The sequence below is a fragment of the Streptomyces sp. NPDC058274 genome, from assembly GCF_042881375.1.
In the GTDB taxonomy this organism is placed as follows: domain Bacteria; phylum Actinomycetota; class Actinomycetes; order Streptomycetales; family Streptomycetaceae; genus Streptomyces.
In genome coordinates this window covers 73,092-130,762 of record NZ_JBHVXW010000025.1, presented here as the reverse complement: position 1 = coordinate 130,762, position 57,671 = coordinate 73,092, and the positions used below count along the sequence as shown (strand labels likewise).

General features: G+C 70.0%; 49 protein-coding genes and 1 pseudogene (1 of these 50 only partly in view). 35 read left to right on the top strand and 15 right to left on the bottom strand.

What is annotated here, in order from left to right; genetic code table 11:
* The 7 genes from ACFVYF_RS34520 to ACFVYF_RS34490 all read left to right on the top strand — a co-directional run.
* Positions 1–1,180, top strand: the 3' portion of a protein-coding gene (locus ACFVYF_RS34520) for a S8 family serine peptidase (RefSeq protein WP_389461804.1). Its footprint begins 389 nt before the window's first position; 1,180 of the gene's 1,569 nt are visible here — the last part of the coding sequence; its start codon lies off the left edge, out of view; it ends in the stop codon at positions 1,178–1,180.
* Between the two features lie 287 nt (positions 1,181–1,467).
* Complete coding sequence (locus ACFVYF_RS34515) at positions 1,468–2,721, top strand: DUF4190 domain-containing protein (protein ID WP_389461802.1); 1,254 nt, start codon at positions 1,468–1,470, stop codon at positions 2,719–2,721.
* 147 nt (positions 2,722–2,868) lie between these two features.
* Entirely contained in the window at positions 2,869–3,621 is a 753-nt protein-coding gene (locus tag ACFVYF_RS34510; RefSeq protein ID WP_389461800.1) for a GntR family transcriptional regulator, read from the top strand.
* A gap of 306 nt (positions 3,622–3,927) precedes the next feature.
* Positions 3,928–4,110, top strand: a complete 183-nt coding sequence (locus tag ACFVYF_RS34505; protein WP_389461798.1) for an SPOR domain-containing protein — start codon at positions 3,928–3,930, stop codon at positions 4,108–4,110.
* 78 nt (positions 4,111–4,188) lie between these two features.
* Positions 4,189–4,653 (top strand): (deoxy)nucleoside triphosphate pyrophosphohydrolase, encoded by a 465-nt coding sequence (locus tag ACFVYF_RS34500; protein WP_389461796.1) that lies wholly within the window; start codon positions 4,189–4,191, stop codon positions 4,651–4,653.
* A 185-nt stretch (positions 4,654–4,838) separates the two neighbouring features.
* Entirely contained in the window at positions 4,839–5,270 is a 432-nt protein-coding gene (locus ACFVYF_RS34495; RefSeq protein ID WP_389461794.1) for an ATP-binding protein, read from the top strand.
* A 326-nt stretch (positions 5,271–5,596) separates the two neighbouring features.
* Positions 5,597–8,221 (top strand): SpoIIE family protein phosphatase, encoded by a 2,625-nt coding sequence (locus ACFVYF_RS34490; protein ID WP_389461792.1) that lies wholly within the window; start codon positions 5,597–5,599, stop codon positions 8,219–8,221.
* 2 nt (positions 8,222–8,223) lie between these two features.
* Here the strand turns inward: ACFVYF_RS34490 and ACFVYF_RS34485 are convergent, their stop codons facing one another.
* Entirely contained in the window at positions 8,224–8,871 is a 648-nt protein-coding gene (locus ACFVYF_RS34485) for a hypothetical protein (RefSeq protein WP_389461790.1), read from the bottom strand.
* A 105-nt stretch (positions 8,872–8,976) separates the two neighbouring features.
* Between ACFVYF_RS34485 and ACFVYF_RS34480 the strand changes: the two genes are divergently transcribed.
* Positions 8,977–10,242 (top strand): hypothetical protein, encoded by a 1,266-nt coding sequence (locus tag ACFVYF_RS34480; RefSeq protein WP_389461788.1) that lies wholly within the window; start codon positions 8,977–8,979, stop codon positions 10,240–10,242.
* Positions 10,243–10,285: 43 nt separating this feature from the next.
* Here ACFVYF_RS34480 and ACFVYF_RS34475 read toward each other — a convergent pair whose 3' ends face one another.
* Genes ACFVYF_RS34475 through ACFVYF_RS34460 form a run of 4 tightly spaced genes read right to left on the bottom strand, consistent with a single transcriptional unit; the run spans position 10,286 to position 14,123 of the window.
* Positions 10,286–11,056, bottom strand: a complete 771-nt coding sequence (locus tag ACFVYF_RS34475; protein WP_389461786.1) for a succinate dehydrogenase/fumarate reductase iron-sulfur subunit — start codon at positions 11,054–11,056, stop codon at positions 10,286–10,288.
* The gene (locus tag ACFVYF_RS34470) at positions 11,053–12,996 is read right to left on the bottom strand and encodes a fumarate reductase/succinate dehydrogenase flavoprotein subunit (RefSeq protein WP_389461785.1); all 1,944 of its coding nucleotides are present in this window, start codon (positions 12,994–12,996) and stop codon (positions 11,053–11,055) included. Before ACFVYF_RS34470 ends, ACFVYF_RS34475 begins: the two co-directional genes overlap by 4 nt.
* Positions 12,996–13,817, bottom strand: coding sequence for a hypothetical protein (locus tag ACFVYF_RS34465; RefSeq protein ID WP_389461783.1), 822 nt, complete (start codon positions 13,815–13,817; stop codon positions 12,996–12,998). The genes ACFVYF_RS34470 and ACFVYF_RS34465 overlap by 1 nt, the downstream gene beginning before the upstream one ends.
* Before the next feature lie 18 nt (positions 13,818–13,835).
* A complete protein-coding gene (locus ACFVYF_RS34460; RefSeq protein ID WP_389461781.1) occupies positions 13,836–14,123 on the bottom strand; it encodes a hypothetical protein in 288 nt (95 codons plus the stop codon).
* Positions 14,124–14,550: 427 nt separating this feature from the next.
* Between ACFVYF_RS34460 and ACFVYF_RS34455 the strand changes: the two genes are divergently transcribed.
* The 9 genes from ACFVYF_RS34455 to ACFVYF_RS34415 all read left to right on the top strand — a co-directional run bounded on the left by ACFVYF_RS34455 (position 14,551) and on the right by ACFVYF_RS34415 (position 26,685).
* Complete coding sequence (locus ACFVYF_RS34455) at positions 14,551–16,791, top strand: ABC transporter family substrate-binding protein (RefSeq protein ID WP_389461779.1); 2,241 nt, start codon at positions 14,551–14,553, stop codon at positions 16,789–16,791.
* A gap of 160 nt (positions 16,792–16,951) precedes the next feature.
* Complete coding sequence (gene typA / locus ACFVYF_RS34450; protein WP_389461777.1) at positions 16,952–18,859, top strand: translational GTPase TypA; 1,908 nt, start codon at positions 16,952–16,954, stop codon at positions 18,857–18,859.
* A gap of 583 nt (positions 18,860–19,442) precedes the next feature.
* Positions 19,443–20,471, top strand: a complete 1,029-nt coding sequence (locus tag ACFVYF_RS34445; protein WP_389461775.1) for an ABC transporter permease — start codon at positions 19,443–19,445, stop codon at positions 20,469–20,471.
* Between the two features lie 111 nt (positions 20,472–20,582).
* Complete coding sequence (locus tag ACFVYF_RS34440) at positions 20,583–22,379, top strand: ABC transporter substrate-binding protein (protein WP_389461773.1); 1,797 nt, start codon at positions 20,583–20,585, stop codon at positions 22,377–22,379.
* Positions 22,380–22,460: 81 nt separating this feature from the next.
* The gene (locus ACFVYF_RS34435; RefSeq protein ID WP_389461771.1) at positions 22,461–23,438 is read left to right on the top strand and encodes an ABC transporter permease; all 978 of its coding nucleotides are present in this window, start codon (positions 22,461–22,463) and stop codon (positions 23,436–23,438) included.
* 52 nt (positions 23,439–23,490) lie between these two features.
* Entirely contained in the window at positions 23,491–24,555 is a 1,065-nt protein-coding gene (locus ACFVYF_RS34430) for an ABC transporter ATP-binding protein (RefSeq protein WP_389461769.1), read from the top strand.
* A gap of 53 nt (positions 24,556–24,608) precedes the next feature.
* Complete coding sequence (locus ACFVYF_RS34425) at positions 24,609–25,718, top strand: ABC transporter ATP-binding protein (RefSeq protein ID WP_389461827.1); 1,110 nt, start codon at positions 24,609–24,611, stop codon at positions 25,716–25,718.
* Between the two features lie 78 nt (positions 25,719–25,796).
* The gene (locus ACFVYF_RS34420; protein ID WP_389461767.1) at positions 25,797–26,300 is read left to right on the top strand and encodes a DinB family protein; all 504 of its coding nucleotides are present in this window, start codon (positions 25,797–25,799) and stop codon (positions 26,298–26,300) included.
* Positions 26,293–26,685 carry a VOC family protein gene (locus ACFVYF_RS34415; RefSeq protein ID WP_389461765.1) on the top strand — a complete coding sequence of 131 codons (393 nt, stop codon included), beginning with the start codon at positions 26,293–26,295 and terminating at the stop codon, positions 26,683–26,685. Before ACFVYF_RS34420 ends, ACFVYF_RS34415 begins: the two co-directional genes overlap by 8 nt.
* A gap of 144 nt (positions 26,686–26,829) precedes the next feature.
* On the opposite strand, the gene ACFVYF_RS34410 is transcribed toward ACFVYF_RS34415, so the two are convergent.
* The 5 genes from ACFVYF_RS34410 to ACFVYF_RS34390 form a co-directional block, all read right to left on the bottom strand.
* Positions 26,830–27,876, bottom strand: a complete 1,047-nt coding sequence (locus tag ACFVYF_RS34410; RefSeq protein WP_389461763.1) for an ABC transporter ATP-binding protein — start codon at positions 27,874–27,876, stop codon at positions 26,830–26,832.
* Positions 27,877–27,902: 26 nt separating this feature from the next.
* Positions 27,903–28,928: an ABC transporter ATP-binding protein gene (locus ACFVYF_RS34405; RefSeq protein WP_389461761.1), complete on the bottom strand. Its 1,026-nt coding sequence runs from the start codon at positions 28,926–28,928 to the stop codon at positions 27,903–27,905.
* 10 nt (positions 28,929–28,938) lie between these two features.
* Positions 28,939–29,919, bottom strand: a complete 981-nt coding sequence (locus tag ACFVYF_RS34400) for an ABC transporter permease (RefSeq protein ID WP_389461759.1) — start codon at positions 29,917–29,919, stop codon at positions 28,939–28,941.
* Between the two features lie 151 nt (positions 29,920–30,070).
* Positions 30,071–31,855 (bottom strand): ABC transporter substrate-binding protein, encoded by a 1,785-nt coding sequence (locus ACFVYF_RS34395; protein ID WP_389461757.1) that lies wholly within the window; start codon positions 31,853–31,855, stop codon positions 30,071–30,073.
* 83 nt (positions 31,856–31,938) lie between these two features.
* On the bottom strand, positions 31,939–32,967 hold the full coding sequence (locus tag ACFVYF_RS34390; protein ID WP_389461755.1) for an ABC transporter permease: 1,029 nt from the start codon (positions 32,965–32,967) through the stop codon (positions 31,939–31,941).
* A 500-nt stretch (positions 32,968–33,467) separates the two neighbouring features.
* Here ACFVYF_RS34390 and ACFVYF_RS34385 point away from each other — a divergent pair, with 500 nt between their 5' ends.
* From ACFVYF_RS34385 to ACFVYF_RS34365, 5 genes are read left to right on the top strand one after another with little or no spacing between them, the layout of a single operon-like run.
* The gene (locus ACFVYF_RS34385) at positions 33,468–35,099 is read left to right on the top strand and encodes an ABC transporter substrate-binding protein (protein ID WP_389461753.1); all 1,632 of its coding nucleotides are present in this window, start codon (positions 33,468–33,470) and stop codon (positions 35,097–35,099) included.
* 52 nt (positions 35,100–35,151) lie between these two features.
* Entirely contained in the window at positions 35,152–36,075 is a 924-nt protein-coding gene (locus ACFVYF_RS34380) for an ABC transporter permease (RefSeq protein WP_389461751.1), read from the top strand.
* Positions 36,068–37,048: an ABC transporter permease gene (locus tag ACFVYF_RS34375; protein ID WP_389461749.1), complete on the top strand. Its 981-nt coding sequence runs from the start codon at positions 36,068–36,070 to the stop codon at positions 37,046–37,048. The genes ACFVYF_RS34380 and ACFVYF_RS34375 overlap by 8 nt, the downstream gene beginning before the upstream one ends.
* 5 nt (positions 37,049–37,053) lie before the next feature.
* Entirely contained in the window at positions 37,054–38,028 is a 975-nt protein-coding gene (locus ACFVYF_RS34370; RefSeq protein ID WP_389461747.1) for an ABC transporter ATP-binding protein, read from the top strand.
* Complete coding sequence (locus tag ACFVYF_RS34365; RefSeq protein WP_389461745.1) at positions 38,021–39,301, top strand: dipeptide ABC transporter ATP-binding protein; 1,281 nt, start codon at positions 38,021–38,023, stop codon at positions 39,299–39,301. Before ACFVYF_RS34370 ends, ACFVYF_RS34365 begins: the two co-directional genes overlap by 8 nt.
* A 149-nt stretch (positions 39,302–39,450) precedes the next feature.
* On the opposite strand, the gene ACFVYF_RS34360 is transcribed toward ACFVYF_RS34365, so the two are convergent.
* On the bottom strand, positions 39,451–41,583 hold the full coding sequence (locus ACFVYF_RS34360; RefSeq protein WP_389461743.1) for a prolyl oligopeptidase family serine peptidase: 2,133 nt from the start codon (positions 41,581–41,583) through the stop codon (positions 39,451–39,453).
* Between the two features lie 176 nt (positions 41,584–41,759).
* Between ACFVYF_RS34360 and ACFVYF_RS34355 the strand changes: the two genes are divergently transcribed.
* The gene (locus ACFVYF_RS34355) at positions 41,760–41,954 is read left to right on the top strand and encodes a hypothetical protein (protein ID WP_383279055.1); all 195 of its coding nucleotides are present in this window, start codon (positions 41,760–41,762) and stop codon (positions 41,952–41,954) included.
* Positions 41,955–42,078: 124 nt separating this feature from the next.
* On the opposite strand, the gene ACFVYF_RS34350 is transcribed toward ACFVYF_RS34355, so the two are convergent.
* The gene (locus ACFVYF_RS34350) at positions 42,079–42,288 is read right to left on the bottom strand and encodes a DUF397 domain-containing protein (protein WP_389461741.1); all 210 of its coding nucleotides are present in this window, start codon (positions 42,286–42,288) and stop codon (positions 42,079–42,081) included.
* On the bottom strand, positions 42,285–43,163 hold the full coding sequence (locus ACFVYF_RS34345; RefSeq protein ID WP_389461739.1) for a helix-turn-helix domain-containing protein: 879 nt from the start codon (positions 43,161–43,163) through the stop codon (positions 42,285–42,287). Before ACFVYF_RS34345 ends, ACFVYF_RS34350 begins: the two co-directional genes overlap by 4 nt.
* Positions 43,164–43,318: 155 nt before the next feature.
* On the opposite strand from ACFVYF_RS34345, the gene ACFVYF_RS34340 reads away from it, so the two are divergent.
* The 10 genes from ACFVYF_RS34340 (at position 43,319) to ACFVYF_RS34295 (ending at position 53,250) form a co-directional block, all read left to right on the top strand.
* The gene (locus ACFVYF_RS34340; protein WP_389461737.1) at positions 43,319–43,804 is read left to right on the top strand and encodes an ATP-binding protein; all 486 of its coding nucleotides are present in this window, start codon (positions 43,319–43,321) and stop codon (positions 43,802–43,804) included.
* A gap of 211 nt (positions 43,805–44,015) precedes the next feature.
* The gene (locus tag ACFVYF_RS34335; protein WP_389461735.1) at positions 44,016–44,939 is read left to right on the top strand and encodes a helix-turn-helix domain-containing protein; all 924 of its coding nucleotides are present in this window, start codon (positions 44,016–44,018) and stop codon (positions 44,937–44,939) included.
* Positions 44,940–44,991: 52 nt separating this feature from the next.
* Positions 44,992–45,609, top strand: coding sequence for a Uma2 family endonuclease (locus ACFVYF_RS34330; protein WP_389461733.1), 618 nt, complete (start codon positions 44,992–44,994; stop codon positions 45,607–45,609).
* A gap of 155 nt (positions 45,610–45,764) precedes the next feature.
* Positions 45,765–46,703, top strand: a complete 939-nt coding sequence (gene mshB / locus ACFVYF_RS34325) for an N-acetyl-1-D-myo-inositol-2-amino-2-deoxy-alpha-D-glucopyranoside deacetylase (RefSeq protein WP_389461731.1) — start codon at positions 45,765–45,767, stop codon at positions 46,701–46,703.
* The gene (locus ACFVYF_RS34320) at positions 46,700–47,119 is read left to right on the top strand and encodes a DUF6113 family protein (protein WP_389461729.1); all 420 of its coding nucleotides are present in this window, start codon (positions 46,700–46,702) and stop codon (positions 47,117–47,119) included. The genes mshB and ACFVYF_RS34320 overlap by 4 nt, the downstream gene beginning before the upstream one ends.
* A 160-nt stretch (positions 47,120–47,279) precedes the next feature.
* Positions 47,280–49,523, top strand: a complete 2,244-nt coding sequence (locus tag ACFVYF_RS34315; protein ID WP_389461727.1) for a hypothetical protein — start codon at positions 47,280–47,282, stop codon at positions 49,521–49,523.
* Positions 49,524–49,701: 178 nt separating this feature from the next.
* Positions 49,702–50,667: an ABC transporter ATP-binding protein gene (locus ACFVYF_RS34310; RefSeq protein ID WP_389461725.1), complete on the top strand. Its 966-nt coding sequence runs from the start codon at positions 49,702–49,704 to the stop codon at positions 50,665–50,667.
* Complete coding sequence (locus ACFVYF_RS34305; RefSeq protein WP_389461723.1) at positions 50,664–51,404, top strand: ABC transporter permease; 741 nt, start codon at positions 50,664–50,666, stop codon at positions 51,402–51,404. Before ACFVYF_RS34310 ends, ACFVYF_RS34305 begins: the two co-directional genes overlap by 4 nt.
* A 5-nt stretch (positions 51,405–51,409) precedes the next feature.
* Positions 51,410–52,639 carry a sensor histidine kinase gene (locus ACFVYF_RS34300; RefSeq protein WP_389461721.1) on the top strand — a complete coding sequence of 410 codons (1,230 nt, stop codon included), beginning with the start codon at positions 51,410–51,412 and terminating at the stop codon, positions 52,637–52,639.
* On the top strand, positions 52,636–53,250 hold the full coding sequence (locus ACFVYF_RS34295; protein WP_389461719.1) for a response regulator: 615 nt from the start codon (positions 52,636–52,638) through the stop codon (positions 53,248–53,250). Before ACFVYF_RS34300 ends, ACFVYF_RS34295 begins: the two co-directional genes overlap by 4 nt.
* Positions 53,251–53,450: 200 nt before the next feature.
* Here ACFVYF_RS34295 and ACFVYF_RS34290 read toward each other — a convergent pair whose 3' ends face one another.
* A complete protein-coding gene (locus ACFVYF_RS34290; RefSeq protein WP_389461717.1) occupies positions 53,451–54,302 on the bottom strand; it encodes a tetratricopeptide repeat protein in 852 nt (283 codons plus the stop codon).
* Between the two features lie 539 nt (positions 54,303–54,841).
* Positions 54,842–55,831, bottom strand: a pseudogene (locus ACFVYF_RS34285) (GNAT family N-acetyltransferase); the annotation flags it as partial.
* A gap of 140 nt (positions 55,832–55,971) precedes the next feature.
* On the opposite strand from ACFVYF_RS34285, the gene fdxA reads away from it, so the two are divergent.
* Positions 55,972–56,292 carry a ferredoxin gene (fdxA, locus tag ACFVYF_RS34280; RefSeq protein ID WP_018089397.1) on the top strand — a complete coding sequence of 107 codons (321 nt, stop codon included), beginning with the start codon at positions 55,972–55,974 and terminating at the stop codon, positions 56,290–56,292.
* Between the two features lie 205 nt (positions 56,293–56,497).
* Complete coding sequence (locus ACFVYF_RS34275; RefSeq protein WP_389461715.1) at positions 56,498–57,592, top strand: bifunctional succinyldiaminopimelate transaminase/glutamate-prephenate aminotransferase; 1,095 nt, start codon at positions 56,498–56,500, stop codon at positions 57,590–57,592.
* Positions 57,593–57,671 lie beyond the last annotated feature (79 nt).

The window sequence follows — 57,671 nt, the reverse complement described above, 5'->3', positions numbered from 1 at the left end:
CTGGGGCCTGGACCGCATCGACCAGAAGAACCTGCCGCTGGACAGCAAGTACACCTACCCGGACTCGGCCGGGCAGGGCGTGACCGCGTACATCGTCGACACCGGCGTACGCATCACCCACAGCGACTTCGGCGGCCGGGCCTTCTACGGCTACGACGCCATCGACAACGACAACACCGCGCAGGACGGCCACGGCCACGGCACGCATGTGGCGGGCACGGTGGCCGGCACCCTGCACGGCGTCGCCAAGAAGGCGAAGATCGTCGCCGTCCGGGTGCTCGACAACTCCGGTTCCGGCACGACCGCCCAGGTCGTCGCGGGCATCGACTGGGTCGCCCAGAACCACAGCGGCCCGTCCGTCGCCAACATGTCGCTCGGCGGCGGCGCCGACAGCGCGCTCGACACGGCCGTCCGCAACGCCATCGCCTCCGGCGTCACCTTCGCGGTCGCGGCCGGCAACGACAACGCCAATGCCTCCAACTACTCGCCCGCCCGCGTCAGTGAGGCCATCACCGTCGGCTCGACCACGTCCACCGACGCGCGCTCCAGCTTCTCCAACTTCGGCACCGTCCTGGACATCTTCGCCCCGGGCTCCTCGATCACGTCCTCGTGGAACACCAGCGACACGGCCACGAACACCATCTCCGGTACGTCGATGGCGACACCGCACGTGACCGGTGCGGCGGCGCTCTATCTGGCGGACCACCCCGGCTCCACCCCCGCGCAGGTCGCCTCCGGCCTGGTCGCCGCCGCCTCCACCGGCGTCGTCACCGGCCCCGGCACCGGCTCGCCCAACCGCCTCCTGAACGTCGGCAGCGGTACGACGACCCCGCCCGGCTCGCGCTTCGAGAACACCGGTGACTACGCGATCAACGACAACGCCACGGTCGAGTCGCCGGTCACCGTCAGCGGTGTCACCGGCAACGCGCCGGCGGCCCTGTCCGTCGAGGTCCACATCGTGCACACGTACATCGGCGACCTCCAGGTCCAGCTGGTCGCGCCCGACGGCTCGGCGTACACGCTCAAGGCGTACGGGACCGGCGGCGGTTCGGACAACATCAACACCACGTACTCCGTGAACGCCTCCTCCGAGGTGGCCAACGGCACGTGGAAGCTGCGGGTCAGCGACAACGCGGCGGTCGACACCGGGAAGATCGACTCCTGGGCGCTGCAGTTCTGACCGAAGGCCGGCAACCGAGGGCCAGTAACCACCAGTAACCAAAGGCCAATAGCCGAACGTCGTCCTCGCGGCGGGCCGTGACCCGGCCCGCCGCGGGGACCGGCCGCGAGGGCGCCCGAATCGTCGCCTTCGCGGCCCGCGTTCCCCCTCCGCCTGCTCCGCGCTTACGATGCGCCCAGCCGTACGACGTCCGTACGGTGGTCGTACGGACGTCCGCAGCGCCGTACGCCGGTTCCCTACACCGCCGTACGGCCGTTCCGTACACCTGGACGAGGAGCAAGGCGCCAGTGGCCATACCCCCGCCCCCCGGGCCCGAGCAGTCCCCGGATCCGTACGGGCAGCCGTACCCGCAAGCACCGCAGTCCCCGGATCCGTACGCGCAGCCGTACCCGCAGGCACCGCAGTCCCAGGGCTCGTACCAGCAGCCCTATCCGGTGCAGGGGCCGTACCGGACGTGGGGCCAGGGCTATTCGCCGTACAACCGCCCGTCGCCCGTCAACGGGCTCGCGATCGCGGCTCTCGTCCTCGGCATCCTCTGCTTCCTGCCCGCCGTCGGGCTGATCCTCGGGGTCATCGCGCTGGCGCAGATCAAGAAGCGGGGCGAGCGGGGCAGGGGCATGGCGGTGGGCGGCATCGTGATGTCGTCGATCGGTGTCCTGCTGCTCGTGCTCACCTTCGCCGGCGGCGGCGCCCGCGACTTCTGGGACGGATTCCAGGACGCGGCGGACGACGCGGGCGGCGGAGTCACCTTCTCCGTCGACAAGGGCGAGTGCTTCAACACGCCGGGCGGCTCTCTCGAAGGCATGGCGTACGACGTCGACCGGGTGTCGTGCGCGGGTGAGCACGACGCCGAGGTGTTCGCGAACTTCTCGATGCCGGCGGGCGGTTACCCCGGCGACAGCAAGGTCACCGACGTCGCCGACACGAAGTGCTTCACCCTCCAGGACCAGTACGCCATGGACTACTGGGCCGTCCCGGACGACGTGGACGTCTACTACTTCACGCCCACCCGGCAGAGCTGGAAGCTGGGCGACCGCGAGATCACCTGCATGTTCGGCAACACGGACGAGACGGCGAGCCTGAAGGGTTCCCTGCGCAACGACGCCTCGACGCTCGACGCGGACCAGGTCGCCTATCTGAAGGCGGCGCACGTCCTGAACGCGGCGATGGACACGGCGCCCGACGAGGAGTACGTCGAGGACGACCTGCCGGGTCACAAGGAGTGGGCGACCAGGATGTCGGACGCGCTCGAGGAGCAGGCCGGCCTGCTGCGCGACCACTCCTTCGCCCCGGCCGCCGAGAAGCCCGTGGCCGCCCTGGTCAAGGACATCGAGGCGGCGCGCAAGGAGTGGGCAGCGGCGGCGGAGGCATCGGACGCGGACGCCTTCTACCCCCACTACGAGAAGGGCTCGAAGCTCATCGACCCGGCCCGGGCGGTCACCGCACGCAAGGCTCTGGGCCTCGCCACCACCCCGCCGGCGTACGACGAGGACGGCGGCGGCGAGGACGGCGGGGGAGGCGGTACCGGCGCCGAGGTGTGACGGCCGCTATAGCGGGGAGAAAGTGCCTGCGTAAAGCCCCCGCCCCGTACAAGTCATCACATCGAGTGATTCTCTGGCCTTTGCTTGCATGGGACAACCCACGGTTGCCAGGCTGTTGCTGTCTGTACAACCTGATGGGAGTGGCCAGTGACTTTCGGTGAGCAGCCGGCCTACCTGCGCGTCGCGGGTGATCTCCGCAAGAAGATCGTCGACGGTTCGCTGCCACCGCACACCCGGCTCCCGTCCCAGGCCAGAATCCGCGAGGAGTACGGCGTCTCGGACACCGTGGCGCTGGAGGCGCGCAAGGTGCTGATGGCGGAGGGCCTGGTCGAGGGCCGTTCCGGGTCCGGCACCTATGTGCGGGAGCGGCCGGTGCCGCGCCGGGTCGCCCGCTCCGGGTACCGCCCGGACAGCGGCGCGACCCCGTTCCGCCAGGAGCAGGCCGACGCCTCCGCGCGCGGCACCTGGGAGTCGCACAGCGAGCAGGCCGAGGCCAGTCACGGGATCGCCGAGCGCCTGGCCATCCGGCCCGGCGACCGGGTGATGTGCACCAAGTACGTGTTCCGGGACGCGGGCGAGGCGATGATGCTCTCCACCTCCTGGGAGCCCCTCGCCGTCACCGGGCGTACGCCGGTGATGCTTCCCGAGGAAGGCCCCCTCGGCGGCATGGGCGTCGTCGAGCGCATGGCGGCCATCGACGTGATCGTGGACAACGTGACGGAGGAGGTCGGCGCCCGCCCCGGCCTCGCCGAGGAACTCCACGCGCTGGGCGGCGTACCCGGCCACGTGGTCGTGGTCGTCCAGCGGACGTACTTCGCCTCGGGGCGACCGGTCGAGACGGCCGACGTGGTCGTCCCGGCGGACCGCTACCGAGTGGCGTACCACCTGCCCGTCAAATAGCGGCGCCGGCCGCCCGTGGCCCGCGAAGTGGCGCCGGGTGCAAGGCAGTTGGATTCCGGACGTTCTCGTACGTTGTGTCCGTGCGCCCTGCCGCGTCCCATGCCTCCTGTTCGGCGGACGGGCGTTGGTGTGCCGACGGCGCGTCCGGCGTCGTGCGCCCCCTGCGTCATGGCCGGTTGCGTACCTCTTTGTGAAATCCCGTATTCGCTGCGTGAAGGTAAGGCGTAGGCTCGGGCATATGCGGATTGCGGTTTCCTTAGTGGGCGGGGCGCAGCGCAGCCCGGGGGCGGGAAGCGGAGGGGCGCGATGAACGACGGCACGACCACTCTCCCCTGGCTCGTCGTCCGGCAGGACGACAACGGCAATCGCTACCGCGTGGGCAGGTACGCGACCCGCGCCGAGGCCCAGAAAATCGCGGACAGTCTCGACGACCGCGGACACAAGCAGCTCTACTGGGTCGAGCGGATCGGGCAGAACGGAACCAGGTGATCCGACGCCGGATCCGGCCCCGCCACCGGACGTTCCGGCCCGCCGACAGCCCCGCACCGCTCCCGTAGGCTCCCGTCCATGACGGAACGGATCGTGGTGGTCGGAGCCGCCCTCCTGAGCGACGGACGCCTCCTCGCCGCGCGCCGCAGTGCGCCCCCCGAACTGGCGGGCCGCTGGGAGCTGCCCGGCGGCAAGGTCGAGCCCGGCGAGGCCCCCGAAGCGGCCCTCGTGCGTGAGCTGCGCGAGGAGCTCGGCGTCGAGGCGGAACCGGTCGAGCGCGTCCCGGGGGAGTGGCCCCTGAAGCCCGGCTACGTGCTGCGGGTCTGGACCGCCCGCCTCCTCTCCGGCCGGCCCGAGCCCCTCCAGGACCATGACGAGCTGCGCTGGCTGACCCCCGGCGAGATCTGGGACGTCGACTGGCTGGACCAGGACGTCCCCGCCGTGCGCGCCACCCTCGCGGGGTGGGGCGCCGGCACGGGCGCCGGTGCCGGGACCGGCAGCGGCACGGATTCCGTGCCGGGTGCGGCAGGCCGGCGGCCGTAGCGTTCGACGCCTCCGGCTGCCCGGGTCCGGCGCGGCGGAGGCGGGGGCCGGGGCGTGGGGCGCGTGTGAGGTCCGGGGCCGCCGTCTCGTACGCCGTTCGTGCCGTTCGTGCCACAGTGCGCCCGCGGGGGCGGTAAAGGACCCCGGATATCGGGTATGTGCCCATTAACCCCACGAAAGCGGACATGGGTGGGCTTCTGGCCTGGGAAGTGATCGGCGTGCTCCACACCGAAGGCGAATGCGCCGAGTGGACCTTTCCCGCGGAGCCGGGCGCCGTACGCACCGCTCGCGCACTGGTCCGGACCCAGCTCGGCACCTGGGGCCTCGACGGTCTCAGCGATATCACCGCGCTGCTGGTCAGCGAGCTGGTGACCAACTCCCTGCGGCATGCCACGGGCCCCATCGGCGTCCGTCTGACGCGCCCCGCCGACGTCCCGGACGCCCTGCTGGTCGAGGTCTCCGACCCGCTCCCCGACCCGCCCCGGGAGCGCGCCGCCGACGCGGACGACGAGAGCGGCCGCGGCCTCCAGCTGGTGGCGGGCTCCTCGCGCCGCTGGGGGACCCGGCCCGGCGACTCGGGCAAGACGGTCTGGTTCGAGCTGGTGGTCCCCGGATGACGCGGGGTGTGCGGCGGGGAGTGCGGGCGCGTTTACGGCGCGCATGGGCGTCCTGCGCGCGGGCACCCGACCCTGCGCGCGGGCGTATGGGACGCCCACCTGGGGTGGATCGAAAAGATCCGGCCAGTGACTCCGACTGGAGTCTTTGATTCGACGACGCCCCACCTGGTTAGAAGACTGGGAGTATGTGCCGGCCGGTCCAAAAACCATCGGGACCGTGCTGTGATCGTGAACACCGTGTTGTGCGGCGCCGTAGTGCTGGATACTGCGGGCAGCCGCCCCCGGTGACCGGTGCCGGACGCGGTGAGCTGGAGGGGACGGTTCGCGTGAGCGAGATACCAGCGAAGGCCACGGGGTCCGAGGACCCGTCGGACGGTCCGAGGGCCGACGCCGTGGGCGCGGTTCCGCCCGTCGTGTCCGCGGGGCCCACGGGCGACGCGGAGAGTGCGGGCGACGCCATGTGGCAGAGCAGCCCACCCGGCTCGATCTACGACTACATCAAGGTCGCGTCGTTCTCCATCGGCCCTGACGGGCTCGTCGACCAGTGGAGCAAGCGGGCCGAGCTGATCTTCGGCATCACCGCCGAGCAGGCCGTCGGCATGGATCCCATCGACGCGTTCGTCGCCGACGACCAGCGCGACCGGGGCCACCGCAAGATGGCCGAGATCCTGGACGGCCGGGAGTGGACCGGAGTGGTCCCCTTCCGTATGCCGTCGCCCGAGGAGGGCGGCACCGGGGCCGAGGGTCTCGCCGAGGTCTATGTGATGCCCACCACGACCGAGGACGGCGAGCGGGCCGCCGTGTGCATCGTCGTGGATGTCCGCACCCTGCGCCGGATCGAGACGGACCTTGCCGCTTCGCAGGCGATTTTCGGTCAATCTCCGTTCGGTTTCCTGCTGATCGACACCGACCTGCGGATCCGCCGGGCCAACGAGCGCTTCGCCTCCGTCTTCGGCGGGACGGTCGACGACCACCGCGGCCGTACCGTCCACGACTATCTGCCGCGCGCGGAGGCCGAGCGCGTCGCCGCGACCCTGCGCCGCGTCCTGGAGACCGGCAACTCCATCACGGACATGCACGTCACGGGCCGGGCGCCGGACTCCGACGAGCGCCGCCACTGGTCGATCAACCTCTACCGGGTGCACAGCGGCACCGGCCGGCCCATCGGCATCGCCTGGCTCGGCACCGACATCACCAGCCGCCGCGCCGCCGCCCGCGAAGCCGCCGCCGCCCGGCGCAACCTGGCCCTCCTGAACGAGGCCGGCGCCCGCATCGGCAACTCCCTCGACCTGGAGACCACCGCCCGCGAACTCCTCGACGTCGTCGTCCCCGGCTTCTGCGACCTCGCGACCGTCGACCTCTACCAAGGACTCCTGGCCGGCGACGAGGCACCGCCCGGGATGGCCGACGGAAGCGCCGAGCTGCGCCGGGTCGCCTTCTCCAGCGCCGTCTCCGACACCCCCTTCGTCGGCGGGCCCGCGCCCGTCGCCGTCGGCGCGGTCCACCACTACTCCTTCAACTCGCCGTGCGCCGACGCCCTGCGCACCGCGCGGCCCCAGTACCTCCCCGCCGAGGAGGGCGGACTCATCCAGTCCACGCTGGCCGTGCCGATGGTCGCGCACGACACGGTCGTGGGCCTGGTGCAGTTCTCCCGGACGAAGGGCAGCGAGCCGTTCGGCGAACGCGACCGGGCTCTCGCGGTGGAGCTCGCCGCCCGCGCCGCGGTCTGTATCGACAACGCCCGCCTGTACCGCCGCGAACACGAGCGGGCCCTGATCCTGCAGCGGTCCCTGCTGCCGCCGGGCGACCCGGAGGCCTCGGGACTGGACATCGCCTGCCGCTATCTCCCGGGCAACGCGGCCACCGAGGTCGGCGGCGACTGGTTCGACGTCATCGAACTCCCCGGACACCGCACCGCGCTGGTCGTCGGCGACGTGATGGGCCGCGGTCTGCGCGCCGCCGTCGCCATGGGTGAACTCCGCACCGCCGTACGCACCTTGGCGCTGCTCGATCTCGAACCGGCCGAGGTGCTCTCGGCGTTGGACGAGATCGCCCGCGGACTCGGTACGCCCGGCGGGGTCCAGCAGGCCACGCGCGCGGCCCGCCAGCCACGCGACGCCGATCTCTCCGAGGTCTACCTCGCCACCTGCGTGTACGCGGTCTACGACTCCGTCACCCGCCGGTGCACGTTCGCCAACGCGGGCCATCTGCCGCCGGTGCTGGTCGAACCCGGCGAGGCCGCGCTGATGCTCGACGTGCCGCCGGGCATGCCGCTCGGTGTCGGCGGCGAGCCCTTCGAGGAGGTCGAGGTCGAGCTTCCGGAAGGTGCTCTGCTGGCGCTCTACACGGATGGACTGGTCGAATCGCGCGACCATCCCCTCGACGAGGGCCTCCAGGCGTTCGTCGGAGCGCTCACGGACCCCTCGAGCCCGCTGGAGGACGTCTGCGACCACGTCCTCAGCACCCTCGACACGCACCACGGCGAGGACGACATCGCGCTGCTGATGGCCCGTGTCCAGGGGCTGCCCGCCGATTCCGTCGGCGACTGGACGCTGCCGCGCGAGCCGCGCAGCGTGGGCCGCGCCCGTGAGTACGCCCGCGTCCAGCTGCAGGCGTGGGACCTGGAACCGCTGGTCGACACGGCGGAGCTGCTGGTCAGTGAACTGGTGACGAACGCCCTCCGCTACGGCGAGGGCGAGATCAGACTGCGGCTGCTGCTCGACCGGACGCTGGTGTGCGAGGTCTGGGACGCGGGACTCGTGCAGCCGCGCCGGCGCCGGGCGCGCGACACGGACGAGGGCGGGCGGGGCCTCCAGCTCGTCGGGCTGCTGTCCGCCTCCTGGGGCTCCCGGCGTACGCCTCGCGGCAAGACGGTCTGGTTCGAACTCCCGCTGCCCGACGGGGAGACGGGCCTCGCCGACCCGGCCGAGGCGCTGCTGAGCCTGTTCTGACGTCAGTCCCCCGGACGGGGGTGACGGGGGCGGTGGGGGCTTTCCACGCTGTCCGGGGCGTCCGGGGCCTCGGAGGCGACGGAATCCCGGCCGCGGTCGGGCCCCGGTGCCGGGCCGGTCGGGTCCGCCGCCACTGCCGGCACGCTCGGTTCTGCCGGTCCTGACGGCTGTGTCGCCTCTGTCGCCTCTGTCGCCTCTGTTGGCTCTGTTGGCTCTGTCGGCTCGGCGGAGTCGTCGGCGGTCGCGTTCCGGGGTGGGGCCCCGCCGGGAGTCGTACGCGTATGGGCGCGCCGCTTGCGTCGCAGATAGCTGTACGCCGCCAGCGTGCCCGCGGCCACGGCCGCCACCAGGGGCAGCGCGAGGTCGCCGGTGGACGTCTCGTCCTCGGCCGGTGCGGCGCGGGTGGCGTCGGTACGGACGCCCGGTCCGGCCGGGTCCGTCCCGCCGGCCGGCGGTGACAGGGGCGCACCGGATATGGAGGTCCTCAGCCCGTCGGCCGACCGGTTCACGGGATCGTCCGCACTGGCCGCGGCGATCGGCGCCACCAGCCAGCCGACCGCCACCAGCATCCCGAACACGGCATGCGCCACCCGCACGCCTATGTGCGACGCCGCTCGGCGCGAGCGGCTGCGGTTCGGAGGCGACGTCACATTTGGGAGCGTATGACCGCATGCACGCCCGCGCGACCGGGATGCGCCAAAGGGCCGCCGCCTAAGGTACGGAGGGTTCACAGGGGTACCGGAGGGGCGTGGGGGATGAACACGGGGCGGGAAGAATCCGAGGCGGGGCAGCAGGGGGAAGGGGCGGCGGCGGAGCACCGAGGGGGTGAGCCGGTGCCGGAGGCAGTGGGCTCCCCGGAGTCCCCGGAGTCCCCGGAGTCCCCGGAGTCCCCGGAGTCCCCGGAGTCCCCGGAGTCCCCGGAGTCCCCGGAGCCCGAAGAGGCGGCCGAGCCCGGTGCGATACCGCGGCGCGGGCCCGCGTGGGTCGGTCGCGTCCGCCGGTCGTGGCGGCGGCCCGCACTGCGGTGGCCCAAGCGGATCGCCCTCGCGCTCGTCCTGGTCCTCGTGCTGCCGACGCTGGCGGCCGGTGTCGCCCTGCGCGTCAACTACGCCGGCGACCCGGCATCCGGCACCCGGACCAGAGACCGGGACGCGATCTGGCTGGGCCACGCCTGGGTCGACGGGCGGAAGCGGGACGCGGACGTCGTGGCCCTCGCGGAGCGGCTGCGCGCGACCGGCATCCGGGACCTGTACGTGCACGCGGGACCGTTGGAGCACGATGGAACGCTGCCCAAGTCCGCGTACCCGGAAGCACGTTGGCTGATCGGGGCCGTCCACCGCGAGCTGCCCGGCGTACGCGTGCAGGCCTGGCTCGGCGACGAGCTGGCGACCGAGGGGCCGGTCGGGCTGCGTCTTGAGCGCGCGGACACCCGGGCCGCAGTGGTCCGTTCCACCCGGCAGATCCTCGCGGCCGGCTTCGACGGCGCCCACTTCGACCTGGAGCCGCTGCACTCGGACGACCGGAACTACCTCGCCCTCCTCGACGATCTGCACCGAGTCACCCGGGCCGCGGGCGTCCCGCTCTCCGTCGCCGCCCACCAGATCGACCCGTTGCCGGCGGCGCACTCCATCAGGGGCACCCTCTCGGGACACCCCAAGTGGTGGTCCCAGGCGTACTTCGGCCAAGTCGCGCGCCGCGTCGACCAGATCGCCGTCATGTCGTACGACACGGCCATGCCGCTGGAGAGCCTCTACGGCGGCTACGTCGCCCAGCAGACGTCCCTGGCGCTCGAAGTCACCCCGGAATCAACGGACTTGCTGATGGGGCTGCCCTTCTACTACGAGGACAACCTGAGTCACCACGGAGGCGCCGAGACGGTCCCGGCAGCGGTCCGCGGTGTGCGCCTGGGCCTGTCCCGCACCGACCGCACGCGCGAACGCTTCGGTGTCGCCCTGTACGTGGACTTCGCGGCACGGGAGAAGGACTGGACGGCGTACCAGGAGGGCTGGGCCGTCCGTTGACCCTCCCGCGCAGAGCGGCCCCGCCTCCCGCTGAGCCCCAGCCCTACGGCTGCCGCCGCCTGATCTTCGACCCCAGCCACACCAGCGGGTCGTACTTGCGGTCGACCGCGCGTTCCTTCAGCGGGATCAGGGCGTTGTCCGTGATCTTGATGCCTTCGGGGCAGACCTCCGTGCAGCACTTGGTGATGTTGCAGTAGCCGAGGCCGTGTTCGTCCTGGGCGGTGCGCTTGCGGTCCAGGCCGGAGTCGGCGGCCGCGTCCAGGGGATGCATGTCGAGTTCGGCGACCCGCATCAGGAAGCGGGGTCCGGCGAACGCCGGCTTGTTCTCCTCGTGGTCACGGACGACATGGCAGGTGTCCTGGCACAGGAAGCACTCGATGCACTTGCGGAACTCCTGGGAGCGGTCCACGTCCTCCTGCTGCATCCGGTACTCGCCCGGACCCACGCCGGCCGGCGGCACGAAGGCCGGCACCTCCCGGGCCTTGGCGTAGTTGAAGCCGACGTTCGTCACCAGGTCGCGGATGACCGGGAAGGCGCGCAGCGGGGTGACGGTGATCGTCTCCTCCCGGGTGAACACCGACATCCGCGTCATGCACAGCAGTCGCGGCCGTCCGTTGATCTCCGCCGAGCACGAACCGCACTTGCCGGCCTTGCAGTTCCAGCGCACGGCCAGGTCGGGTGCCTGGGTCGCCTGGAGGCGGTGGATGATGTCCAGCACCACCTCACCGTCGTTGACCTCGACCCCGAAGTCCTCCAGGCCGCCGCCCTGCACGTCCCCGCGCCACACCTTGAAGCGGGCCTCGTAGCTGCTCACTCGTAGAGCTCCTCTTCGGCGAGGTACTTGACCAGCTCCTCTTTCTCGAAGAGGGCCAGCAGGTCGGGACGGATGGGCTCGGTGGTCTCGCGGACGAGGTCGATCTGACCGCGTACCGGATCCGTGGCGGCCAGCCCGCCCGTCGGATCGGTCAGTTGGCACAGCAGGTTGACCCGGCGCCAGGTGCGGTCCATCGCCGGGTGGTCCTCGCGGGTGTGGCCGCCGCGGGACTCGGTGCGCTCCAGCGCGGCCCGGGCGACGCACTCGCTGACGAGGAGCATGTTGCGCAGGTCCAGGGCGAGGTGCCAGCCGGGGTTGAACTGCCGGTGCCCCTCCACCCCCGCCCGGCGGGCGCGCACCCGCAGATCCGCCAGCTTCTCCAGGGCCTGTGCCATCTCGCCCTCGCGCCGGATGATGCCGACCAGGTCGTTCATCGTCTGCTGGAGCTCCTGATGGAGGGTGTACGGGTTCTCCGGCGGACGCCCGTTCCCCTGGCCCGGCTCGGGGCCTTCCGCGGAGAAGGGCCGCAGCGCCTCCGCGGCCGCCGTGTCGATCTGGACGTCGTCCACGGCGGGACGTGCCCCGGTGAGCCCGGTGGCGTGCTCGGCCGCGTGCAGGCCCGCCCGGCGCCCGAAGACCAGCAGGTCGGACAGCGAGTTGCCGCCGAGCCGGTTGGAGCCGTGCATACCGCCGGCGACCTCACCGGCCGCGTACAGCCCCGGCACCCCGCGCGCGGCCGCCGTGTCCGACTCGACCGCGATGCCGCCCATCACGTAGTGACAGGTTGGGCCGACCTCCATCGCCTCGGCGGTGATGTCGACGTCCGCCAGCTCCTTGAACTGGTGGTACATGGACGGGAGCCGGCGCCGGATCACCTCGGCCGGCATCCGGGTCGAGACGTCCAGGAAGACACCGCCGTGCGGGGAGCCGCGGCCCGCCTTCACCTCGGAGTTGATGGCGCGCGCGACCTCGTCGCGGGGGAGCAGTTCGGGGGGACGCCGGTTGCGGTCCGGATCCTCGTACCAGCGGTCGCCCTCCTCCTCGGACTGCGCGTACTTCTCCTTGAAGACGTCGGGGATGTAGTCGAACATGAAGCGTTTTCCGTCGGAGTTCCTGAGCACTCCGCCGTCGCCGCGCACCGACTCGGTGACGAGGATGCCCTTCACGGACGGCGGCCAGACCATGCCCGTCGGGTGGAACTGCACGAACTCCATGTTCAGCAGGGGCGCTCCGGCGAGCAGCGCGAGCGCGTGTCCGTCGCCCGTGTACTCCCACGAGTTCGACGTCACCTTGAAGGACTTGCCGATGCCACCGGTGGCGATCACCACGGAAGGCGCTTCGAGGACGAAGAAACGACCCGACTCGCGCTCGTAGCAGAACGCGCCGGCGACCCGGCTGCCGTCCTTCAGGACCCGGGTGACCGTGCACTCCTGATACACCTTCAGACGGCTCTCGTAGTCACCCGTCTCCTTCATGTCCTCCTGCTGGAGGGCCACGATCTTCTGCTGGAGGGTCCGGATCAGTTCGAGCCCCGTGCGGTCGCCGACATGCGCCAGCCGCGGGTACTCGTGCCCGCCGAAGTTGCGCTGCGAGATCCGCCCGTCCCCGGTGCGGTCGAAGAGGGCGCCCCAGGTCTCCAACTCCCATACGCGGTCCGGGGCTTCCTGGGCATGCAGCTCGGCCATGCGCCACTGGTTCAGGAACTTCCCGCCGCGCATGGTGTCGCGGAAGTGCACCTGCCAGTTGTCGCCGGAGTTGACGTTGCCCATGGCGGCCGCGATGCCGCCCTCGGCCATCACCGTGTGCGCCTTGCCGAACAGCGACTTGCAGATCACGGCCGTACGCGCGCCGCGTTCCCGTGCCTCGATGGCCGCCCTGAGCCCGGCGCCCCCGGCCCCGACCACGACGACGTCCCACTCCTGGCGGTCCACAACGGCCATCAGAAAAACCTCGGATCGTCAAAGGCGCCGGACGCGACCAGGTACACGTAGAAGTCGGCGAGCGCCACGCTCACCAACGACGCCCAGGCGAGCAGCATGTGACGGGCATTCAGCTTCCCGACCCACTGCCACATCCGGTAGCGCACGGGATGCTTGGAGAAGTGCTTCAGCTTCCCGCCGACGATGTGCCGGCAGGAGTGGCACGAGAGGGTGTACAGCCAGATCAGCGTGATGTTGAGCAGGAAGACCAGGGTGCCGAGCCCCATGTGTCCCCACTGGTACTCCTCGTTGCGGAAGGAGAGCACGGTGTCGTACGTCAGGATGCCGGCGACGACGATGGCCGCGTAGAAGAAGTACCGGTGGATGTTCTGGAGCACCAGCGGGAAGCGGGTCTCGCCGGTGTACTTCTTGTGCGGCTCCGCGACCGCGCAGGCCGGCGGGCTCGCCCAGAAACCGCGGTAGTAGGCCTTGCGGTAGTAGTAGCAGGTCAGCCGGAAGCCGAGCGGGAAGATCAGGATGAGGATGGCGGGGGAGATGCCCCACCAGCTCCCGAAGAGGTCCGCGTTGGGCCCGGAGTGCATGGTCTGGCACCGCTCGGCCAGACACGGCGAGTAGAACGGCGACACGTACGGGGCCGAGTAGTAGTCCGTGTCCGCGAAGGCCCGCCACGTCGAGTAGACGATGAAGGCCAGCAGCCCGGCCGCGGTGACGGCGGGCGCCAGCCACCAGCGGTCGGTCCGCAGATGCGGGGCGGTGATCGCGGCGCGCGTACCGGCCCGTACGCCGCCGCTGTTCGGATGGGGTTCCGTGCCAGTGGTCAACTGTTGCTCCGGTCGGGGTCAGGGGGCATGCCGGTCGCGGGCGCCGAGTCCCTCGTCGTCCGAGTCGGTCCACAGAGAGCTGTCGTACGGGGTGTCGGGGATCGAGACCAGGTCGGGGCGGCGGGGTGCTGCCAGGCCCGGTGCGGCCTCGCGCAGCAGCGCGACGCTTTCCCGCAGGTGGTCGGCATCGGTGCGGACCCGGCGCATTTCCAGGCCGCCGCCTATCTGCTGTTCCAGGCGCCCCACCGACCTGTGGAGGTCGTCGAGGCAGCGCTGTACTGACGTCAAGTCGTCGTGCACGGACATGACTTGCCCTCACTTCCACGGGCCCTGCGGCCCAAGGCGGCAACGTTCATGCGCCTGCGAGTGTCGCGCGTCACACGAGCCCCTGTGAAGGGATCTGCACGGATTCCCGGCTCGCACCCCTCAGAACGCGCCTCCCGCACGCTCCGCGTGCGCGGGGGCTGCCGCCGGTCTCCTCAATCGACGGAGGGGCTGGATTCAGCCCGTCCGGCGTTCGAGGACGAGCGCGTCAGCGCGATACGCGGGTCCGGGGGCGGAGCCCATTGCGCCGCACGGGTGGGCTTGGGGAGTGTCCCCGCCGTGTCGCCGCGCCCCGGCGCCGCCCCTCCCCTTCAGTGGCTGCATAGATCTGATCAGCTCCATATACCGCCAAACGTGATCAGAGCCGACCCTGCCCCCATAGCGGAGCGGTGACCCGGAGGTTGCAGTGATGTCCCACGACGGCGTCGGACTGCGCGCGGTAATGCGCTCGGTCGCGTTTCTCACCGCGGGCGCACTCGCGGTGCCCGCCCTCGCCGCGTGCAGCGCGGAGGACGAGGCGGGCAAGCCCGTCGCCGGGCAGGACATCGCGCCCGCCGGCCGTGACCAGATCGCCGACGGCGGCACACTGCGCTGGGCCGTGGACGCCGTACCGGAGACGCTGAACGCCTTCCAGGCGGACGCCGACCCCGCGACCTCCCGGATCGCCGGCGCCGTGCTGCCCTCCATGTACCGGCTCGACGCCATGGGCCGCCCGGTGCGCAACGCCGACTTCCTGGAGTCGGCCAAGGTCGTCGACCGCGACCCCAAGCAGGTCGTGCTCTACAAGCTCAACCAGCAGGCGGTCTGGAGCAACGGCCGCGAGATCGGCGCCGCCGACTTCGTCGCCCAGTGGCGTGCCCTGTCCGGCAAGGACACCTCGTACTGGACGGCGCGCAACGCCGGCTACGACCGCATCGAGAAGATCGAGCGCGGCGCCAACAACCTGGAGGTCAGAGTCACCTTCAGCCGCCCGTACGCCGACTGGAAGTCGCTGTTCTCACCGCTGTACCCGAAGGACGTCACCGGCACCCCGGACGCCTTCAACGACGGCGCCCGCCGCAAGCTGAAGGTCACCGCGGGCCCCTTCGCGCTGGACAAGGTCGACCGCAAGGACGGCGATGTGACCCTCACCCGCAACCCGCGCTGGTGGGGCCGTCCGGCCAAGGTGTCCGAGCTGGTGCTGCGCGCCGTACCCCGGGACCAGCGGGCCGCCGCCCTCGCCGCCGACAAGGTCGACCTGGCCGAGATCGACCCGGAGGAGGCCCGGCGGATCACCGTCGCCGGCGGCGCCAAGGGCAGTACCGCGCTGCGGAGCCCCAGCGCAGGCAGCACCCCCGCCAAGGCGCTGCGCTCGTGGGCCGTGGCGAACGGCTCCGACGAGAAGGCCGCCGCCAAGGAGTACCGCGCCCGCAAGAAGGAGCGGAAGGCGGCCTCGAAGGACGCGGCCCGGCAGTCGGCGCTGCGTGATTTCGTGGTCCGCAAGTCACTCGAACCGGCCTTCACCCAGCTCGCGCTCAACGGCTCCGAGGGCCCGCTCGCCGATGAACGCGTCCGCCGTGCCGTCGCCCGCGCGATCGACCGGAAGGAGCTGGCCCGGCTGGTGCTCCAGCCGCTGGGCCTGCCCGCCGTACCGGTCGGCAGCCACCTCGCACTCTCGGGCCAGCGGGCGTACGCCGACAACAGTGGTGCCCTCGGCGGCCAGGACACCGCCGAGGCACAGGCGCTGCTCGCCGACGCCGGCTGGGTGCCCGGCGGCCCGGTCAAGGAGGAGAAGAAGGGCGGGAAGGCGGCCGGGTCCGAGGGGAAGAAGTCCGACGACGACACCGGCTCGGGCGACGACGGTACGTACATCGTCGGTGAGGACAACAAGTCCGCGCACCGGCTCTCCGAGGCCGACCGGGAGAAGAAGAAGGACCCCAAGGACCATTCGAAGGGCCGCAAGGAGCACGCGAAGGAGAAGCCGCAGCGCGCGGATGAGCAGGCCGGCAAGCAGTACCTGCACCGGCCCGTGGAGCAGGGCGCCGCGCCGGGCGCGTACGCCCCGAAGGGCACGGCCGCGCCGGCGAACGCCGCGGCCGGCGCGCTCGCCAAGGACGGCAAGCCGCTGACCCTGCGTTTCGTGCTCCCCTCGGGCCCCGGCTCGGAGTCGCTGCGGACCGTCGGCGACCGGATCGCCAAGATGCTGGACCGCGTCGGGATCCGTACGGAGATCTCGAAGGTCTCCGACGACAGCTACTTCAAGGACCACATCGCGTCCGGCCAGTACGACCTGGCCCTGTACTCGTGGCCCGCCTCCGCCTTCCCCGCCACCGACGCCCGGCCCATCTACGCCAAGCCGGTCCCCGCGGCCGACGGCTCCCTGAACGTCGAGCAGAACTACACCCGGGTCGGCACCGACCAGGTCGACCAGCTCTTCGACCAGGCGATCGCCGAGCTCGACGAGGGCGAGTCGCGGTCCCTGGTGCGCAAGGCCGACGCCCGGATCTGGGCCTCGGCAGGATCGATTCCCCTCTACCAGCGCCCCCAGCTGACGGCGGCCCGGCCGAACCTCGCCAACGCCGGCGCCTTCGGCTTCCAGAGCCCTGTCTACGAGGACATGGGCTTCCTGAAAAAGGGCGTGAAGCCCTCGGCGGCCCCGTCGCAGAAGTGAGCTCGGGGCGCCGGAAGCGCCCTCCTGGACCGGCCCGCGTGGCCCTGCGGAGGCCTCCTCCGTCAGGGCCACGTACCATGGGGTAAGGCCGTGGCGTGTTCAGCCCGGCAGGCCCCGCGCTGCGGAGGCCGTCCACTCACTCCGGGAGAAGCGCCTCAATATGGCCACGCGCCACGACATCCGCAACGTCGCCATCGTCGCCCACGTCGACCATGGCAAGACCACCCTGGTCGACGCCATGCTCAAGCAGGCCGGTGCCTTCGCCGCGCACGCCGCCGAGTCGCTTGACGACCGCATGATGGACTCGAACGACCTGGAGCGTGAGAAGGGCATCACGATCCTGGCCAAGAACACGGCGGTCAAGTACCACCCGAAGGATGGCGGCGACGTCATCACCATCAACATCATCGACACCCCCGGCCACGCCGACTTCGGCGGTGAGGTCGAGCGCGGTCTGTCGATGGTCGACGCCGTCGTGCTGCTGGTCGACGCCTCCGAGGGTCCGCTGCCGCAGACCCGCTTCGTGCTGCGCAAGGCGCTCCAGCAGCGCCTGCCGGTCATCCTGTGCATCAACAAGACCGACCGCCCCGACTCCCGGATCGACGAGGTCGTCAACGAGACGTACGACCTCTTCCTGGACCTGGACGCGGACGAGGAGCAGATCGAGTTCCCCATCGTCTACGCGTGTGCGCGTGACGGCGTGGCCTCGCTGACCAAGCCGGAGGACGGCACCGTCCCGGCCGACAGCGACAGCCTGGAGCCCTTCTTCTCCACGATCCTCTCGCACGTCCCGGCCCCCGAGTTCGACGAGGCCGCCCCGCTCCAGGCGCACGTCACGAACCTGGACGCCGACAACTTCCTCGGCCGTATCGCGCTGCTCCGCGTCGAGCAGGGTGAGCTGCGCAAGGGCCAGACCGTCACGTGGATCAAGCGCGACGGCACGATGTCCAACGTGCGCATCACCGAGCTGCTGATGACCGAGGCGCTCACCCGCAAGCCCGCCGAGATGGCGGGCCCCGGTGACATCTGCGCCGTGGCCGGTATCCCGGACATCATGATCGGCGAGACCCTCGCCGACCCCGAGAACCCGATCGCGCTGCCGCTGATCACGGTCGACGAGCCGGCGATCTCGATGACCATCGGTACGAACACCTCGCCGCTGGTCGGCCGTGGCGGCACCGGCAAGGGCGCCTCCGCCAAGGCCGCCGTCAAGGACCGCAAGGTCACCGCCCGTCAGGTCAAGGACCGCCTGGACCGCGAGCTGATCGGTAACGTCTCGCTCCGCGTGCTCGACACCGAGCGCCCGGACGCCTGGGAGGTGCAGGGCCGTGGTGAGCTGGCGCTCGCCATCCTGGTCGAGCAGATGCGCCGCGAGGGCTTCGAGCTGACCATCGGCAAGCCGCAGGTCGTCACCCAGGTCATCGACGGCAAGGTGCACGAGCCGGTCGAGCGCATGACGATCGACGTGCCCGAGGAGCACATGGGCGCGGTCACGCAGCTCATGGGTGTCCGCAAGGGCCGCATGGACAACATGTCGAACCACGGCTCGGGCTGGGTCCGGCTGGAGTTCGTCGTCCCCTCGCGCGGACTCATCGGCTTCCGGACCGAGTTCCTGACCGGTACGCGCGGCACGGGCATCGCCCACTCCATCCACGAGGGCCACGAGCCGTGGTTCGGCACCCTGACGACCCGTAACAACGGTTCGCTGGTCGCCGACCGCGCGGGCGCCGTCACCGCCTTCGCGATGACGAACCTCCAGGAGCGCGGCGTGCTGTTCACCGACCCCGGCACCGAGGTGTACGAGGGCATGATCGTCGGCGAGAACTCGCGCGCCGACGACATGGACGTGAACATCACCAAGGAGAAGAAGCTCACCAACATGCGGTCGGCCGCCGCCGACTCGTTCGAGGCGATCGTCCCGCCGCGCAAGCTCTCGCTGGAGCAGTCCCTGGAGTTCTGCCGCGACGACGAGTGCGTCGAGGTGACCCCGGAGGCCGTTCGCATCCGCAAGGTCGTCCTCGACCAGAAGGAGCGCGGTCGCTCCGCGAGCCGCGCCAAGCACGGCTGATCCTGCGCAACTGAACCCGGGTGTCCCCTTCTTGGGGGCACCCGGGTTTTTTGTGCGCGCTGATCCAGCCGTTCCGGCCGCGCCGCGCAACCGGTTTTCCCGGCCCAGGTGTCCGGAATCCGGACGCCCACACCCGATACGTATGTAACACGTCCGTTTCGCGGGCTTCTCCGGCGGATCCGTTTGCCCAGATTTTGGAAGATGTACCGGTCAGCTGTGATTGAACCGAGACCTAAAGACAGTGGTCGGTATCTGGCTCATGCCAGATAGTTAGCCGCGTAACGCTCGGGTCAATGGGTCATGCGCTGCTGGGCAGCGCCGACTCACGAGCACTGTGGGGTGTTTGACCCTCCGTCAGGGGTGTCGGAGGACAGTCATGGACCCCTCCTGTCCGTGCACCGGTTGAGTCATGAGGAGGCACACAATGCCAACTACGCGTGTTCATCTGCGAGTTGTCGCACTTCGCGCGCTCACGCGCCGCGCTCGATAGGCATCCGTCTCTCCTGATCCGCATGGTCCGACCAGTGGCCGTCCACACCCGGTGGCGGCCACCGGCTCGGCGTACCCATGAAATGGACGAATCATGACGAGTCCGATCGAGATCGAGGGCGCGCAGACCTTCCCCGAGGTGGACGAGAAGGCGGGACCGGGGTCCGTCGAGCAGCCGGAGAAGCCGGAAGGCAGGTCGCCCGGCCAGCTGATGTGGCGCCGGTTCAAACGGGACCGCAGCGGTGTGGTCTCGGCGTACATCGTGTTCTTCTTCTTCCTGGTCGCCGCCCTCGCCCCGCTGATCGCGAAGCTCTACGGCAAGGACCCGTACACGCTGTACGGCCAGGACGACCCGCTGCTGCTGAACGACTTCAACATGCCCGCCGGACCCAACGGCGGCATCACGACGCAGTTCTGGTTCGGGATCGAACCCACCCTGGGCCGCGATGTGTTCACCCAGCTGCTGTACGGCATGCGCACCTCGCTCTACACGGCGCTCGCGGCGACCGTCGCCATGGTGGCCATGGGCATCGTGATCGGCCTGGTCGGCGGGTACTTCGGCGGCAAGGTCGACTACTGGCTCGGCCGGCTCACGGACTTCCTGCTCGCCTTCCCGCAGCAGCTGTTCATGATCGCGGCGATGCCGGTGATCACCACGGTGTTCGTCGCCCCGGACGAGGAGACGCCGACCTACATCCACACGCTCGCGATCGTCGGCGTGCTCTGGTTCCTCGGCTGGATGGGACTCGCCCGGCTGATCCGGGCGGTCACCCTCTCACTGCGCGAGCGGGAGTTCGTCGAGGCGGCGAAGGTCGCGGGGGCCTCCCCGTGGCGGATCATCCGCAAGGAACTGCTGCCCAACCTCGTCACACCGATCCTGGTGCAGGGCACATACATGCTGCCCAGCACCATTCTCTCGGTCGCCTTTCTCTCCTTCGTCGGTGTCGGCTACTCCGAACCGACCCCGGACTGGGGCCGGATGTTCGCCATCGGAGCGGACATCTACGAACAGGACCCGGTCTACATGTTCTTCCCGGGTGTCGCGATGGTCGTCTTCGTCGTGGCGTTCAACCTCCTCGGCGACTCGGTCAGGGACGCCTTCGATCCCAAGACCGGCCGCTGACCCGAGGGCGCGAGGCGCTGCCACCCGGGAGCCGGCGATGTCCGGCCGTGCACTGCCAGGCAGCACCAGTGGATCACTGATCACTACTCACAGGCAGGTGGACTCGACTCGATGAGCATCCTCAGATCCCGCAGAGCGCGGACCGCCGTTGTCGCGGTCGCGGCCGGCGCCCTGGCGCTGGCCGGCTGCAGCGACAACGGCAACAGCGGCACGCAGGGCAAGAGCAAGAGCAAGAAGGAGGCCGCCGCGCAGTCGGCCGCGGTGAAGCTGGGCACCGCGCAGGACTCCACGGGACCGGCCGCCGAGGTCAAGGGAGCCCGGTCCGGCGGCACCATGCAGGTCTATCAGGAGACCGACTTCTCGCACCTCGACCCCGGCCAGATATACGTCAGCGACGGCGGCCTGCTCTCCAAGCTCATCTACCGCGGCCTGACGACGTACAAGGAGGACGCCAAGGGCGGCCTCACCGTCGTCGGCGACCTCGCCACCGACCCCGGCAAGGCGTCGGACGGCGGCAAGACGTGGACGTACACGCTGAAGAGCGGGGTCAAGGACGAGACGGGGCACGTCATCGACTCGGCCGACGTGCGGCACACCATCGAGCGGCTCTACGACCCGTTCATCACGGACGGTCCGAGCTACGTCCAGCAGTGGCTCTCGGGACTGGGCACCACCTACCGCGACGCCTACGCCGGCCCGTTCAAGGGCAAGCACCTGCCCGACTCGGTCCTGTCGACCCCCGACGACAAGACGATCGTCTTCCACTTCGAGAACGCGCAGCCCGACCTGCCGCAGGCCCTGGCCATGGCCGGCTACTCCCTCGTCCCCGAGAAGACGGACACCAAGGCCAAGTACGACACCAAGCCGGTCGCCGTCGGCCCGTACAAGATCTCGGAGTTCAAGGCCGGCAAGAGCGTGAAGCTCGTCAAGAACGCCAACTGGGACGCCGCGACCGACCCGATGCGCCACCAGTACGTCGACGGCTTCGACATCGAGGTCAACCACGACGACGAGGACCAGACCAAGACGATCCTCGCCGACCGCGGGGACGCCAAAAACGCCGTCATGTTCACCGGTCAGGTCGCCACCACGCAGGTGCAGAAGGTGGTCTCCGACGCCGCCGCGATGAAGCGCACGATCCAGGGCTACGCCCCGTACGTGTGGCAGATGAACTTCAACATGGACCGCCTCAAGGACAAGAAGATCCGCGACGCGATCACCTACGCCATGCCGGCCACCTCGGTCTACAAGGCCGACGGCGGAGCGTACGGCGGTGAGGTCGCCAACAGCCTGATGTCGCCCACGACTCCGGGCTACCAGAAGGACTTCGACCCCTTCAACCGGTCCAAGAAGCCCAACGGCGACATCGCCAAGGCCAAGCAGCTGATCGAGGAGGCCGGCGCCAAGGGCAAGAAGATCGTCTACGCCTACGCCAACATCCCGGTCCGCCAGCAGCAGGCCGTCCTCATCGAGAACGCGCTGGAAAAGATCGGCCTGGACGTCCAGAAGAAGGAGATCGACTCCGCCACCTGGTACGAGCAGGTCGGCAAGGTCAAGAACGGCTACGACATCTACATGACCGGCTGGGGCCAGGACTGGGCGTCCGCCAACACGGTCTTCCCGCCGCTGTACGACGGCAAGCAGATCCAGGACGGTGCGTCGAACTACGCGCACATCAACGACGACCACGTGAACTCCGAGATCCAGCGCATCCAGCAGATCACGGACTCCGCCGAGTCGGCCAAGGCCTGGACCGCTCTCAACCAGTACATCAGCGAGAAGGTCAACCCGGCGGCGCCGATCTACTACACCAAGGTGTTCCAGATCGCCGGCTCCAACGTGGGCGGCCTGCGCTACTCCACGGTGACGAGCTACACCGACGTCACCCAGGTCTACCTCAAGAGCTGACCGCGATCCCGGGGCGCACTGCGCGCAGTGCGCCCCGGGCGCTCCTGTCCCTGGCCGCCGTCCCGAGAGCAGCGTTCCGCCATGCTTCGATTCATCATTCGCCGGACGTTCGGCGCGGTTCTCATCCTCCTGCTGATCAGCGCCTTCACCTTCTTCATGTACTACGCCATCCCCCAGGACCCGGCGACGCTGGCGTGCGGCAAGAACTGCACCCCGGACGCGCTGGCGATCATCCACAAGAACCTGGGCCTGGACGAGCCGGTGCCGGTGCAGTACTGGAAGTTCCTCGTCGGTGTCTTCGCCGGCCGTGACTTCGCCGTCGGGCACTGTCCCGCGCCCTGCTTCGGCGTCTCCTTCCGGGACCAGCAGATGGTCTGGGACACGATCATGGACCGCTTCCCGCTGACCCTCTCCCTCACCGTCGGCGGCCTGGTCGTCTTCCTGGTGGTGGGCCTCGGCACCGGCATGATCGCCGCCCGCTTCCGGGGGACCTGGCTGGACAAGATGTTCAGCAGCTTCTCGCTGGTGCTCAGCTCGATGCAGATCTACTTCCTCGGCCCGGTCGTCCTCGGCCTCTTCGTCTACAGCACCGGCTGGCTGAGCAAGCCCAAGTACGTGCCGCTCACGGACAATCCGGCGAAGTGGTTCATGGGTCTGCTGATCCCCTGGCTGGTGATGTCCGTCATCTTCACGGCCAACTACACCCGGCTGTCGCGCTCGACGATGATCGAACAGCTCCAGGAGGAACATGTGCGGGCGGCCCGCGCGAAGGGCATGGCCGGGCGGTACGTGTTCTTCCGGTACGCCTGGCGCGGCTCGCTGATCCCCATCCTCACCATCCTCGGCATCGACCTCTCCGCCCTGCTCGGCGGCGCGGTCGTCACGGAGTTCACCTTCGGGCTCGCCGGCCTCGGGCGCCTGGCCGTGGAGTCCGTGGTCGGCAAGGACCTGCCCAAGCTGCTGGGCGTGATGATCGTCAGCGCCGCGTTCATCCTGCTGCTGAACGTGATCGTGGACGCCCTGTACGCCGTCATCGATCCTCGCGTGCGCCTGTCGTGAGCGCCGTACGCCTCCTCGCCAGTCCCGTGCCGTCGTCCTGGGAGAAACCGCAGTGACCACACTCACCAAGCCGGGGGACACCCCGGCGCCCACCGGATCCCGGGCGTTCCTCTCGGTTCGCGACCTGCGGGTGCGGTTCGGCACGGAGGACGGCGTCGTCAAGGCGGTCGACGGGCTGTCCTTCGACATCGAGCGGGGTACGACCCTCGGCATCGTCGGCGAGTCCGGGTCGGGGAAGTCGGTCACCAACCTGACCATCCTGGGTCTGCACAACCCGATGACGACGACCGTCGAGGGCGAAATCGTCCTGGACGGACAGGAGTTGACCACCGCCACGGAGAGCGAGTTCGAACGGCTCCGCGGCAACAAGATGGCGATGATCTTCCAGGACGCGCTGACCGCACTGTCGCCGTACCACACGGTGGGGCGGCAGGTCGGCGAGCCGTTCCGCAAGCACACCGGGGCCTCGAAGCGGGAGGCACGGCAGCGGGCGATCGAGATGCTGACCAAGGTCGGCATCCCGAGCGCCAAGGACCGGGTGGACGACTATCCGCACCAGTTCTCCGGCGGTATGCGCCAGCGGGTGATGATCGCGATGTCCCTGGTCTGCGACCCGGATCTGCTGATCGCCGACGAGCCGACCACCGCCCTCGACGTGACCGTCCAGGCCCAGATCCTGGACCTGCTGAAAGACCTCCAGCAGGAGTTCGGTTCCGCGATCATCATGATCACCCACGATCTGGGGGTGGTCGCGAACATGGCCGACGACCTGCTCGTGATGTACGCGGGCCGCGCGGTCGAGCGCGGCACGATCCGCGAGGTGCTGAAGTCGCCCCAGCATCCCTACACCTGGGGGATGTTGGGCTCGATGCCCCGGCTGTCGGCCGATGTGGGCGAGCCGCTGACCCCGATTCCCGGGGCGCCGCCCTCGCTGCTGAATCCTCCGTCGGGGTGTCCCTTCCATCCGCGCTGTGCCTTCATGGAACAGGTCGAGGGATCCGACCGCTGTGTGGACGTACGGCCCGAGTTGCCGGTGGGCCGGGGTTCCGCCTGCCATCTGACCCCGGACCGCAAGAACCGGATCTTCACCGAGACGATTCAGCCCCGGCTGGGCTGAGGGGGCTGACTGTGAGCGAGCAGAACACCGGTACCGCGGTGACGGCCGACGCGATTCCCGGGCAGCGGGACGCGCCGCACGGCGAACCGCTGATGCGGGTCACCGACCTGACCAAGCACTTCCCGGTCAAGGGAGGCTTCCCGATCCGCCGTACGGTGGGCGCGGTCCAGGCGGTGGACGGCGTCTCCTTCGACGTCCATCCCGGCGAAAGCCTCGGCCTGGTGGGCGAGTCGGGCTGCGGCAAGTCCACGACGGGCCGGCTGCTGACCCGGCTCATCGAGCCGACCGCGGGCACGATCACCTACCGCGGGCAGGACATCACCCGGGCGGGACGCCGGCAACTGGCGCCGATCCGCTCCGAGATCCAGATGATCTTCCAGGACCCGTACGCCTCCCTGAACCCCCGCCAGACGGTCGGCACGATCATCTCCTCGCCGATGGAGATCAACGACGTCCGGCCGCCCGGCGGCCGCGAGGCGCGGGTGCGCGAGCTGCTGGAGATCGTCGGCCTCAACCCCGAGCACTACAACCGCTTCCCGCACGAGTTCTCCGGCGGTCAGCGCCAGCGCATCGGCGTCGCCCGGGCGCTGGCCCTCTCCCCGAAGCTGATCGTGGCCGACGAGCCGGTCTCCGCGCTGGACGTCTCGATCCAGGCGCAGGTGGTGAACCTGCTCCAGGAGGTCCAGCGGGAGATGGGCATCGCGTTCGTGTTCATCGCCCACGACCTGGCCGTCGTACGGCACTTCTCGCACCGGGTGGCCGTGATGTACCTCGGCAAGATCGTGGAGGTCGCCGACCGCGCGTCGTTGTACGCGGGGCCGCGGCACCCGTACACCCACGCCCTGCTGTCGGCCGTGCCCGAGGCGGACATCGACGCGGAGAAGAAGGAACGCATCCGGCTCCAGGGCGATGTGCCGTCCCCCATCTCCCCGCCGTCCGGCTGCCGGTTCCGCACGCGCTGCTGGAAGGCGCAGGACAAGTGCGCCCAGGAGGAGCCCCCGCTGATCCAGCTGTCGGGCAACATCGAGGGTCATCTGACGGCCTGTCACTTCCCGGAGGAACCGACCATCGAGGCCCGCGGCGAGGACATCGTCCTGGACCCGGCGCTGGTGGCACTGGAGGAGGATGTCGCCGACGGCGGGAAGCCTGCGGCCGGCGGCTGACGGGGGCGCGACCGGTCGCGGGGCGCGGGGGACTTAATCGTTCGACACCGCGTCCGCGACCGGGGATGCTTCACCGCGATGACGCGAACCGACACGCCTCCCGCCTGGGACGAGCGCTCACAGCTGACCACCTTCCTCGACTACGCCCGCGACACGGCCCGCGCCAAGTGCGAGGGGGCCTCCCAGGAGGACGCCCGCAAGGCGCCGCTGCCCGGGTCCCCGCTGATGACCCTGTGCGGGGTGGTCAACCACCTGCGCTGGGTCGAGTACTACTGGTTCCAGGTCGTCTTCCTCGGCGAGGAGGACGAAGGGCCCTGGACGGACGAGGACCCCGACCGGGAGATGCGGATCGCCGTCGACATCCCGCTGACCGAGCTCCTGCAGCAGTACGAGGAACAGGCCGCCCGCTACCGGGAGTTGGTGACCGGCCACGACCTCGGCGCCGCGGCGAAGCGCCCCATCCGGGACGGCCTGCAGGTCGACCTCCGCTGGATCCTGCTGCACCTGATCGAGGAGACGGCCCGCCACAACGGGCACTTGGACATCCTGCGCGAACTCGCCGACGGGCAGACCGGTGACTAGGGCGCACCGGCCGAACCCCGCCATCCGCTCGCTCACCTTCGACTGCACGGCCGACCCTTACGAACTCGGGCTCTTCTGGAGCGAGTTGCTCGGCCGGCCGCTCGACGACGACGACAAGCCCGGCGATCCGGAGGCGCTGATCCGGGACCCCGACGGCGGGCCGAGGCTGCTCTTCGTCCGGGTTCCCGAGGGCAAGACGGCCAAGAACCGGATCCATTTCGACCTCCAGCCGCACGGCCGCACACGCGCCGAGGAGGTGGAGCGGGCGATCGGTCTGGGCGCTCGCCTGATCGCGGACCACACCCGGCCGGACGGCGGCGGCTGGGTCCTCCTGGCCGACCCCGAGGGCAATGAATTCTGTGTGGAGCGCGGGGAGTTGGGCTGAGGCTCGGTCTTCCGCCAAGAAGAAGGCCCGTGCACTCCCAGAGGAGGCACGGGCCTTCGTCCCCGGGAACCGGCGTTCGGGCTCGGGTCAATGGGCCGGCGAAGGTCGGTCCCGCCGGTCACGGGCTGACGGAAAAGGGGTGTGTCAGGCCGCGACCTCGGGGTCCTTGGAGAGACGGGGCGAGGGGACGGTCGCCTGGGTCTCCGGGTAGTGGCAGGCCGTCAGGTGACTGGCGTTGTCGCCCTCGATCCGCACCAGCGGCGGCGCCTCGGACGCGCACTTGTCCGTCGCCTTCCAGCACCGGGTGCGGAAGCGGCAGCCGGACGGCGGGTTGATCGGTGAGGGGACGTCACCGGTGAGCAGGATCCGCTCCCGGGCCGGCACGTCGTCCGCGGTCGCCTCGGGCACGGCGGACAGCAGCGCGCGCGTGTAAGGGTGGCGCGGGTTCTCGTACAGGTCCGCCCGGTCGGCGATCTCCACGATCCTGCCGAGGTACATGACCGCCACGCGCTGCGAGAAGTGCCGTACGACGGCGAGGTCGTGGGCGATGAACAGGAAGGCGATGCCCAGGTTCTTCTGCAGCTCCTGGAGCAGGTTCACCACCTGCGCCTGGATCGACACGTCCAGCGCGGAGACCGGCTCGTCGGCCACGATCAGCTTCGGCTCCAGGGCCAGCGCGCGGGCGACGCCGATGCGCTGGCGCTGACCGCCGGAGAACTCGTGCGGGAAGCGGTTGTAGTGCTCCGGGTTGAGGCCCACGGTCTCCAGCAGCTCGCGCACGCGCTTCTCGCGGCCGCCCGCCGGGTCGATGCCGTTGATCTCCATCGGACCGGAGATGATCTTGCCGACCGTCTGCCGCGGGTTGAGCGACGCGTACGGGTCCTGGAAGATCATCTGGATCTCGGAGCGGACCGGCGCCAGTTGCCGGCGTCCCGCGTGCGTGATGTCCTGCCCGCGGTACGTGATCTTGCCGGCCGTCGGCTCCAGCAGACGCGTGATCAGGCGCCCGGTGGTCGACTTGCCGCAGCCGGACTCGCCGACCAGGCCCAGGCTCTCGCCCTCGGCGACCTGGAAGTCGAGTCCGTCGACGGCCTGGACGGCGCCGATCGTCCGCCGGATCGGGAAGCCCCCCTTGATCGGGAAGTGCTTCGTCAGACCGGAGACGTCCAGGAGGGGATGGGTGCTGCTCATGGTGGGGAAGTCCCGTCTCTTGTACGTCAGTGGGCCCGGGAACCGGCGAAGTCGGCGAACAGTTCGCCCTTCTGCTCCGGGGTGAGGTGGCAGGCGGCTCCGCGCCCGTCCACGACCTCCAGGGCCGGCTGCTGCGAGGCGCACAGCCCGCCCTCGACCTTCTCGGCGAAAGCACACCGAGGGTGGAAGCGGCAGCCGGTGGGCGGGTTCAGCAGCGAGGGCGGCGAGCCCGGGATCGGGGACAACGGCACGTCGACCGGCCCGTCCAGGCTCGGCATCGAGCCGAGCAGCCCGAGCGTGTACGGGTGCTGCGGTGACCGGAGCACCTCGTTCTTGGTGCCCCGCTCCACACAGCGGCCGCCGTACATCACCAGCACGTCGTCCGCGATGTCGGCGATCACGCCCAGGTCGTGGGTGATGAAGATGATCGCCGTGCCGAACTCCTGCTGGAGGTCCTTGAGCAGGTCCATGATCTGGGCCTGGACCGTCACGTCGAGCGCCGTGGTCGGCTCGTCCGCGATCAGCAGTTCGGGGTCGCAGACCAGCGCCATGGCGATCATCGCGCGCTGGCGCATACCGCCGGAGAACTGGTGGGGGTAGTCGTCCACGCGGACGTCCGGCTGCGGGATCCCGACGCGCTTGAGCATCTCGATCGACCGCGCCCGGGCCACCTTCTTGGAGGCACCGGTGTGCTTGCGGTACGTCTCGCCGATCTGCGCACCGATCGTGTGGTACGGCGACAGGGAGGCCAGCGCGTCCTGGAAGATCATGGACATCTTGTTGCCGCGCAGCTGCTCCATCTCCCGCTCGGTGGCGGTGATGAGCTCCTTGTCGTCGAGCAGGATCTCGCCGTCGAGCGCGGTGTTGCGCGGGTCGTGCAGACCCAGGACCGCCATGTTCGTCACGGACTTGCCGGAGCCCGACTCGCCGACGATACCGAGGGTCTTGCCCTTCTCCACGTCGAAGGAGAGCCCGTCGACGGCCTTGACGACGCCGTCTTCGGTGGAGAAGTGCACACGCAGATCGCGTACGGAGAGGAAGGGGGTACTCATGAGTCTCTCCTTAAGCGAGGCGCACGCGGGGGTCGATGAGGGCGTACAGGGCGTCGACGACGATGTTGAAGACGACGATCGCGCCCGCCGCGACGAGCACCACACCGAGCAGCATCGGCAGGTCGTTGGTGCCGACCGCCTTGACCGAGAGCATGCCGAGGCCCTGCAGGCTGAAGGTCGACTCGGTGATGATGGCGCCGCCGAGCAGCACACCGAGGTCGAGGCCGAAGATCGTGACGATCGGGCCCATGGCACCGCGCCAGGCGAACCGGAAGAACACCGTCCGGCGGGACAGGCCCTTGGCCTTGGCGGTGCGCACGTAGTCCTCGCTGAGCGCCTCGACCATCTGGGAGCGCGTCATACGGGTGTAGTTGGCGGTCCAGATCAGGGAGAGCACGATCCACGGGACCAGCAGACCCTGGGCCCACAGGGCCGGGTTCTCCGTGAAGGGCGTGTAGTGGGCGCGGTCCAGCAGGTGCCACTGGTCGACCAGGAGGTAGGTGGCGAGCACGCCGACGACGTAGATCTGCATCGAGGACGCGATCAGCGAGGCCGAGCTGGCGATCTTGTCCACGGCCTTGCCCTGCTTGACGGCGGCCAGCATGCCCGCGCCGATGCCGAACGTCAGGTAGACCACCGAGCTGCCGAGCGACAACGAGAGCGTGGTCGGGAAGCGGTCCATGATGGTGCCGAGGACCGGCTCACGGCTCTGGAACGAGTATCCGAGGCACGGCGCAGGGCAGTTGCCGAAGGACGTGTACTCACGCCCGACGAACAGGCCCTTGAGCCACTCGAAGTACTGCACCGGGAGCGGGTCGGCGATCCCCAGGTTCTTCCGCACCAGGGCCAGGGTCTCCGGGGTGCAGACCTTGCCGCACGCGATGCGGGCGGGGTCGCGCGGGGCGGCGTAGAACAGGACGAACACCAAAGCGCTGATGATCAGCAGGATCACCGCGGCGCCGAGGGTTCGGCGGACAAGGAAGCGGAACATGGCAGTGGGTTTTCCTGACGGATGCCGTTGGGGGTGAGGAGGCGGGGCGGCTCAGAGCCGCCCCGCCCGAGGGCCTGGCCGGCGGATCATGCGGTAGGTCGCGCCGTAGAACGGCACCGCAGGATCCACCGGACAGCCCCTAGGCCGGTCGTCAGGCCTTCACGAACGTCTTGTAGAGCAGGGTGGCGGAGAAGTTCGGGTCGAACTGCGCGCCGCCGACCTTCGAGCCGTGGACGTAGTAACGGCGCTGGTACATCTCGGGGATGATCGGCGCGACCTCGGTCATGATCCGCTTGTCGAGGGCCGCCCAGGCCTTGCCCGCCGTCTGCTGGTCGGCGATGACGGCGTTCTTCTTGATGCCCTCGTTGATCCAGCTGACGTTCGTCTGCGAGACGTTGTTCATGCCGTTGCCGATGGCGTCACCGTCGAACAGCGGCTGGATCATCGTGTACGCCGTCGGCCAGTCCGGGGACCAGCCGAACCACATCACGTCGTAGTTGTTGTCGATCTGCTGGATCTGGTCGTAGTACGACGTCGAGTCGACGGGCTTGATGACCGGGGTGAAGCCGGCCGCCTTGAGCGCGTTCTCGATGACGACCTTGGTCTTGTTGTACGTCGGGTCCTGCGGGAAGGCGTAGACGATCTTCTGGCCTTCCTTGCCGGCTTCCTTCAGCAGCTTCTTGGCGGCCGCCGGGTCACCCGCGGGCTTCTTCAGCTTGCCGTAGACGTCGAACTTCTCGCGGCCGATGATGTCGGGGCTGAGGATCGTCGACGCGAAGTCACCGGAGGACGGACCGCCGTAGATCTTGCGGATCTGCTCCAGCGGCCAGGCGTGGATGATCGCCTGGCGGACCTTGAGGTCGGTGACGCGCTTGGTGTTGATCGCGTAGTAGTAGGTGCCGGTGAGCAGACCGTTGAAGGTGCGCTTCTTCAGCTCCGGGTCGGTGAGGACCTTCTGGATGCGCTCGGCGGGCACGCCCTTGTAGATCGAGACCGCGAACTGGTCGTTGCCCTGGTCGGCGATGAACCGGTCGGTGCCGTCCAGCGTCTCGACGCCGAAGGTGAACTCGAAGCCGTCCGGGTAGGCGTTGCGGATCGAGTCCGTCGCCGGGTCCCAGTTCTTGTTGCGCGTCAGCGTCATCGACTTGTCGGTGGTGTGGTTCTTGATCTTGTACGGGCCACACGCGACCGGGTTCTTGTCGTACTTCTCCTTGGTGTCCAGCTTCACCGGCACCGCGGCGTAGGAGTGCATCGCCAGCGTGAAGTTGAAGTCCGGCTTCGCCTCCTTCAGGTTGAAGGTGATCGTCTTCTTCGCCTTGTCGATGACGATCGCGTCGAGGTGCTTGCCGCCGTAGGGGCCCTCGTACGCGTCACGCCACTTGCCGCCCGCGCCGGTCAGCGCCATCTGCGCGTAGTTGGCGCCCTCGGTGATGAACTTGGCGAAGGAGCGCTCGAAGGCGTGGCGGACGTCCTCGACGGTCAGCTCGCTGCCGTCCTCCCACTTCAGACCGTCCTTCAGCGTGAAGGTCCAGGTCTTGTTGCCGTTGGAGGCCTTGCCGGTGTCGGTGGCCAGGTCACCGACGAGCTTCTGCTTGCCGGAGGAGTCGATCTTGTAGCCGGTGAGGCAGCGGTGGAGGAGCAGCGCGACCGTGGAGTTGTACGCGTAGTAGATGCGCTGCGGGTCCAGGTGCGAGAAGTCGTCCGGGGCCAGACCGTAGATCGTGCCGCCCTTCTTCGCACCGCTGATCTCCGGGGCGGGACCGGTCGAGTCGGCCTTGGTGCCGACGGTGACCTTGGCGCCGGTGTACTCGGTGGCGCCGCCGCTGGGAGAGCTGCCGCCGCCCCCGCCGTTGCCGCTGCTGCACGCGGAGAGGACCGTCGTGCCCGCTGCCGCGACAGACGTGGCTATGACGAAGTTTCTGCGGGAAAGAGACATGGTGGCCTGGCCCGTTCTTGTGGATGGGAGACGTGCTGTGCGCCCCGGCCGGAGCCCCGTCGCCCTGGCCGGAGTGGAGTGGTTCAGCGCTTGGTCTTCGGGTCCAGTGCGTCGCGGACCGAGTCACCGAGCAGGTTGAAGGCGACGACGAAGATCACCATGGAGATGCCCGGGACGAGCATGAAGGTGATGTCGTCCTGGTAGTACTTGGCACCGAACTGGAGCATCACGCCCCAGTCCGGAGTGGGGTCCGTGAGGCCGACGCCGAGGAACGCGAGGCCGGCTTCGGCCGTGACGTAGGCCGGCAGCAGGAGCGTCGACTGGATGAGGATCGGCGTCCACAGGTTGGGAAGCAGTTCCTTGAAGATGATCCGCGCGGGGGAGGCGCCGGTGACCTTGGCCGCCTCGACGAACTCGCGCTCGCGCAGGGCGAGTACCTCACCGCGCAGCAGGCGGGCGATGGAGGCCCAGCCGAACGCGGTCATCACGAGGATGAGGCTGGTGACCGTCAGCCAGTCCGGGGTGTTCTCCTCCGGAGAGACGAAGATGGCCAGAACCACCGGCCAGAAGGCGATGAAGAACAGCGTCTGGGGGAAGGCCAGCAGGATGTCGATGACCCGGCCCACGAGGTAGTCCGTCTTCCCGCCGAGATAGCCGGCGGTGATGCCCACGACGACACCGAGCAGGGTGGTCAGCAGGGTGGCCACACCGGCGATCAGCAGCGAGTTGCGCATGCCGTAGAGCAGGAAGGTCATGACGTCGCGACCGAGCATCGGTTCGACGCCGAGCCAGAACTCGCTGCTGATGCCACCGTTGGGCTTGATCGGGAAGCTGAACTCGTTGAGCAGGCCGGGCTGGTTCATGCCGTACGTCGTGTACGGGTTCTTCCCGTACAGCTTGGAGATCAGCGGCGCACCGATCGCCACGACGAAGAAAAAGATCACCACATAGGCGGAGATGACACCCGATCGGTCGCGTTTGAACCTGCTCCATGCGAGCCGTCCCGGCGAGCGGCTCTCACTGCCCTTGGGGGCGGGAGACTTCGCCGGTATCGCGGTGGCTTCGTCGGTCACCTCAAGCGGGGCGGCCGCGGAAGGAGTTGGGGGGGTCATGGTGCTCCAGGCCCGAGGGTCAAGGGCTCCGCAGGGCGCTCCCTACGGGCTACGCCGGACTTTTTCAACGCAATTCATTCAAGGTCAATAAATTCTCGGCCCCCTTGGGTTTCTCTTTACTTTCTTGACCTCGACTTGACCTCGGCGTAACTACGCGTGTAGCGCACTGTGGCCGATCCGTGTCCGGAAACGGTCCAACCGGGCTTATCGGGCAATGAGTTCGATATCCGGACGGGTGTGTCTCGGAATGCGTACATCGGGTGGGTGTAATCCAACGGTTCCGCATCGAACCGTGAAGATCCATTGCGCGGTTCGGCGAGACGCTCTGGAGGCGACCCGGGAAGGCCGGCCGCCCCGCGCGCCCGGCATACGTACATCCGGATGGCGCGTCCCCCCGAACGGGTGGGGTGAATGTGCGGTACATCCCTTAGGGCCTGATATTGGCGGGAAGGCACAGCGCTCCGGCGCTGGAGGCACGGCGCACTCTGAGGAGGCACTCCATGCGTGGAGCCACGCACGCCAAATGGGCCGCATGCGCGGCGGCGGTAGCCCTCGCGGCGACCGCCTGCGGAGGCGGGGGAAGTGACAGCGGCGGCGGCGACGGCTCCGGGATCCTCAGTTCCTCCTGGGGCGACCCGCAGAACCCGCTGGAGCCGGCCAACACCAACGAGGTGCAGGGCGGCAAGGTCCTCGACATGCTCTTCCGTGGTCTGAAGCGCTACAACGCCAAGACCGGCAAGGCCGAGGACATGATGGCGGACAAGATCGAGTCCTCGGACTCGCAGAACTTCACCGTCACGATCAAGGACGGCTGGAAGTTCAGCAACGGCGAGGCCGTCACCGCCCAGTCGTACGTGGACGCCTGGAACTACGGTGCCAGCCTCAAGAACAACCAGAAGAACGCCTACTTCTTCGGGTACATCGACGGGTACGACAAGGTCCACCCCGACTCCGGCAGCCAGAGCGCGGACACGCTGTCGGGGCTCGCGGTCAAGGACGCCAAGACCTTCACCGTCAAGCTCAACCAGAAGTTCTCGACCTTCCCCGACACCCTCGGCTACGCGGCCTACTCGCCGCTGCCGAAGGCGTTCTTCGACAACCACGCGGCCTGGCTGAAGAAGCCTGTCGGCAACGGCCCCTACACCGTGGACTCGTACACCAAGGGCTCCCAGATGTCCCTGCGCAAGTGGGACGCCTACCCGGGCACGGACAAGGCGGAGAACGGCGGGGTGGACCTGAAGGTCTACACCGACAACAACACCGCCTACACCGACCTCATGGCCGGCAACCTCGACCTCGTCGATGACGTGCCCGCCTCCCAGCTCAAGAACGTGAAGAGCGACCTCGGGGATCGGTACATCAATACACCCGCCGGAATCATCCAGACGCTGGCTTTCCCGTTCTATGACAAGAACTGGGACAAGAGCGGGATGGAGAAGGTCCGCACGGGCCTGTCCATGGCGATCAACCGCAAGCAGATCACCCAGACGATCTTCCAGAACACCCGCACCCCGGCCACCGACTGGACCTCGCCGGTCCTCGGGGCGGAGGGCGGCTTCAAGGAAGGGCTGTGCGGGAACGCCTGCGACTACAACGCCAGTGAGGCCAAGAAGCTGATCGATGACGGCGGCGGCCTCCCGGGCGGGCAGGTCAAGATCTCGTACAACGCCGACACCGGCTCCCACAAGGAGTGGGTGGACGCCGTGTGCAACAGCATCAACAACGCCCTCGGCAACGACAAGGCCTGCGTCGGCAACCCGGTCGGCACCTTCGCCGACTTCCGCAACCAGATCGGCCGGCACAAGATGCCCGGTCCGTTCCGGGCCGGCTGGCAGATGGACTACCCGCTGATCCAGAACTTCCTGCAGCCGCTCTACTACACCAACGCCTCCTCCAACGACGGCCAGTGGTCCAACAAGGACTTCGACAAGCTCGTCAACGAGGCGAACGCCGAGACCGACAGTGCCAAGGCGGTCAAGCTCTTCCAGCAGGCCGAAGAGGTCGTACGGGACAACATGGCCGCCATCCCGCTCTGGTACCAGAACGGCAGCGCCGGCTACTCGGACAAGATCTCCAACGTGGCGCTCAACCAGTTCAGCGTCCCCGTCTACAACGAGATCAAGGTCAGCTGAGCCGCGCCGGGCGGCCCGCGGCCGGGGCCGCCCCACTATCTCCGGAGCCCTCATGGGACGGTACGTAATCCGGCGTCTGCTGCAGATGATCCCGGTCTTCATCGGCGCCACACTGTTGATCTTCCTGATGGTGAACGTGATGGGAGATCCCATCGCGGGCCTGTGCGGCGACAGACAGTGCGACCCCGCGACGGCCGCCCAGCTCAAGAAGGAGTTCGGCCTCGACAAGCCGGTGTGGCAGCAATACCTGACCTACATGGGCAACGTCTTCACCGGCGACTTCGGCACCGCCTTCAACGGGCAGAAGGTCACCGAGCTGATGTCGACCGCCTTCCCCGTCACCATCCGGCTGACCGTCGTCGCGATCCTCTTCGAGGTCGTCATCGGGATCCTGCTGGGCGTCATCACCGGCCTGCGCCGCGGACGCCCCGTCGACAGCGGGGTGCTGCTGCTGACCCTCGTCGTCATCTCCGTGCCCACCTTCGTCACCGGCCTGGTCCTGCAACTGCTGCTCGGCGTCGAATGGGGCTGGATCAAACCGTCGGTGTCCTCGGACGCCGCGTTCGGCGAGCTGATCGTGCCGGGGCTGGTCCTCGCCTCGGTGTCGCTCGCCTACGTGACCCGGCTGACCCGGACCTCCATCGCGGAGAACAAGCGGTCCGACTACGTCCGTACGGCCGTCGCCAAGGGACTGCCCCGGCGCCGGGTGATCGTCCGGCATCTGCTGCGCAACTCGCTGATCCCCGTGGTCACCTTCATCGGCACGGACATCGGCGCGCTCATGGGCGGCGCGATCGTCACCGAGCGGATCTTCAACATCCACGGCGTCGGCTTCCAGCTCTACCAGGGCATCCTGCGGCAGAACACCCAGACGGTCGTGGGCTTCGTGACCGTCCTGGTCCTCGTCTTCCTGGTCGCCAACCTGCTCGTCGACCTCCTCTACGCCGTACTCGACCCGAGGATCCGCTATGCCTGAGCAGCCGTACGAGCCAGAGGGCGCCATCGCCTCGACCGGCATGGGCGGCGCGATGGACCTCGCCACCAGCGAGGCGTCCACCCTGGAGAAGACCCCGGGCGGCCCCGAAGGCACCGGACCGCAGGAGAAGCCGCGCTCGCTCTGGTCCGACGCCTGGCGGGACCTGCGGCGCAACCCCGTCTTCATCATCTCCGCGCTCGTCATCCTCTTCCTGGTCTTCATCTCGCTCTGGCCCTCGCTGATCGCCTCCCAGAACCCCCTCAACTGCAACCTCGCCAAGGCCCAGGAGGGCTCCCAGCCGGGCCACCCCTTCGGCTTCGACGGCCAGGGCTGCGACGTCTACACGCGGACCGTGTACGGCACCCGGGTCTCCATCACCGTCGGCGTCTGCGCCACGCTCGGCGTCGCGATCCTCGGCTCGGTCCTCGGCGGGCTCGCCGGCTTCTTCGGCGGGATGTGGGACGCGATCCTGTCCCGGATCACGGACATCTTCTTCGCGATCCCCGTGGTGCTCGGCGGTCTGGTCCTGCTCTCCGTGGTGACCAGCAACACGGTCTGGCCGGTCATCGGGTTCATGGTGCTGCTCGGCTGGCCGCAGATCTCCCGGATCGCCCGCGGCTCGGTCATCACCACCAAGCAGAACGACTACGTCCAGGCGGCCCGCGCCCTCGGCGCCTCCCACTCGCGGCTGCTGCTCCGCCACATCACGCCCAACGCGGTCGCCCCGGTGATCGTCGTCGCGACCATCGCGCTCGGTACGTACATCGCGCTCGAGGCGACGCTCTCGTACCTCGGGGTCGGGCTGAAGCCGCCGACGGTGAGCTGGGGCATCGACATCTCCGCGGCCTCCGCCTACATCCGGCAGGCCCCGCACATGCTGCTGTGGCCCGCCGGCGCCCTCGCGATCACGGTGCTCGCGTTCATCATGCTCGGCGACGCGGTGCGCGACGCCCTCGACCCGAAGCTGAGGTGACCGACGTGCTGCTCGAAGTGCGCGACCTGCACGTGGAGTTCCGGACCCGGGACGGTGTCGCCAAGGCCGTCAACGGGGTCACCTACAGCGTGGACGAGGGCGAGACGCTCGCCGTCCTCGGCGAGTCGGGCTCCGGCAAGTCGGTGACGGCACAGGCGGTCATGGGCATCCTCGACACGCCCCCGGGGAAGATCACCGGCGGCGAGATCCTCTTCCGGGGCAAGGACCTGCTGACGTTCAAGGAGGAGGAGCGGCGCAAGGTCCGCGGCGCCGAGATGGCGATGATCTTCCAGGACGCGCTGTCCTCGCTGAACCCGGTGCTCAGCGTCGGTGAGCAGCTCGGGGAGATGTTCACCGTGCACCGCGGGATGTCCCGGAAGGACGCCCGCGCGAAGGCCGTCGAACTGATGGAACGGGTGCGGATCCCGGGCGCCGCCCAGCGGGTGCGCGACTATCCCCACCAGTTCTCCGGCGGTATGCGCCAGCGCATCATGATCGCCATGGCGCTGGCCCTCGAACCGGCGCTGATCATCGCCGACGAGCCGACCACCGCGCTCGACGTCACCGTCCAGGCCCAGGTCATGGATCTGCTGGCCGAGTTGCAGCGCGAGCTCAACATGGGGCTCATCCTCATCACCCACGACCTCGGCGTGGTCGCGGACGTCGCCGACAAGATCGCCGTCATGTACGCGGGCCGGATCGTCGAGTCGGCGCCGGTCCACGACATCTACAAGGCGCCCGCGCACCCGTACACCAAGGGCCTGCTCGAATCGATCCCGCGTCTGGACCAGAAGGGCCAGGAGCTCTACGCGATCAAGGGCCTGCCGCCGAACCTGATGCACATCCCGCCGGGCTGCGCCTTCAACCCGCGCTGCCCGATGGCCCAGGACGTGTGCCGCACCGAGGTGCCGCCGCTCTTCGAGGTGTCCGAGGACCGCGGGAGCGCCTGCCACTTCTGGAGGGAGTGTCTGCATGGCTGAGACGACGGCAGGGACCGCGGTGGAGCCGGCGACCGAGCCCCTGCTGGAGGTCAGCGGCCTGGTCAAGCACTACCCCCTCACCCAGGGCATCCTCTTCAGGAAGCAGATCGGCGCGGTCAGAGCGGTCGACGGCGTCGACTTCCGGCTCGGCCACGGCGAGACCCTCGGCATCGTCGGCGAGTCCGGGTGCGGCAAGTCGACGGTGGCCAAGATGCTGGTCAACCTGGAGAAGCCGACGGCCGGGACGATCCGGTACAAGGGCGAGGACATCACCACCCTGTCCGGCCGGGCCCTCAAAGCCGTACGGCGCAACATCCAGATGGTCTTCCAGGACCCGTACACCTCGCTCAACCCCCGGATGACCGTCGGCGACATCATCGGGGAGCCGTACGAGATCCATCCCGAGGTCGCGCCGAAGGGCGACCGCAGGAAGCGGGTGCAGGACCTCCTGGACGTGGTCGGGCTCAACCCCGAGTACATCAACCGCTATCCGCACCAGTTCTCCGGCGGGCAGCGCCAGCGCATCGGCATCGCCCGCGGACTGGCCCTGCGGCCAGAGATCATCGTCGCCGACGAGCCGGTCTCCGCGCTCGACGTCTCCGTCCAGGCCCAGGTCATCAACCTGCTCGACAAGCTCCAGGACGAGTTCAACCTGTCGTACGTGTTCATCGCGCACGACCTGTCGATCGTGCGGCACATCTCCGACCGGGTCGGGGTGATGTACCTCGGGCGGATCGTGGAGACGGGCAGGGACGCCGAGATCTACGACCATCCGACGCATCCCTACACCCAGGCGCTGCTCTCCGCCGTGCCCGTGCCCGATCCGGAGGCCCGCGAGCACCGGGAGCGGATCATCCTCACCGGTGACGTGCCCTCGCCGGCGAACATCCCCTCCGGGTGCCGCTTCCGTACCCGCTGCTGGAAGGCGCAGGAGCGCTGCGCCCTGGAGGTGCCGCTGCTCGCGGTACCGGCCGAGTTCCGGCTCACCGTGGGGCCCGCCGCGCACGACTCCGCCTGCCACTTCGCGGAGGAGAAGCGCGTGGTCCCGCCGGAGGACAACCGGGTGCTGCCGCCGGAGCCGGGCACCGCGGTCGTCCCGGAACGGGACCCGGTAGTGCCGGAGCGGGACCCTGCCGTCCCGGAGCGGGGCCCGGTGGTGCCCCTGGAGAAGCGGCTGAAGCCGCCGGTGGACAAGCCCCTGGCACCGCCCGAGGAGCCGCCCGGGAAGGCGCCCGGCACGTCGCCCGAAGAGCCGCCCGAGCCCTCGGCATAACCGCACAAATGCGCATGAACTTGGTTTACACACAGGCAACTTGGCGGAAGCGGTACCGATATACGGACGCGCCAAGGTGAACACCGTACGGCCGTGCGGGTGCCGTAGACGGGCCGGGGCGCGCCATGTCGCCCCGGCCTGTCGCATGCTCAGCCGGTGATGCCGAGCGAGCGCTTCAGGAAGTCCACCTGGAGCAGCAGCAGGTTCTCGGCGACCTGTTCCTGCGGGGTCATGTGGGTGACGCCCGAGAGGGGCAGTACCTCGTGCGGGCGACCCGCCGCCAGCAGCGCGGAGGACAGCCGCAGACTGTGGGCCACCACCACGTTGTCGTCGGCGAGACCGTGCACGATCATGAGCGGCCGGTGCGGCCGGGCGGGCGCCGACAGCCCCTCGTCGGTGACCAGCGAGCTCTTCGCGTACGCCGTCGCGGCGAGCCCCGGGTCGCCCAGGTACCGCTCGGTGTAGTGGGTGTCGTAGAGCCGCCAGTCGGTGACCGGGGCGCCCGCGATGCCCGCGTGGAAGACGTCCGGGCGGCGCAGGACGGCCAGCCCCGCGAGCCAGCCGCCGTACGACCAGCCGCGGATCGCCACCCGGGAGAGGTCGAGCGGGTGGGTCTCGGCGAGCCCGTGCAGCGCGTCCACCTGGTCGTCGAGGGAGAGCGTGAAGTCGTCGCGGACCGCCTTCTCCCAGGCCGGGGAGCGCCCCGGAGTGCCGCGGCCGTCGGCCACCACCACCGCGAAGCCCTGGTCGGCGAACCACTGTGAGGTGAGGTGCGCGTTGTGCGCGGCCAGCACCCGGGAGGCGTGCGGACCGCCGTACGGATCCATGAGGACAGGGAGCGGGGTGTCATCGGAGTAGTCGGCAGGCATCAGCACGGCGCATGGGATTTTCCGTGCGCCCCCTTCCGTGAGGGTCACGCGCGGGGACAGACCGGGACGTTCCGCGTACGACGTCACGGTCGCCGCACGCTTCCCCTCGCGCAGCACCTGCACCTGGGCGCCCGGACGGCCGGGCACCGCGGAGACGAGCACCGTCACGCGTCCGGCGCGAACCGCCGAGTGCACGCCGGGCTCCTGCGAAAGGCGCTCCACCCCGAGCTCGTTGACCCGGTACACATGGACCTCGCCGATCTCCGGGGAGGCCGCCTTCGTGCCGGCCGACGCCGAGATCAGTACGTCGTCGGCCGAGACGTCCAGCACCGCTCGGACGTGCAACTGCGGTCCGGTGAGCGGGCGTTCACCGAAGGCGAGCACGCGCGCGCCGCCCTCGTCGGCGATCCGCACGAGCTGTCCGCCGGGGCTCCAGCACGGCACACCGGGGAAAAGATCAAGCCATTGTGGATCTTCGTCCGCGTGCACCATCCGGGTCGAGCCGGTGTCCGGGTCGACGGCCAGGAACAGCTGGCTGCGCTGGTCCCTGGCCTGCACGAGCACCAGCGGCGCTCCCGCCGCTGACCAGTGCACATGCGCCAGGTACGGATAGCGGGCCCGGTCCCACACGACCTCCGTGCGCACCCCGTCGAGACCGATCACGAAAAGCCGTACGTGCGCGTTGTCGGTGCCCGCCGCCGGATAGGCGACCTGCTGCGGATCGCTCTCCGGCTGTGCCGGATCGGAGATCCACCAGCGCTTCACCGGCGCGTCGTCGACCCGGGCGACCAGCAGCCGGTCCGACTCCGGCGACCACCAGAAGCCGCGTGAACGCCCCATCTCCTCGGCCGCGATGAACTCGGCAAGGCCGAAGGAAACGGTCGCCGGATCCGCCCCGGGCTCCGGCTCCGCGACCACCCGGTCGTCCCCGCCCTCGGCACCGACCACACGCAGGGCGCCCTGGGCGACGTACGCGACCCACCGCCCGTCGGGGGAGGGGCGAGGGTCGATCACCGGTCCCGGGACGCGGAGTTCACGTGCCGTGCCGGCCCGCAGCTCCGCCGTGAAAAGCCGCCCTGACAAGGCGAAAGAGGCCAACTCGCCCGCCGCGTCGGTGGCGTAGGAGACGATCCCGGCACCGCCCTCCCGGCTGCGCTCCCGGCGCGCCCGCTCCTGCGCCGACAGCCGCTCCGTGCCGCCCCCGAGCAACGCCTGTGGATCGGCGGCGACGCGTTCCTCGCCGTCGGCGACATCGAGAACCCACAGCAGATTCGCCCGGTCCGTACCGGAGCGCGACCGCAGAAACACCACACGGGAACCATCGGGGGACACGGTGAACGCGCGCGGCGCGCCGAGCGTGAACCGCTGGGTGCGCGCCTGCAGGCGCGGGAAGGAAAGGGGCTCGGTCGTCATGCCCCGACCATATTGGCCATGCGCCCCCTTGTGCGGCCGTGCGCCGATCGATGCGCGCGTACGGATAGTTATGATCACTAGCGCTGCGTGGGTATGAACCTGCTGGCTGCTGTATGGATTTACCGACCCCCATGTCCGACCCCCCATGTCCCTGGGACCTTTGGAGGTGAGCCGCCGTGGCACTCTCGATTTCGGCGGTGGTGCTGCTGGCGATCATCGTCTTCATCCTGGTGAAGAAGTCAGGACTGAAGGCCGTACACGCGATCGTGTGTGTCCTGCTCGGCTTCTATCTCGCCTCCTCGACGGTCGCTCCCACGATCAATGAGCTGACCACGAACATCGCGGGGATGATCGGGAGCATCAAGTTCTGACCGGCGCCGGCTCTGATCCGCGCCGGTTCCGATCCGCGCCGAAGGTCGGCTCCGGGAGACAGCTGCCCGGAGCCCGACGCCGGCTGACCTGTCGGCCCGGGCCGGGCCCGAGTGGACGGTCCGGTCAGCCTTCGGACGCGTAGGGCACGAAGTCGGCCCAGGCCTCCGGCGTGAGCGCGAGCTGGGGGCCTGCGGTGTTCTTGGAGTCGCGGATGTGGATAGCGCTGGGGGTGGTGGCGACTTCAACACAGGACTCGCCGTCAGTGCCGCCGCTGTAGCTGCTCTTGAACCACGCCAGTTCGGAGGCGTCCCCTGCGGAGGCCTTGCGGATCATGTTTCTCCCAGCAGTTGCTCGACGAAGGCCAGCGACTCCCGTGGTGGGAGAGCCTGCGCCCGGATGGTGCCATATCGCAGCTCAAGGATGCGAAGCTGCTTTGGATCGGTGATCGGCCGACCACTAAAGGCACCGTCGGAACGCCCTGCCGCCGTCCCGTCCGGGAACTTCAACAACTCGATCCTGCCGTCCAGCCCGGGATGAGGGTCCGTGTCCGTCGGCATGGCCTGGAGTGTGACGTGGTGCAACCGCCCTACCTCCAGCAGGTGTTCGAGCTGCTGTCGCCAGACCATTGTGCCCCCGACCTGCCTGCGCAGCGGCGCCTCTTCCAGGACGAAGTGGATCGACGGGGCCGGGTCCCGGTCGAAGACTGATCGCCGGGCCAAACGGGCGGCCACCATGCGTTCCACATCGTTCGGCGAGTACGGAGGCTGCGCTGCCTCGATCAGGGCGCGGGCATGTGCCGGCGTCTGCAAAAGCCCAGGGATGATGTTGCACTCGTACACCCCGATCTCAACTGCCTTCGCCTCCATCTTTGCCAGATCCCGCACCTTCTTCGGATAACTGACCTTCTTCACGTCCTCCTTCATCGCGGAGATGAGCCCACCGGCCCCCAGCACCTCGTCCGCCTTGTCCAGGTACTCAAGCCGGGGAATCCGCTTCCCGCCCTCGATCTTGTAGACCAAGTCTTCCCCGTACCCGACGGCCTCCCCGAACTCGGCGGCCCGCATCCCCACCGCCTCCCGCCGCAGCCTCAGCTGCCGCCCGACGGTGGCGACGACCGCCACACCCCAGTCGTCGTCCGGGTCCACCTCCCAACCCGGCTCGTCCGCCTCGCTCTTGAGCCGCACCGCGTTGCCGTCCACCTGCCGCATCCCGCACCCCTCCGTCGTACGACCGTGCCGCGACGGCCCATACCCGTACGCCCGCTGCCGACAGCCCGGACACGACCGGACAACGTCCGGACAATCACCGTACGCAACGGAGTCGTCACTGTTCACGGTAAGCGTGGGCGGCCACTCTGAGTGACGTGATCCACGAAACCGCCGCCCCCGAGGCTCAACCCGGCCACCTCATCCGCAACTTCAGCGTGCAGCTGTCTCCCACGCCACGTGGAGCCCGTCTCGCCCGCCTGCTTGCCACCGAGCAACTGCGTTCCTGGGAACTCCCGTTGGACCCGGCACGGCAACTCGTCGCCGAACTCGCGGCCAACGCGGCCACGCACAGTCGCGTTCCCGGCCGGGATTTCAGGCTCACCCTCTACGTCGTCGGTGACACCCTGCGCGTCGAGGTCACCGACACCTGCGGCGACCGCCTGCCCCGCGCCCAAGAGCCCACCCCCGACGCCGAGTCCGGCCGTGGTCTCGTCCTCGTCGAGGCGCTCGCCGACCGGTGGGGCGTCGCTCAGGGGCCGCGCCCGCGCAAGACCGTCTGGGCGGAACTGAACCTGGCACCGGAACTCGGAAACGCGTACTCCGGTGGCAGGGGCGCTCTTCCCAAAGAACCACGAGGGTGAAAGGACCCCACCAAGCCCCACCCCGCCCTCCCGCACGCGTCGGCACGCCCCTCACTCGCGCGAGTGAACATCACCAACTCGGCTGGATTCCGGGCCCCTTGCCTGCCCTACGCTCAGCGCGACACAACACAACCGCGGACATACGACGGCCCTCGCCGGGACTGCAATCCCAGTGCGAGGGCCTGACCACCAAGGAAGAAGCACCTTCCCGATGGATACGCAGAACCCTAGCGTGCCCCCGCACGCCCAGTCCCGCCTTGCCGCCGACAAACACCCGAACCGGCGGCACTCCCACCCGGGAGCCTCCGGAGGTTCCCGAGACTCCGGCCAAGGCGGACTCACCCACGACAACGCCCGCCACACCACCCGCTTCACGGTGATCGGCAACCACCTCGCCCAGCACCCCGAGCTGTCGGGTCTCGCGATCGGGCTGGGCGTCTACATCCAGTCCCTCCCCGCGGGCGCCCGCGTCGACATCAAGACCCTCACCGCCCGCTTCCCCGAGGGCGCGACCCGTATCGCCGCGGCTCTGCGCGAACTGGAAGCCCACGGCTACCTGCGCCGCGAACGGCGACGCATCCCCGGCGGCCGCATCGTCACCCGCACGATCTCCTGCAACCAGCCCGGCCACCAACGCGAGGCAGCCGAGGACCACGGCCCGGTAACCCCGAAGCAGCCAACGCAGCCGAAGCAGCCGACGCGACCGAAGCAGCGAGCACCCCGCAAGCCCCTCCCCGCCGTACCGGGCCCCGCGTGCCCCGCCCCCGCCCTCCTCCAGGCCGCCACCGACCTCCTCGCGGACCTCCGTCGCCACGATCCCGGTCTGCTTCTCTCCGCCTGCGACACGGCTCATCTCGCTCCCGGCGTCGCCGCCTGGCTGGAGCGAGACGTCAGCCCCGTCGCCGTACGACAGGCGCTCACCGCCGACCTGCCACCCGAGGGCCTACGGCGGCCCGCCGCCCTTCTCGCACACCGCCTCACCGCCCAGCTGCCGCCGCCACCCCCGTTCCGCGCCGCAGCACCACCGGCCATCCGGCACCCGCTTCAGACCTGCGACGGCTGCGACCGTGCCTTCCGCGCGCCCGAGCCCGGCCGGTGCCGCGACTGCCGGTGCGATCTCCCGGAGGCCGCCTAGCATGAACGGGACGATCCTTGCCCCTGGGCACAGACCACGAGGAGCGAGCGCCATGACCATCGCCTCGGACAACGCGCAGCAGGGCGCCTCCCACCAGTACCGGGCCATGCGGGACGTCGTTCAGTCCATGGATGACACCCTCCGCGGGAAATTCGAGATCACCAAGGAAGGGATCGTCCACGACTTGATGTCGCCGGGAGGGCCGCACGAGGTCACGGCAGCACACATCAGCCGCCGCCTGGAGAGGGTCATGCCGGACGAGCTGCTGGCCCACAACGGCACCCCCGACGTGGAGGACGAGCCTGAGGGGATCATGCGCCACCCCGATGTGATGGTGATCGCCTGGACCGACCTGGACACAGAAGCCTCCATCGACCCACGCACCCTCATCGCCGCCATCGAAGTGGTCTCGCGCTCCAACCCGGAGAACGACTGGGTCAGCAAGATGCGCGACTATCCCCTGATCGGTGTCCCTGTCTACGCGATCTTCGACCCCCGCACCGGCACCGGTGCCGTCCTCACCGACATCCACGCCACCCCCGACGGCCCCCGCTACGCGACCCGCAAGGACTTCGTCTACGGCGAGGACGTCACCATCGCCGACTGGACGATTCCGACGGACAACCTGCCGCGCTACGGGGACGGGGCCGCAAAGGAGTCCAGGCCTTGAGCTCACCGGGCTTGACGGTTCCTCCCGCGTCCGGAGGGGCGTGATCCGGAAGCCGGAACAGGGCGCCTTGATCCGGGCCGGCTTCTCGGAGATGACTTCTGCGGACTGACAGGCGGTCGGGAGAGGCACGGCGGTCGCCTCGTAGGGTGGACCCCATGACGGAACTGCCCGACCGGCGTCTGCTCCTGGTGCACGCGCACCCGGACGACGAGTCGATCAACAACGGCGCGACCATGGCGGCGTACGCGGCCGCGGGCGCCCAGGTGACGCTGGTGACCTGCACCCTCGGTGAGCAGGGCGAGGTCATCCCGCCCGGGCTCGCGCATCTGACGGGCGGCGCCCTCGGCGAGTACCGCCTGGCCGAGCTCGCCACGGCGATGCGCGCCCTCGGCGTCCGGGACTTCCGCCGGCTCGGCGGCGACGCCCGCTACCAGGACTCCGGGATGATGGGCGGCCCCGAGAACGACAATCCGCGCTGCTTCTGGCGCGCGGACGTCGACGAGGCCGCCGGCCACCTCGTCGAGGTGATCCGCGAGGTACGTCCACAGGTCCTCGTCACCTATGACCCCGACGGCGGCTACGGACACCCGGACCACATCCAGGCCCACCGGGTCGCGACACGCGCCGCCGAACTGGCCGCGGAGACCGGCTTCCGCCCGGACCTCGGCGAGCCCTGGCGGATCGCCAAGATCTACTGGAACCGCGTACCGCGCCCGGTCGCCGAAGAGGCGTTCGCGCGGCTCCGCTCGGCCCTGCCCGACCTGCCCTTCTCCAAGACGGCGGACGTCGACGACGTGCCGGGCGTGGTCGACGACACGGTCATCACCACCGAGATCGACGGGACCGCGTTCGCCGCCGCCAAGGCCGCGGCGATGCGGGCGCACGCCACCCAGATCGAGGTGGCCGAGCCCTGGTTCGTCCTCTCGAACGAGCTCGCGCAGCCCCTGTTCACCACCGAGTACTACGAGTTGGTGCACGGGGAGCGCGGTGGGAGCGCCGGGACGCGTGAGACGGACCTGTTCGCGGGGACCGGGGAGCTGCCCCGCATCGCGGACGCGACGACGAACGATCCCCGAGAGGCGGGCACCCGATGAGCGGGACAGGCCGACAGGGAAGCGCGCTCGCGCAGCCGTTGCAGCGGCCCTCGGGCGGGCGCATCGCCGCAGGTCTGGTGCTCTTCGTGCTGGGCGCCGTGGCCGGGGCAGCCGGCGCGCTGGTGCAATCGGGCTGGTTTCCGGGCGGGTTGCTGCTCGCGCTGGCCGGCGCGGCCGGGCTCTTCCTCGGCGGCGCACGCGCGATGGACACCAGGGCCGGTGCCGTCGCCCCTGCCGTCGGCTGGATGGTCGCCGTGGTCCTGCTCACCGCCAGCCGTCCCGAGGGCGACTTCCTCTTCGGCGCGGGGCTCGGCTCCTACCTCTTCCTGCTCGGAGGCATGGCTGTGGCTGTGATGTGCGCCACCCTTGGACAGGGCCGGCAACCGGGCGGATCCCCCGTCCGACTTGGCAAATGACGTACCTATTCGCCGTATCGGACAGGTGGGGGTCCCGTGGGGGTTTCCTTCGCGGTCGCGGTTTGCGCCAGGGAGACGGCCAGTATGGTGGTGCGCGCCGCCGAGCTGCCCGAGATGAGGTCGAGGAAACGGGCGGCGGAGCCAACCGGGAGAACCTGCCTTGAGTCGTGAAACTGACAGTTCGTCCTCCGGGCCCAACGGGCGCGGTGGAGCCGCGTACCCGTCGGGGACGCCGCCGTACGGCACGCCCGCGGCTTCCGAAGACGGCGCCGACGCGGCCCGCGCGGCCGCGCAGCCGGAGGAACGCAAGACCGAGACCACGCTGACGACGCGGATCCGGATCAACATTCCCGGATCGCGGCCCATCCCGCCGGTCGTCGTGCGCACGCCGATGCAGGACGTCGAGCCGCCCGCCGACACCAACGGCGCGGGCTCCGACGCCGAGACGACGGGATCCATGCGCCTGCCCGCGGTCGCGTCCGTGCCGTCCCTGCCCTCCGGGGAGGGCTCCGAGGAGCCCGCCGGGCCGGGGGAGAAGACGAGCGACTGGTTCGCCCCGCGCAAGTCCGGTGCCCCCAAGGGCGGTCCGGGTGGCGGGTCGACCAACGGAGCCGGTCTGCCCGGCGGTTCCGCCGCCGGCGCCGGTGGCCCTGCCGGGCCCCCCACGTCGCCCGGCATGTCCTCGGGTCCGCAGGGACCGGGTGCGCCCGGTGGCGCGCGGTCCGGTGGACCGGGCGGATCCGGTGGCGCGAACGGTGCCGGGCCGCTCGGCGGTCAGGCCGGCATGCGTCCCGGCGGCACGAACGGCGCGGGTCTCGGGGGCGCTGCGGGCGCCGGTCCCGTGGCACCGGGCCACGGCGGCGGCACCGGCTCCTTCGACGTCTCCGGCGCGCTGCCGGGCGGCAACGGCAGCACCGGGTCCTTCCCGGCCGTCTCGGCCGACGGCGGCGACGCGCGACGCGACGATCTGCCGTACTTCTCCGACAACGGCCAGGGCGGTGGGGGCGGCCGGCGCGGTCCCTCCGGCCCGACCGGCGGTCCGGTCACCGGCGACGGAACCCTCGTGCCGCCCGGCGCGGGACCCCGTGGCCCGGGTGTCGGTCCCGGCGGTCCCGGTCTGACTCCGGGCGGCCCGGGCATGGGCCCCGGCCGTCCCGGCGCGGGCCCCGGCGGTGGCCTCAGCGACGACACCGCGATCCTCACCCCGCAGCGGCACGCCCCCGAGCCGGGCTACCCCGAGCCGGGCTACCCCGAGCCGGGATCCCAGGGGTACGGCGGCCCCGGCGACAACGTCTCCGGGCACACCGTCACCAGTGGCATCCCCGTCGTACCGGGCGCGCCGGGCTCGCCGTTCGGACCGGGCACGCACACCGACGGACCGCTGCCGCACACTCCGCCGAAGCTGCCCGAGCCGGCCCCCAAGCCGGCCGCCTCCGCGAAGTCCGCCAAGAAGAAGAAGGGGCGCAGCAAGCTGGTGCTCCTGACGGTCGCCGTCGTGGTGATCGGCGGTGGCGCGTACGGCGCCGGGCTGCTCATGAACCACTCGGACGTACCCAAGGGCACCACGGTGCTCGGAGCCGACATCGGCGGCGGCACCCGGGACGAGGCCGTCAAGAAGCTCGACGACGCCTTCGGTGCCCATGCGAACAAGGCACTGACGTTGTCCGTCGACGGCGACACGGTGTCGCTCAAGCCGGATCAGGCGGGCCTCCAGTTCGACACCAAGGCCACGGCCAGCGCCGCCGCCAAGAGCGACTACAACCCGATGTCGGTGATCGGCTCCCTGTTCGGGCAGCACCGCGTCGTCGAACCCGTGATGCCCCCCGACGAGGAGAAGCTCCAGGCCGCACTGCAGCGCGCTGCGGGCGGGTCCGGCTCGGCGAGCGACGGGACGATCAAGTTCCAGTCCGGCAAGGCCGTCCCCGTGTACGGCAAGACGGGCAAGGGCATCGACGTCGCGGCCTCGACCCAGGCCGTCGAGGACGCCTACCGCACCCAGGTGGAGACCGGCTCGTCCACGCCCGTGAAGGTGCCGACGACCACCAAGGAGCCGACGATCTCGAAGGCCGAGGTCGACCGGATGATGAAGAAGTTCGCGGAGCCGGCCATGTCCGGGATCGTCACGGTCAGGACGGACGCCACCCACACGGTGTCGTTCAGCCCGCAGAACTCCCTGTGGAAGTTCCTCGGAGTGAAGGCCCAGAACGGCAAGCTCGTCGACTTCTACGACAAGGCCGCCCTGACGCAGCTCTACGGCAACACCTTCGACGGCGTCCTCATCACCCGGGGCACCGGCAAGAAGACGGCGGTCACGGTGGAGGACGTGATCGGCGCGCTGCGTCCGGCGCTGTTCTCCAAGAACCCGGCGGACCGTATCGTCGTGATCGACACCAACCCGAGCTAGTCGGGCTTGCGTCCGGCCGTGCCGGACGCCGCTCGTGCAGGACGCCCGGCCACGGATTCCCTGGCCGGGCGCCTTTGCGTGTGCCGGTGACCGAGTGCCTCGATATGACATCTGTCATCCAGGACTGAGGACACCTCGCACTGCCGGGGGCGACCCCTCCCGGGCCACGATGGATCACATGACAACGACTGCGGCGACCACCACCTCGGTGGTCGGGTTCGATCAGGTGAGCAAGAGCTACGGGGGAGTGCGGGCCGTGGACGGCCTGACGCTCGACCTGCACCCGGGCGAAACAGTGGCCCTGCTGGGCCCCAACGGCGCGGGGAAGTCGACGACGCTCGACCTCCTGCTCGGCCTCAAGCACGCCGACAGCGGCTCGGTCCGGGTGTTCGGCACCAGCCCGCGCGAGGCCATCGTCGCCGGCCGCGTCGGCGCCATGCTGCAGAGCGGCGGGCTGATGGACGAGGTGACGGTCGGCGAACTGGTGAAGCTCGCCTGCGATCTGCACCCCAAGCCCTTCCGGGTCGCCGAGGTGCTCACCCGGGCAGGCGTCTCCCAGATAGCCGACCGCAAGGTCAACAAGCTCTCGGGCGGCCAGGAGCAGCGCGTCCGCTTCGCCCTGGCCACCGCCGGAGCCAACGACCTGATCGTGCTGGACGAGCCGACGACCGGCATGGACGTCTCCGCCCGCCAGGCCTTCTGGGCCACCATGCGCGAGCAGGCCGACCAGGGCCGCACGGTCCTGTTCGCCACGCACTACCTGGAGGAGGCCGACGCGATCGCGGACCGCGTGCTGGTCCTGCACCGGGGCCGGCTGCTGGCCGACGGCACCGCCGCCGAGATCAAGGCGAAGGCCGGCGCCCGCCGGATCGCCTTCGACCTGGAGGACCCGATCGACGAGGTCCCGCTGCGCGCGCTGCCCTTCCTGACCACGCTCGACGTCTCCGGCCACACGGTCCGCATGCAGTCCACCGACGCGGACGCGACCGTCCACGCGCTGTACGGGCTCGGGGTCTACCCGCGCAATCTGGAAGTGGCGGGGCTCGGCCTTGAGCAGGCCTTCGTCGCCATCACCGAGGCCGAAGAGGCCAACACCGCCGCCGTGCAGGCCGCGCCGACCGCCGAGGAGGCGAGGTCCAAGTGAACAGCCTCATCAAGCTGGAGATCACCCGCGCCCTGCGCAACCGCAAGTTCCTCTTCTTCTCGGTGATATACCCCTCGGCCCTGTTCCTGCTGATCGCGGGCAGCGCCGACAGCACGACGGAGGTGGACGGCACCGGGCTCACCCTGCCGACCTTCTTCATGGTGTCCATGGCCTCCTTCGGCGCCCTGACGGCCGTCCTGATGGGCAACAGCGAGCGCATCGCCAAGGAGCGGGAGAGCGGCTGGGTACGGCAGTTGCGGCTGACCACGCTGCCGGGCCGCGGCTATGTCCTGGCGAAGACGGCGAGCGCGGCCGTGATCAGCCTGCCGTCGATCGTGATCGTCTTCGTGGTCGCGGCGGTCGTCAAGGACGTCCGGCTGGACGCCTGGCAGTGGCTCGCGCTGACCGGCGTCATCTGGGTCGGCAGCCTCGTCTTCGCCGCGCTCGGCGTGGCCATCGGCTATCTGGCGAGCGGTGACGCGGTCCGGCCGATCACGATGATCGTCTATTTCGGCCTGTCGATGCTCGGCGGTCTGTGGATGCCGACGACGACCTTCCCGGACTGGCTGCAGTCCATCGCCAAGTGGCTGCCCACGCACGCGTACGCTGCCCTCGGGCAGGCCGTCGAACTCGGCGACGCCCCGCACATGAAGGACCTCGCCATCCTCGCCGTCTCCTTCGTCCTCTTCGCGGGCGGCGCGGCCTGGCTGTACCGGAAGGACACGCTGAAGGCGTGAGTGCCATGACGGAAGACACGCTGTCCGAACAGTCCAGGGCGCGGCGGCTGATGCGCATAGGGGAGTCACCCCGCAATGTGCGCGAGGCCCTGGGCAAGGTGCTGTGGATCGTCATCTGGCTGGTGTTCCTCAGCTCGCCGGTCCACGACCTGGCCGCCGGCCACCACACCGCGGGCGGCACGACGGCCGGTGCGCTGGGCCTGGCGGCCTTCGTCGGGATCTATCTGACGCTGGTCTTCCGGAACATGGGCAAGGCGTTCACCGGTCCGGTCGTCGCCGTCCTCGTCATCGTCCTCGGCGTCCTCGCCGTGCTGCTGTGCCTCACCCTCGGCTCGGCCTGGCTCGGTCTGTTCGTGTACCTCTCCGTCGCCTGCGGGACGACGTTCCCGCTGCGCATCGCCTACTGGACGATCCCGCTGACCACCGCCGTGATGCTGCTGGTCGGTCTGCACGGCGGCGAGCGGGAGGCGCTCAACCTCGTCCTCCTTGTCCTCCTCATCGGCTTCGCGATGACCGGCGTACGGCAACTGGTGCGAACCACGGTGGAGTTGCGCAAGGCGCGGGCCACCGTAGCCCAGCTCGCCGCGAACGAGGAGCGGCTGCGGCTGGCGAGGGACCTGCACGACCTGCTGGGCCACTCGCTCTCGCTGATCACGCTGAAGAGCGAGCTGGCGGGCCGGATGCTGCCCGACCACCCCGACAAGGCGGCCCAGCAGGTCACCGACATCGAGAACGTCAGCCGCCAGGCACTCGTGGATGTGCGCGAGGCGGTCACCGGCTACCGGCGGCCCCGGCTGTCGGGTGAACTGGCGGGCGCGCAGGTCGCGTTGACAGCCGCCGATGTCACCGCGGACCTGCCCACCGAGCCGGACCTCGCCGGCGTCGCCGAGGAGAACGAGTCCGCGCTGGCCTGGGCGCTGCGCGAGGCGATCACCAACGTCGTACGGCACAGCGGGGCCCGCCGCTGCACGGTAGAGCTGATCCGCCGCCAGACGCTGGACGGCCCCCACCTCGAACTGTCCGTCGAGGACGACGGATCCGGCGGCTCGGGCAACGGCCCGGGCAATGGCCTCTCGGGACTGACGGAGCGGCTGGAGAAGGTGGGCGGGGCGCTCGAGGCGGGGCGGACGCGGCGCGGTTTCCGGCTGGTCGCCAGGGTGCCGCTGGCAGGCGCCGAGGGGGCCGCAGGCCGGCCTGGAGGGGCGACCGGCGACACCGTAGGATCCGGGGCATGAGCCGTACGATCAAGGTCCTGCTCGCCGAGGACCAGTCGATGGTCCGCGAGGCACTGGCCGCCCTGCTCGGCCTCGAACCGGACATCGAGGTCGTCGCCCAGGTGGCCCGCGGGGACGAGGTGCTGGCGGCGGCCCGGGCGCACGACGTGGACGTGGCTCTCCTCGACATCGAGATGCCGGGTGCCACCGGTATCGAGGCGGCGGCCCAGCTGCACAAGGAGCTGCCGGCCCTCAAGCTGGTCATCCTCACCACCTTCGGCCGGCCCGGCTATCTGCGCAGTGCCATGGAGTCCGGCGCCGATGCGTTTCTGGTGAAGGACGCCCCGGCGTCCCAACTCGCGGAAGCGGTCCGCAAGGTGCTGGCCGGGGAGCGCGTCATCGACCCCACGCTGGCGGCCGCGGCGCTCGCCGGCGGAGCCAACCCGCTGACCGACCGCGAGCGCGAGGTGCTGCGCGCGGCGGCGGACGGCTCCACGAACGCCGAACTCGCCAAGGCCCTGCACCTGTCCCAGGGCACGGTCCGCAACTACCTCTCCACGGCCATCCAGAAGCTCGCGGTGCGCAACCGCGCGGAGGCGGTCCGCACGGCACGGGAGAAGGGCTGGCTCTAGGCCCTGTCGTCATGGTCGGCCGAGAAGATGGCCTGGCCGGCGAGCTACGGTCACGGCAGTGGCACGACGGCCAGCCCCAGCAGCCGGGCCCGTACGTCCAGCCGCCGCAGGCCGATTACGGCTATCCGCAGTGGCAGTGGCAGCGGCAGTGGCAGCGGAGGGCTGGGCGATGCCCGTGCCCATGAGGGGCCCGGCCGCGGTCAGTTGAGCATCGCCCGGGCCGCCCGGGCCTGCCCTCGTACGCGGTCGGCGGCCGGTTCGTCGACGGCGGCTACGACCTCCGCGTACGCGTCGAGTTCCGTCGCGCCCGCCACGAAGTCGCCCCGCTGGACGAGGAGTTGAGCCCGCTCGTAACGCAGCCGGGCGGGATGCGAGGGCAGCAGCAGCGACAACTCGACGGCCCACAGGGCGACGTCGGACCGCTCGGGCCGGCTGGCGGCCCAGGCACGGATGTTGTTCAGAATGCGCAGGACGACGTCGAGGGGATCGGCCGGCGTGAGCATCGACGGATCGAGCGGCGCGCCGGTCGCCCCGGCCACCAGCATCTCGGCGTCCGAACCGGTCAGCACCCGGCCCCCGTCGAACGGATCGGCCAGCACCTGCTGCTCGGGAGGGCCGAAGCCGACCACGAAGTGCCCCGGCAGCGCGACCCCGTACACCGGCGCCCCGGCCCGCCGCGCGACCTCCATCCACACCACGGACAGCAGGATCGGCAGACCGCGGCGCCGCCGCAGGACCTCGTGCAGCAGGGAGGACTCCAGCCGCTGGTAGGCGCCCGGCGAGCCGTGGAATTCGAACCGTCCGCCGAGGAGTTCGGCGAGCGCGGTGGCCCAGGAGCGCGGTCCGCCGGGCTGGAAGGGCAGCTGCCCGGCCAGCCGGTCCAGCTCGATCTGCGCCGCGTCGATCCCCGTGTCGTCCAGCGCGCCGTCCCCGGCGGCCCCCACCAGCAGACACAGCGTCGCGAGATCGGGCCGCTCCGACCGCGCCTCGTCGGCGAACCGCCGCCGCACCTCGGCGGCCCGCTCCGGCTCCGGGGGATGGGGGAGACGCATGGCAGCCTCGCGCCCCTTCACACCGACGCAGAGCGGTCGCCGCGAACCGGCCGGGGCGCATCCACCCCGTCCGCCGCTCCACCACCCGCTCGCTCCGCCGCACGCAACCGCCGACGCCCGCGCGGGTCCGCCTCCACCCCGGCGCCCGCCTCCGCTCCCTCGGCCGGACGCGCCGGCACCGGCTCGTGCCGGACCGCCTCCACCCCGGCGCCCGCCTCCGCTTCCTCGGCCGGACGCGCCGGCACCGGCTCGTGCCGGGGTGCTTCCGCCTCGACTCCTGCCTCCGCTTCCTCGGCCGGACGCGACGACACCCACTCGTGCCGGGGTGCTTCCACCCCGGCGCCCGCCTCCGCATCCTCGGCCGGACGGGACGGCTGGGGCTCGTGCGAGGCCGCTTCCTTCCCGGCTCCCGGTTCCGCGGCCGCTTCCCCTGACGTACGCGAGTGACGGGCCCCGTGCTGGGGAGCCGCTGCCCCGGCCCTCGCGCCCGCTTCCCCTGCCGTACGCGACGACCGGGGCCCCTGCGGCGGAAGTGGCTCCTGTGGTGCGCGGTAGTGGTGGTACGCGTGGTGGGTCGTGAAGCCCAGGCCCGTGTACAGGGACCGTGCCGCTTCGTTGTCCGCCTCCACCTGGAGCCAGGCCGCCGAGGCGCCCTCGTCCAGGGCCTGCCGGGCCAGCGCGGCCATCACGGTGGTCGCGAGGCCGCGGCGACGCTGTGCGGGGTCGACCTCGACGGCCGCGAACCCGGCCCACCGGCCGTCCACCACGCAGCGCCCGATCGCGGCCGGGGCGTCACCCTCCGCGCCGGGGACCGACGCGAACCACACGGAAGGCCCGCTGCCGAGCACCTTCAGCGCGACCTCGCTCAGCCCCTTGCGCTGGTAGCGGCCGAGCCACGCCTCGTCCGCATGCCGGGACAGCACCACGTCCGGCGCCGGTGGATCGGCGAGCGGCGCCAGCGCGCCGATCCACAGCCCGGCCGTCACCTCACGCGTCCAGCCGCGCCCCTCCAGCTCCGCGCACAGCAGTTCCTGCGTGCCCTCGGCACCGGTGGCGGTCTGGAGGTAGGCCGGCAGCCCACGGGCGGCGTACCAGTCGCGTACGGCGTCGAGCGCCTCGTCCAGGGGGAGACCGGGATCGCCGAGCGGCAGCACGGAGTTGGCGCGCCGGGTGAACCCGGAGGCGGCCCGCAGCTCCCACTCCCCGAGCCGCTCGTGCTCGATCGGCTGCCAGGCCCGCGCGGCGACCCGAGCCAGCTCTCCGTAGGACGCCGCGGGACCGCGTCGGCGCGCCGGAGCGGCCGGTACGACCTTGCCCGCGACCAGCGCGGATTCCGCAATCCGGACGCGTTCGCCGGTGCGTCGTGTGATCAGCAGCACACCGTCGTCCCATGATGTGAGAACACCCACCGTGTCGGTGAACTTCTCCACCGAGTCTCCCGCGTCGGTCAAGCGCCGCACAGAGACACGTTTTCCCACGTCAGCGGCGGTGATACGGACCTCAAGGCGGCCGGCCGCAGAGATTTCCACAGGTCAGTTCACCCCTCCTGTTCGGATCATGCCCCGGAACGGAGATACTAGGTGCGGGCATCGACGACGCCGCGCTCCCGCGCGCCAGGCGGCGGAGCCTGAGGAGGCCCGCCAGCGCCCTATCGAGGAGGAACGACAGCGTGACCTACGTCATCGCGCAGCCTTGTGTCGACGTCAAGGACAAGGCGTGCATCGAGGAGTGCCCGGTCGACTGCATCTACGAGGGCTCCCGGTCCTTGTACATCCACCCGGACGAATGCGTCGACTGCGGAGCCTGTGAGCCGGTGTGCCCGGTCGAGGCGATCTTCTACGAGGACGACACTCCGGAGGAGTGGAAGGACTACTACAAGGCGAACGTCGAGTTCTTCGACGAACTCGGCTCGCCCGGTGGCGCCAGCAAGCTGGGACTGATCGAGCGGGACCACCCCTTCATCGCAGCGCTGCCGCCGCAGAACCAGTAAGCGGCCCGGATTCGCGCCGTCTCGGTCCCGTACGGCCCAAGAGGCTCCGGGGGAAGTCCGGGCCACGCTCCCCGCGTGGCCCGCACCGCCCCCGGCGCCCACCGGTGCCGTACGGGACCGAGGCGTTTGCCGCCCGAGCCGGACGTACGCCGTAGGGGCGAGCCGGACTCCCGGGTCGTCCGTACGAGAAAGTGAGCCCGATCCCGTGTCCGCAGTCTCCGACCGGCTGCCCGCCTTCCCGTGGGACAAGCTGGAGCCCTACAAGGCGACGGCCGCCGCTCACCCGGGTGGCATCGTCGACCTGTCCGTCGGTACCCCGGTCGATCCGGTGCCCGAGCTGATCCAGAAGGCTCTGGTCGCGGCGGCCGACTCGCCCGGCTATCCCACGGTCTGGGGCACGCCCGAGCTGCGGGACGCGCTCACGGGCTGGGTGGAGCGGCGCCTGGGTGCGCGCGGGATCACCCACCACCACGTGCTGCCGATCGTCGGCTCGAAGGAGCTGGTGGCGTGGCTGCCGACCCAGCTGGGTCTCGGCCCCGGCGACAAGGTGGCCTACCCGCGTCTCGCGTACCCCACGTACGAGGTCGGCGCCCGCCTGGCCCAGGCGGACCACGTGGCCTACGACGACCCGACCGAGCTGGACCCGGCCGGTCTGAAGCTCCTCTGGCTGAACTCGCCGTCGAACCCCACGGGCCGCGTCCTGTCGAAGCCGGAGCTCACCCGCATCGTCGCGTGGGCCCGGGAGCACGGCATCCTGGTCTTCTCGGACGAGTGCTACATCGAGCTGGGCTGGGAGGCCGACCCGGTCTCGGTCCTGCACCCGGACGTCTGCGGTGGCTCGTACGAGGGGATCGTGTCGGTCCACTCGCTCTCGAAGCGCTCGAACCTGGCCGGTTACCGGGCGGCGTTCCTGGCCGGTGACCCGGCCGTGCTCGGCCCGCTGCTCCAGATCCGCAAGCACGGCGGCATGATGACGTCCGCGCCGACGCAGGCCGCCGTGGTGGCAGCCCTCGGCGACGACGCGCACGTCCGCGAGCAGCGCGAGCGGTACGCGGCCCGGCGCACGGCTCTGCGGGACGCCCTGACGCGGCACGGCTTCCGCATCGAGCACAGCGAGGCGAGCCTGTATCTGTGGGCCACCCGCGAGGAGTCCTGCTGGGACACGGTCGCCCACCTCGCCGACCTGGGCGTCCTGGTGGCGCCCGGTGACTTCTACGGCCCCGCGGGCGACAGGTTCGTACGCGTCGCCCTGACGGCCACGGACGAACGCGTCGCCGCGGCGGTGCAGCGCCTGGCCTAGGCCCTGCCGTCAGGCGTCAGGCATCAGGCGTCAGGCGCCGGGCGCAAGCAGAACGGGGGTCCGGGGGAATGAACTCCCC

Excerpts from the sequence above, each read along its gene's own strand:
- ACFVYF_RS34505 (WP_389461798.1), top strand. The coding sequence starts at position 3,928 with ATGAACGACGGCACGACCACTCTCCCCTGGCTCGTCGTCCGGCAGGAC.
- ACFVYF_RS34500 (WP_389461796.1), top strand. The coding sequence starts at position 4,189 with ATGACGGAACGGATCGTGGTGGTCGGAGCCGCCCTCCTGAGCGACGGA.
- ACFVYF_RS34495 (WP_389461794.1), top strand. The coding sequence starts at position 4,839 with ATGGGTGGGCTTCTGGCCTGGGAAGTGATCGGCGTGCTCCACACCGAA.
- ACFVYF_RS34480 (WP_389461788.1), top strand. The coding sequence starts at position 8,977 with ATGAACACGGGGCGGGAAGAATCCGAGGCGGGGCAGCAGGGGGAAGGG.
- ACFVYF_RS34470 (WP_389461785.1), bottom strand. The coding sequence starts at position 12,996 with ATGGCCGTTGTGGACCGCCAGGAGTGGGACGTCGTCGTGGTCGGGGCC.
- ACFVYF_RS34460 (WP_389461781.1), bottom strand. The coding sequence starts at position 14,123 with ATGTCCGTGCACGACGACTTGACGTCAGTACAGCGCTGCCTCGACGAC.
- ACFVYF_RS34455 (WP_389461779.1), top strand. The coding sequence starts at position 14,551 with ATGTCCCACGACGGCGTCGGACTGCGCGCGGTAATGCGCTCGGTCGCG.
- typA (WP_389461777.1), top strand. The coding sequence starts at position 16,952 with ATGGCCACGCGCCACGACATCCGCAACGTCGCCATCGTCGCCCACGTC.
- ACFVYF_RS34445 (WP_389461775.1), top strand. The coding sequence starts at position 19,443 with ATGACGAGTCCGATCGAGATCGAGGGCGCGCAGACCTTCCCCGAGGTG.
- ACFVYF_RS34440 (WP_389461773.1), top strand. The coding sequence starts at position 20,583 with ATGAGCATCCTCAGATCCCGCAGAGCGCGGACCGCCGTTGTCGCGGTC.
- ACFVYF_RS34435 (WP_389461771.1), top strand. The coding sequence starts at position 22,461 with ATGCTTCGATTCATCATTCGCCGGACGTTCGGCGCGGTTCTCATCCTC.
- ACFVYF_RS34420 (WP_389461767.1), top strand. The coding sequence starts at position 25,797 with ATGACGCGAACCGACACGCCTCCCGCCTGGGACGAGCGCTCACAGCTG.
- ACFVYF_RS34410 (WP_389461763.1), bottom strand. The coding sequence starts at position 27,876 with ATGAGCAGCACCCATCCCCTCCTGGACGTCTCCGGTCTGACGAAGCAC.
- ACFVYF_RS34405 (WP_389461761.1), bottom strand. The coding sequence starts at position 28,928 with ATGAGTACCCCCTTCCTCTCCGTACGCGATCTGCGTGTGCACTTCTCC.
- ACFVYF_RS34400 (WP_389461759.1), bottom strand. The coding sequence starts at position 29,919 with ATGTTCCGCTTCCTTGTCCGCCGAACCCTCGGCGCCGCGGTGATCCTG.
- ACFVYF_RS34395 (WP_389461757.1), bottom strand. The coding sequence starts at position 31,855 with ATGTCTCTTTCCCGCAGAAACTTCGTCATAGCCACGTCTGTCGCGGCA.
- ACFVYF_RS34390 (WP_389461755.1), bottom strand. The coding sequence starts at position 32,967 with ATGACCCCCCCAACTCCTTCCGCGGCCGCCCCGCTTGAGGTGACCGAC.
- ACFVYF_RS34385 (WP_389461753.1), top strand. The coding sequence starts at position 33,468 with ATGCGTGGAGCCACGCACGCCAAATGGGCCGCATGCGCGGCGGCGGTA.
- ACFVYF_RS34380 (WP_389461751.1), top strand. The coding sequence starts at position 35,152 with ATGGGACGGTACGTAATCCGGCGTCTGCTGCAGATGATCCCGGTCTTC.
- ACFVYF_RS34375 (WP_389461749.1), top strand. The coding sequence starts at position 36,068 with ATGCCTGAGCAGCCGTACGAGCCAGAGGGCGCCATCGCCTCGACCGGC.
- ACFVYF_RS34365 (WP_389461745.1), top strand. The coding sequence starts at position 38,021 with ATGGCTGAGACGACGGCAGGGACCGCGGTGGAGCCGGCGACCGAGCCC.
- ACFVYF_RS34360 (WP_389461743.1), bottom strand. The coding sequence starts at position 41,583 with ATGACGACCGAGCCCCTTTCCTTCCCGCGCCTGCAGGCGCGCACCCAG.
- ACFVYF_RS34350 (WP_389461741.1), bottom strand. The coding sequence starts at position 42,288 with ATGATCCGCAAGGCCTCCGCAGGGGACGCCTCCGAACTGGCGTGGTTC.
- ACFVYF_RS34345 (WP_389461739.1), bottom strand. The coding sequence starts at position 43,163 with ATGCGGCAGGTGGACGGCAACGCGGTGCGGCTCAAGAGCGAGGCGGAC.
- ACFVYF_RS34335 (WP_389461735.1), top strand. The coding sequence starts at position 44,016 with ATGGATACGCAGAACCCTAGCGTGCCCCCGCACGCCCAGTCCCGCCTT.
- ACFVYF_RS34330 (WP_389461733.1), top strand. The coding sequence starts at position 44,992 with ATGACCATCGCCTCGGACAACGCGCAGCAGGGCGCCTCCCACCAGTAC.
- mshB (WP_389461731.1), top strand. The coding sequence starts at position 45,765 with ATGACGGAACTGCCCGACCGGCGTCTGCTCCTGGTGCACGCGCACCCG.
- ACFVYF_RS34320 (WP_389461729.1), top strand. The coding sequence starts at position 46,700 with ATGAGCGGGACAGGCCGACAGGGAAGCGCGCTCGCGCAGCCGTTGCAG.
- ACFVYF_RS34310 (WP_389461725.1), top strand. The coding sequence starts at position 49,702 with ATGACAACGACTGCGGCGACCACCACCTCGGTGGTCGGGTTCGATCAG.
- ACFVYF_RS34300 (WP_389461721.1), top strand. The coding sequence starts at position 51,410 with ATGACGGAAGACACGCTGTCCGAACAGTCCAGGGCGCGGCGGCTGATG.
- ACFVYF_RS34295 (WP_389461719.1), top strand. The coding sequence starts at position 52,636 with ATGAGCCGTACGATCAAGGTCCTGCTCGCCGAGGACCAGTCGATGGTC.
- ACFVYF_RS34290 (WP_389461717.1), bottom strand. The coding sequence starts at position 54,302 with ATGCGTCTCCCCCATCCCCCGGAGCCGGAGCGGGCCGCCGAGGTGCGG.